Genomic DNA, 56,691 nt, shown 5'->3' on the forward strand with positions numbered 1-56,691 from the left:
ATACGGATACAGCCGGCAATGAAGGCTCGGAAGGCACCGACGACGAGACCTTCGATGTCGACGGCCCGTCCGTCGTGGTCGATATCGACATCGACGATGATGGCCTCGGCGGTGACGTCACCTTCACCTTCTCCGAAGACGTCGACGGGTTCGATGCCTCCGATATCAGCGTCAACAACGGCACCCTGTCGGACCTGCAACAGGTTGACGGCAATACCTGGACCGCAAGGGTGACGCCTGAAAAGGCCGGCGGCGACCTGACCGTTACGGTTGCCGATGAGAGCTATACCGACAAGGTCGGCCATCTCGGCTCTGAGGGCGCGGATACCGAGGGCTTTGCCCGCAATGCGCCGCTCGCATATGAGGATGATATCAGCCTGCAGCTTGCCGGCGATGACTTCATGAGCGACGAGAACTTCAACATCGCCTTCGTTCTCGATTTCAGTGGCAGCGTGAGCAACGCCGAAGCCCATCAGATGCTTGAGGCCGTCAAAGCGGCCGGTCAGGCCTTCTTCGAAGGCACGACGGGCGATGTCAAAATCCAGCTTGTGGCATTTTCTTCGGGCGCCACTTCGACAGTATCCTTCAGCAGCTATGCCGAATTCGCGGCGCAGGTCGATGCCTGGAGTTCCCATCGTCCCTATAACGACCAGACCAATTACACGGCGGCCGTCAACGAGACGATGGAGTCCTATCAACCTATCGATGGCTACAACAATCGCGTCTTCTTCATGAGTGATGGAGAGCCGACCCGGGACTATGAAGGCACGTCGACCAGCGATATCGACCATTCGTTGAAGAGCGCCACCCAGGCCGCATGGAATGATTTCGTTGCAAACAACGATATCGACGTGCAGACGGTCGGCATCGGCCAGGGGGTCACGGAGCGCCGGCTGCAGGATGTCGATGAAGCCGACGGCGACAACCATGTCGTCCAGGTGGCCAACTTCGACGACCTCGTGGACGAGCTGCTCGATGTCCTCAAGGAAGTGGATGTCTCCGGCAATGTGCTGAACGGCGCCGATGGCGTCGCCGGTACCGCGGATGACGATCTTCTCGGTATCGATGGCGGTCGCATCCTCTCGATCGATGTCGATGGCGAGACCTACACCTATGACCAGGGCCGTATTACCGACCACAACGGCAACCAGGTCGAGGATGGGGCAATTCTCAACGTGGAAACCGACCAGGGCGGCAGGCTCGTCTTCGATTTCGAAACCGGCGACTGGACCTACACGGCTGATCCCGACACGGGGATGGGCGAGGAAGATTTCCGCTATGTGCTGACCGATGACAGCGGTGACACCAGCGAAGCCTCGTTGAAGATCGATGTTCAGGAGGCTGACGCCGCTCCGTCTGCCGCACGCATGGCGATCGAGACCGACAGTGCGGAAGATAGCGGCGATGCTGGGGCTCAAAGCGCGTTCCACGCCGAGACGCTGGGCCTTGCGTCGATCGATGAAGCCCCGGCCGGTGACGATGACGCCAGCGGCGATCATCCGGCCGCCGATGACGATATCAACGTGACCGAGCTTGTCTATGAGGACAATGTCGAAAGCCTCGAGGCCTATCTGCCCGAGGAAAAGCACGCGGATCGCGCGGCGGCAAATGATCCGCAGGACTTCAGCGATCCGGGCACGGCCGGCATCGATCTCAACGAGCTTGAAGATCACGCCATGATGGTGGGCTGAGCCCCCATCAGTGCCCATGAAGCACGATTGACAGTCGGGGCTCTGCCCCGGCTGCTAGCCCCCTTTTTCTCACAAGTCTGGCCCGGCCATGAATATCCACATCAACAGTAATCGCGAGAGCGGTGAAGAGATCGAGCTTTCGGCCGGGACTGTTTCGGCCCGCTGGATCGAGGCCCTGCTGACGGTTGCCGGCCATTACCGGATCGACTGCTCGCCCGAGCAGCTTCGGCTCGCCGATGCCTGGGATAACAGCAGCGACCGCAAGAGAAGTTTCGGCAAGCTTGCCCGCCAGGCCGGACTTTCGATCCGGTTCATCAATACTGATCTTCGCAAGATCAACGATATGCGGCTGCCGGTCGTGCTGGTTTTGAAGGATGGCGAGGTTGCCGTCGCCACGCGGCGCAATGGCGACCGGTTGACGCTCGGCTTTTCCGGCGATGGCGGGCTGACGTCGGACATCAAGATTGCCGGGATCAGGGACAGGGTCGAACTGGTGGCGGTGATCCGCCCGGCCGGCGGCATGCCGGATGGCCGGATCGACAATTATATCGAACCGTTCCGCAAACACTGGATGCGATCGATCGTCCTTGCCGATCTCAGGCCCTATGTGTTCATCATGCTGGCCTCGCTTGTGGCCAATATCCTTGCGCTCGCCAGCGTCATCTTTTCGATGCAGGTCTATGACCGCGTGGTGCCGGCGCAATCCTATCCGACGCTGTTCGTGCTCGGCGGCGGCGCGCTCATCGCGGTGATCTTCGCCTTCGTCATGCGCCAGATGCGCATGAAGATTACCGATGTGATCGGCAAGCGCGCCGATCTCCGCATATCCGACAAGGTCTTCGGTCATGCGCTCCGGGTGAAGAACAGCGCCCGCCCGCAGGCGACCGGCACCTTCATCGCGCAGCTTCGCGAGCTGGAGCATGTGCGTGAGATGATGACCTCGTCGGCCGTCTCGGCGATCGCGGATATTCCGTTCTTTCTGTTGTTCTGCCTGATCTTCTGGTGGGTTGCGGGCAATCTGGTCTGGGTTCCGGCGGTCGCGGTGCTGCTGTTGATCCTGCCCGGCGTTCTGGCGCAGGGCCGGCTGCGCACGCTGGCCAAGGCCAATATGCGCGAATCCGCGCTGCGCAATGCCATGCTGGTCGAGGCCGTCCAGGGGTTGGACGATATCAAGCTGCTGCAGGCTGAGGACCGGTTCCAGAACCACTGGAACCATTACAACGCCGTCAATGCCGACAGCGGCATGAAGCTGCGCGATCTTGTCGGCACGCTCGGCAACTGGACGCAGACCGTACAGGGCATGGTCTATATCGCCGTGGTCGCGGCCGGCGCGCCGGCGGTGATGTTCGGCGACATGACGACCGGCGCGCTGGTTGCCGCCGCCATGCTTTCGACCCGCATGCTGGCGCCGCTCGCCGGCGTGGCGCAGATCCTCAACCGCTGGCAGCAGGCGAAGATCGCCCGCGAAAGCCTCGACAAGATCATGACGCTGCCGGTCGATCATCCCGAAAACGCCAAGCGCATCCACAAGCCGGTGATCAAGGGCGAATTCCAGTTCGCGAATGCGGTTTTTGCCTATGAAAAGGAGCCGGTTCTCACCGTCGAGGGGCTGAAGATCGCGGCGGGCTCGAAGGTCGGCATTATCGGCCGCAACGGCGCCGGCAAATCGACGCTGCTGCAGGGGCTTTCCGGGCTGATGGAAGCGCGCTCGGGCACGGTGCTGGTCGACGGCGTCAACATCACCCATGTCGATCCGGCCGATCTGCGTCGTCATATCGGCCTTGCCGGCCAGAATGCCCGGCTGTTCTACGGCACGATCCGCGAAAATCTCTGCCTCGGCGCGCCCAATGCCCGCGACGAGGAACTGATTGCCGCCCTTGAGCGTACCGGCGCCTGGGAGTTCATCCGCGCCATGCCCGAGGGGCTCGACCGGCAGATCCAGGAGGGCGGTATCGGCCTTTCCGGCGGTCAGCGTCAGGCCATCATCCTGTCGCGCCTGCTGTTGCGCGAACCTTCGGTGATCCTGCTCGACGAGCCGACGGCCGCACTTGATGAGACCGCGGAGCAGAAAGTGCTTTCCGCGCTTGCCGACCTTGCCGGAGAAACCACGCTGGTCGTCGCCACCCACAAGCCGTCGATCCTGGCGCTGGTGGATCGGCTGCTGGTCGTGTCCAACGGCAAGATCATCATGGACGGGCCGCGCGACACGATCCTGACCCGCCTGCGCAAGGGCGAGGCCCTGGCCGCCAAAAAGCGCGAGGTGAAGGTCCAATGAGCGTCGCTTCCTATGACAGCCTGATCGAGGGTGATGATATTTCCGCCAGCGGCGCCAACCGGGTCGTGCTGGCACTGTTCCTGATCCTCGCCGCCTTCTTCGTCTGGGCCTACTTCTTCTCCGTGGAGGAAGTGTCGTCGGGGCCCGGCACGGTGGTGCCGCTCTCGCATGAGCAGGTGATCCAGTCCTTCGATGGCGGCATATTGGCCGAGCTCGATGTCAGCGCCGGCGAGATCGTCGACAAGGGTCAGGTGCTGGCGCGGCTCGATCCGACCCGGGCGCAATCCGAATATGACGAGACGGCGGCCCGCTACCGCGCTTCTCTGGCCCAGGCTGCCCGCCTGCAGGCGGAAGTCACGGGCGCGGATGCCGTGACCTTTCCGGCGGCGCTCGACGACTATCCAGAGCTCAGAGCCTCGGAGCAGGCCCTGTTTACGGCCCGGACGGAAAGCTATCACGAATCCATCGCCGATATGAAAGCCGATATGGCGCTGCTCGAGGAGCAATTGCGCCTGACCACGCCGTTGCTGGCGACCGGCGCGGCGAGCAAGGTCGAACTGATCAAGCTCAAGCGCGACCGCGGCGACATCAAGCTCAGAATGGACGACATGAGGTCCAAATACGTCATCGAGACCGGCGAGAAGCTGGCCGAGGCGCAGGCGGAGGTGCAGTCGCTGCTGTCCACGCTCAACGGGCTTGAGGACACGATTTCCCACACCACGATCCGCTCGCCGGTTCATGGCGTGATCAAGGATGTGGCGGTGACGACGATCGGCGGCGTGATTTCGCCGAACGGCGCTGTGATGACGATCGTGCCGCTCAACGACCAGCTCCTGATCGAGGCGCGGGTTTCCCCGCGCGATATCGCCTTTATTCATCCGGGCCAGGACGCTCTGGTGAAGATCACCGCCTATGATTACTCGGTCTATGGCGGGCTTGAGGGCATGGTCGAGAACATTTCGCCGGACACGATCCGCGACGAGATCAACCCGGAAAACCTCTATTACCGGGTCTATATCCGCACCGCCTCCGATGCGCTGGTGAATGCGGCCGGCAAGCGGTTTCCCATCACCCCCGGCATGATCGCGACCGTCGATATCAAGACGGGTGAGAAGACCGTCTGGGACTATCTCATCAAGCCGCTCAATCGGGGCCGGGAGGCTCTCAGGGAGCGCTGATCGCATGAAAGGCCCGTCAGGGCGAAATGATGTCAATGAAACTGAAGGAGAGAGAAATGCTGAAGACCCTATCCATCGCCGTCCTTGCCGGCGTTCTGTCCGCAGGCGCCGCCAGCGCGGGCATGCTGAATGTCCATAACCCCAACATGCGGTTTGACAGCGTGTCGCCGGCGCTGACCGAGCTCGACGCCTATTTTGTCCGCCCCGGCAAGCCCGTCAGCGTCGACCGCGTTCGCGAGATCCAGCTCGGCGCTTCGCGAGACGACGTGGCCTCTCTGCTGGGCCAGCCGGTGCGCATGGCCAAGAACGGCAAGGCGTGGGACTACAATCTCAAATTCGTCACCGCCGAGGACGGCGAAATCGTCTGCCAGTACAAGGTGCTGTTCGGCAATGGCAACGCGGTTGAAGAAACCGTTTGGCGTCGCCCGCAGTGCCGTGACCTCGTCATCGGTCGTAACTGAGTTGTGTCAGATGAATCAATCGGTTATGTTGAGTCATAACTGATTCGTTCTTCTCCCGCAGCAATCTGTGCGTGCGTTGTCCGCTCGGGAACAAAGCAGTCCTGGGAGGCCGGTTTTGGGCGTTTTCTCAAGACCGCATAGCATGGAAACGCGGTGACACAACATATTATGCACTGTGCGGCTCCTGCCGCACGGCGTCTGTTGCTCGCACTTTGCGTCGGTGTGGCCGGTGGCGTTGCCGGTTGCTCGACAAGTGGGGCTGGACGACCCTCCGTATCGTTCGAAGACAGGACCGGCTCGATCCAGCAGGAACGGCCGGCCATCGACAAGCCCGCCGATCTGACGGCGGCCGGCCAGAGCATTGACGGTCTGGTGCAGGTGGCGCTCTACCAGAGCCCGGCTATGATCGAGAGCGCGGCCACCATTCGCGAGGCCACGGGCAATATCGATGTCGCCAAGGGAGGCTACCTGCCGACGGTCAGTGGCGGCGTGACCGGCGGCGTCGGCGATGCCGATGATCCTTCCTTCGTGCTTTCGGCCAACCAGTTGCTATTCGATTTCGGCAGGACGGACCGTGAGGTGGCGCGCGCCGACCTTTCCGCACAGGAAGCCGTTCTGGAGTTTCAGGCGAATGCCGATCAGGTGCTGATCGATGTGCTGACCGCCTATGCCGAGTTCAGCCGCTACCGCAACAATGTCAAAATAGACCAGGAACGGGTCAAGCGGCTCGGCGAACTGAGCAATCTGATCGGCCAGCGCGCGGCGGCGGGCGCCACCACCCAGCCGGATGTGCTGGCGGCGCAGAACAGCCTGGAGAAGGCGCGTCACGATCTGCTCGAAATGCAATCCGAGCGCGACCGGGCCGCCAACCAGCTCCGCGAATATTCGGGCCCCTTTGCCATCGATCTCAATGTGGACCTGGAGAAGGTCCCGGGGGCCTGCACGCCGACCCCGACAGTACCCGACACGCTGCCGGACGTGGCGCTGGCGCATCTGGAAATCGCCCAGGCCCAGCTTGAATATGAAGACGCCCAAAAGGCGCGCCTGCCCGGCGTCTCGGCCGAGGCCTATGGCCGCCAGCCGCTTTATGACGAGGGGTTCAGGGTGGGCATCAATTTCAATGTGCTGCCGACGCTGTGGCAGGGCGGCGCGATCGAAGCGGCGAAAAGGGCGGCCGAGGATGCGCTCGCCGCAGCGCAGGCGCGCCTCGACAAGGTGCGTCAGACCGCCTCGCTTGATGCGCTTGATGCCGGAACCGCCATGACCAACGCCCGTCAGTTGATCGCATCCGCGAACACCCAGACGAAATTGCTCGATCAGACACGGGCGCTTTACCGCAGCCAGTATTTCGACCTCGGCACCCGCAACCTCAACGACCTGCTGGATGCGGAGGAGGATTACTACAACGCCCTGATCGAGCGCAGCGACAGCGAACGCGACCTCGATATCGCACTGTTGCAATGCCATCTCACCGGCGGCACGCTCCGCTCCGCTCTCGGCCTGTCCAATGTGACGCTATACGGCTATCCCATCGACAGTTTCGGCGTCGATGTCGGTGAGGAGGAGGCAGAGGTTGAGGAATCCAGTGTCGCCCTGAAAGGTTCTGACAACAGCACCCAGTGATTGGAAGCCAAAAACGTAGTTTGAAAACTTTGGCCAGACGGTACGTCAGGCCTTGTTTTCTGGCGTGGATCGTGAGGCGAAGCCCCTGCCGTCTATTACCCGCCTTCAGAGAGCGGATGGCGAAGCTGGCCTTGCGGTCTTTTGGAAATTCCTGAACTTTCACGCCCAGCGTGGGCGACTCTCAATGCCGGCTTCCGGCATCGTAGGGCGAATCGAGCGAGAAGGCGGGGATGTCGATCTTGAGGAGGCGGTTGTCGGCGGTTCTGGCGATGTAGTGGCCGACCATGATGCCGGAGGGCGTGTCGAGCGGCGCGGCGGATTGATAGCTGTAGCGCTCTTCCGGCGCTATCACCGGATGCTTGCCGGCGATGCCGTCGCCCGACACGGTTTCGACAATGCCGCTGGCATTGGTAATCGTCCAGTGGCGCGAGACGATCTCGATCCGGTCTCTGCGGTGATTGGCGATCTCGATCTCATAGGCCCAGACGAAATGCTCGTCCTCCGGCATGGAATGGCTTTCCAGGAAGCTTGGCCTGACGCTGACCTCGATCTCGTGGGTGATCGCCCTGTAGTGCACTGGTTCTCCCTGCAAGCCCCGACCGGCTTGGATCATTAGGCGGTCAATCTGAACCGCCCGATGATCCAGCTCTTTGTCTTAACGCATCGGGTCATCGAAAAACCGGGCCCCACTTTTCGCCCGATGCTTTGGCCGCCCGTGAGGCCAATGTGGCTCAGACCGGCAGTTTTGCAAGGGCCTGGGCGAAATCCTCGATCAGGTCGTCGGTGTCCTCGATGCCGGCCGAGAAGCGAATGGTGCCGCCGGTAATGCCGAGTTCGAGACGCGCTTCCTCGGCGAGGTTCTTGTGCGTCGTGGTCGCCGGATGGGTGATCAGGCTCTTGGCGTCGCCGAGATTGTTGGAGATCGAGACGATGTCGAGCTTGTCCTGCAGCGCGAAGGCCGCGTCCTTGCCGCCCTTGAGTTCGAAGGCGACCAGCGAGGAGCCGGCGGCCATCTGCTTCTTCACGATATCGGCCTGGGGATGGTCGTCGCGGCCGGGATAGATGACGCGCGCGACCTGTTTCTGGCCGGCCAGGAAGTCGGCGATCCGGCCCGCGCTTTCCGTCTGCTGGCGCACGCGGAGCGGGAAGGTTTCGAGCCCCTTCAAGAGCAGCCATGCATTGAACGGGGAGAGCGCGGGGCCGGTATGGCGGAAATAATCCTGCAGCTCTTCCTCGATCCATTCCTTCGACGACAGCACGATACCCCCAAGGACCCGGCCCTGACCGTCGATATGCTTGGTCGCGGAATAGACCACGATGTCGGCGCCGAGTTCCAGCGGCTTCTGGTAGAGCGCGGTGGCGAACACGTTATCGACCACGGTGCGCGCGCCGGCCTGTTTTGCAAGGGCGGCAACGCCGGCGATATCGACCACTTCCAGCGTCGGGTTGGTGGGGCTTTCGAGGAAGAACAGCTTGGTATTCGGCCGGATCGCGGCTTCCCAGTTGGCAAGGTCGCGGCCATCGACCAGCGTGCATTCGATGCCGTATTTCGGGGCCAGCGTTTCGACCACCCAGCGGCAGGAGCCGAACAGCGCACGGGCCGCGACGATATGGTCGCCGGCCTTCAACTGGCACAGGATCGCGGCGGAAACCGCGGCCATGCCGGAGGCGGTGGCGCGGGCATCCTCGGCGCCTTCCAGCGCGCACATGCGCTGCTCGAACATCGCATTGGTCGGGCTGCCGTAGCGGGCGTAGATGAAGCCTTCCTCCTCGCCCTTGAAGCGCGCCTCGGCGGCGGCGGAGTTTTCATAGAGAAAGCCCTGGGTGAGGAAGATGCCCTCTGACATTTCGCCATACTGCGAACGGAGGCTGCCGCCGTGAACGAGCTTGGTCTGAGGACGCCAGGACTTTTTCATCATATCTCTCCAAACAAAAAAACCGGTCGCCAAGGGACCGGTTCACCCGGCCTTTTAGCTAGTTGTTTAACGTGGCTGCAAGCCGACCGGCCAAATCACCACGGGTATAAAGGCGGCATAAGCCCTATAAGCGCTTGCGTCAATTCTGAAAGCTTGGTTTTGTCGCGCAACAGGAGCAAAACATGTCACAAAAGCCCGGAATTCTGGCAGATCGCGCGATCGCCAGCCTGTTTGAGAACGGAAATCTGATCGCCGGCGCACCGCGCGACCACGACCAGATCCAGCCCGCGAGCCTCGATCTGCGGCTCGGCGCGAAGGCCTATCGCGTGCGCGCAAGCTTCCTGCCGGGGCCCGGTCACAAGGTCGGGGACAAGCTGTCCCGCCTCAGCATGCATGAGATCGACATTACCGAGGGCGCGGTGCTGGAGACCGGCTGCGTCTATATCGTCGAACTGATGGAGGCGTTGAAGCTTAAGGACGGGCTGTCGGCCTCGACCAACCCGAAAAGCTCCACCGGCCGCCTCGATATCTTCACGCGGGTGATTTCCGATTACGCCCAGGAATTCGACATCATCCCGGCCGGCTACGAAGGCCCGCTCTATCTCGAAATCTCGCCACGCACCTTTCCGGTGATCGTCCGGCAGGGATCGCGGCTGTCGCAGATCCGCTTCCGCACGGGGCAATCCGTGCTCTCGGAGTCCGCCCTTCTGGCGCTGCACGAGCGCGAAACGCTGGTGGCGAGCGAGATGCCGAATGTCTCCGGCGGCGGGATCGCGCTGTCGATCGATTTGGCGGGCGAGGGGCTGGTCGGCTATCGCGGCAAGCACCATACCGGCGTGATCGATGTCGATCGCAAGGCCGGTTACGACGTGCTCGATTTCTGGGAACCGATCCATGGCCGCGGCAAGGGCGAACTGATCCTCGATCCGGATGAATTCTACATTCTGGTCTCGCGCGAGGCCGTTCACGTGCCGCCGCTCTGTGCCGCCGAAATGACGCCGTTCGATCCGCTGGTGGGCGAGTTCCGGGTGCATTATGCCGGCTTTTTCGATCCCGGTTTCGGCCATGCAGGCGCCGGCGGCAAGGGCGCGCGGGCGGTGCTGGAAGTGCGCAGCCACGAGGTGCCGTTCATCCTCGAACACGGCCAGATCGTCGGCCGGCTGATCTATGAGAACATGCTGGAAATGCCCGAGACCCTTTATGGCGCGGGCCTCGGCTCAAACTATCAGGCGCAGGGCCTGAAGCTTTCCAAGCATTTTAGGGCTGGCTGACCAGCCCACTCTGCGTTGCGGCGGGCCTTGCGGGCGGGCTCAGTAGAGCCGCGGCATCACGCCGGTCAGGATCAGGCGCTGCAGGAAGAACACGATCAGGAGCACGATCACCGGCGAGATGTCGATCCCGCCGAGATTGGGCAGGAAATTGCGGATCGGCCGGTAGACCGGCTCGGTGACCGCGTAGAGCCCGCGCCCGATCGAGTTGATGAACGGGCTGTGGGCATTGATGATGTTGAAGGCATAGAGCCAGGAGAAAATGGCGCTGGCGATGATCACCCACTTATAGATTTCAAGTGCGTAGTAAATCGTCTCGAACAGCGCGATCATGAAGGACTCCCGTTTTTTCCTTGCAAACATTTAGACATTCAATTCTAAACGAGCAAGGGGCGGCGGGTTTTGTCCGGTATTTATTGCCACGGATGGCGCTGTCCCTGCGGGCCGCCCGCGCATTTCAAGTCCCGAAAGCCAATCGCAAATGAACGCTTCACCCTCCGGCGCCCGCTTCGACGCCTTTCGTCACAGAGGCTATACGCTCTATTTCTTCTCGCGGTTTCTCGGCACGTTCGCGGTCCAGATCGTTTCCGTCGCCGTCGGCTGGCAGATGTATGACGAGACCGGAAACGCCTTCTATCTCGGTCTGATCGGCCTGTTCCAGTTTCTGCCGGCGCTGCTTCTGACGCTGGTGACCGGCACTGTCGCCGACCGCTACAACCGCCGGATGATCGCGGCGATCTGCTTTGCGGTGGCCACCGCCTGCGCCGCCTGCCTTCTGGCGATCACCGTGCTCGGCCTGTTCTCGCCCTGGCCGGTATTCGCGCTTCTGGCGCTGTTCGGCACGGAACGCGCCTTTTCCGGCCCGGCGCTGCAATCGCTCGCGCCGAACCTGGTGCCGGAGAAGGATCTCGCCAATGCGATCGCCTGGAACTCCTCGTCCTGGCAGATCGCCTCGATCGTCGGCCCGGTCGCGGGCGGCCTGCTTTACGGCGGCGGCGCGACGCTTGCCTATTCCACCGCGCTCGCCCTCTTCGCCGCCGCCACGGTGCTGATGCTGACGGTGCCGAAACCGAGCCAGCGCCGTCCGGCCAGCGCGGTTACGCTCAACACCATTCTCGCGGGCTTTCGCTTCATCACCTCGGAAAAGGTGGTGCTCGGGGCGATTTCGCTCGATCTGTTCGTGGTGCTTTTGGGCGGGGCGGTGGCGCTGATGCCGGTCTTCGCCCGCGACATTCTGGATCTCGGCCCGTGGGGCCTCGGGCTGCTGCGCGCCGCGCCCGGCTTCGGCGGCGTGCTGGTCGCGCTGCTGCTTGCCAGCGTGCCGATCCGCCACCATGCCGGCTATTACATGTTTGCCGGCGTGGCGATCTTCGGCCTTTCCACCGTCGTCTTCGGCCTGTCCGAAAGCGCCTGGATTTCGATTGCCGCACTTGCCGTCATGGGCGGGGCCGACATGATCTCGGTCTATGTCCGCGAAACGCTGATCGCATTGTGGACGCCGGACGAGCTGCGCGGCCGGGTCAACGCCGTCAACATGGTGTTCGTCGGGGCGTCAAACGAGCTCGGCGAGTTTCGCGCCGGCACCATGGCGCATGTGATCGGCGCTGTGCCGGCCGTCGTCTTCGGCGGCGTCGGTTCGCTGGCGGTCGCGGTGATCTGGGCCGCGAAGTTCACCAAACTGCGCAAGGTCGACAGCCTGGAGACGCCGGAGCATCTGGTCGGCAATCAGCCCTGAAGCGTTTTCGCCGGTATGCGCTCGAACACGATGTCGAGGAATTCGCTGAGCCAGGCCTTCAGCGCCCGGTCGTGCAGCATCCGGCCTTCGAGGTGAAGGTGGCCCGCCTGCGCCTGGGGCAGCGAGAACCGGCTGGCGCCGTGCACCACCCATCTCTGCATCATTGCCCGGGTCAGTTCGGCGTGAAACTGCACGGCATAGGCTTTCTCGCCATAGCGGAAGGCCTGGTTGGGGTAAAGGTCGCCGCTGGCCAGCAATTCGGCGCCATGCGGCAGTTCAAATCCCTCGCGGTGAAACTGATAGACCATGGACGGCCATTTCATCATCAGCCGGCCGTGCTCGGTCGCGTGCAGCGGATACCAGCCGATCTCGACCGAGCCGTCGCTGTTGCTCTGGACCTTGCCGCCGAGCTGGCGGGCCAGCATCTGGGCGCCCAGACAGATGCCGAGATAGGGACGGTTTTCCTTCAGCGGAATTGACAGCCAGTCGATCTCGCGGCGGACATAGTCCTCGTTGTCATTGGCGCTCATCGGGCCGCCGAACACCACCGCGCCCGAATGGGCGGCGAGCGTCTCCGGCAATTTGTCGCCAAGCGCCGGCCGGCGGATATCGAGGCGGAAGCCCTTTTCGACAAGCATCTGGCCAACGCGGCCGGGGGTCGAGCGTTCCTGGTGAAGGATGACCAGGATCGGTCGTGTCGGTTCAATCGTCACCGGGCAGTTCTCCATCGTCGACAATGGCCGCGCGTTTGAGCGCGGCCTGGCGCTCCAGCACCCGTTCGCGGCCCGAAACCCCGATCAGTTCGGCGATCCGCCAGACGACATTGTCCTCCATCTCGCTGCGGCTGCCATCGGCATAGGCGATATCCCACAACAGCCCGATCAGGCGCACGCGCTGGTCCTCGTCGAGATGGCGCTTGACGTCGGAGGTGAAGCGGTAGAAATCGACCGCCTCGTTGCCGGCTTCCTCGCCGGCGGAGATCAGCTCTTCCAGCCCGGCGCCGTGCAGGTCGTACTGGTTTTCAATCAGTTCCCGAAGCCTGCTGCGCTCGCTGTCGCTGATGACGCCGTCGGCCTCCATCACCTGATAACAGAGCGCCACCACGGCCACGCGGGCATCGTCGGGTCGGGCCTCGCCCCTTGGAGCGTCATTGCCGATATCCTGGAGAAACCTGCTGATCTTTTCAAACATTCTGAGAGATTCGCCTTGTTCAATACGCCATCATGACCCGCACGGGCCGCTACGCCAATAGATCACTTAACATCCGTCAATCAAATTACGGTTACGACAGATGAGACGACCGGATCAGAAAAACAGGCGTTTTTTCGCGGCCGGCGGCGTTTCGTCGTCGTCGCTGTCGTCGATCCCCGGATCGTCCGGCGTGCGGCCGCCAAAGGGTTTCAACGGCGCGCTGCCGTCATCGTCCTCTTCCACGCTGCCCTCGGCGGGCTTGGGCGGAATGTCTTCCGAACGGGCCTCCACCACGAGCGGCTTTTCCTCCGGCGGGATCTTCGCTTCTTCCGATTTGATCGCGGAAGCGCCGGAGGGCGGGTCCATGATCACTGGCCGCACCGATTCTGTTTTCGGCGCTTCCGCCTTGTTTTCGGCTGGGGCTTCGGGCTCGGGCGTTTCCGCCTGCGCTTCAGCTTCAGGCTTGGCTTCCTCCTGGAAGATCGGAGCGTCCTCCGCAGGCGTTTCCGGTTCCGCTCGGCTTCCGCCGACGGGCGGCAGGCTCTTCAGCGCCTCGTCGAGCCGCGAGGCGCTCCCTTCCTCGATCGGGCCGGCGATTTCGCCGTAGGGCACCTTCCATGAGAAGGCGTCGAGCTGGCCGGTCGTGGGCGAGAACGGTCGCCAGTATTCGGACACCAGACCATCGGCGACCCAGGTCGGGTCGCGTTCGGACCTGAGCGCCTGCGCCATCCAGTGGCGCACGCGACCCTGATCGCCGGTTTCGGCCTCCTCGATATCGGCGAGCAGCAGGAAGGCGCTTTCGCGCGGCTGCATGCGCGCCGCCGCCTCCGCCTTGATGCGGGCCTTTTCAAATTCGCGTGCGTCGAGCGCTGCGCGCGCGACGACCATCAGCGAAACCCAGTTGTTGGGCTTCAGCGCCTCCAGCTTTTCCGCCCGCTTAAGCCGGTCGACGGCGCTGTCGCCGCCGCGGGCGCGCACGTAAAGCGCGCCGGTTTGGGGATGCGGCTCCTTCTTCCACACCATCTCCAGAACGCCGGCGGATTTCCTGAGATTGCCCTGCGCCAGATAGGCCTTGGCGGCGATGATCGCGGCGGGGTGGAAATCGTCGCGCAGCTTCAGCGCCTGCAGCGCGTCGGCCGCGGCCGCTTTCGGATCGGTATCGAGCCTGCTTTCGGCGCGCGCGGTCAGCACCACGGATTTCAGCCGCGCCGATTCGTCCTTATCGGTCACCTTGGCGGAGCGCTGCTGGTCCAGAAGGCGGATCGCGTCATCCCAGCGGCCCTGTCGGGCACGGGTCTCCAGCGTCGCCTTGGCGGCCCAGGCCAGATAGGGCGCCTTGTCGGCGGCCTGCTCGGCGAAATGCTGGGCGGCCTCGTCGGCGCCGACGCGCTTGGCCTCAAGATAGAGACCGCGCAGGCCGAGCTCGGCGGTTTCGGGATCCTCCGACATCGCCTCGAACAGACGCCGCGCCTTGTCGTAATTGCCTTCGGTCAGCGCGACCTGCGCATCGAGCACATGAATAAGCGGCTCCTGATCGGCGCTGAGCAGCGCATGGGCGCGCGTGCTCATCTTGCGCGCCTGCACCAGATTGCCGGAACCGACGGCGATCAGCCCGGTCGAGATCGCCTGATAACCGCGGTCGCGCTTGCGGGCGCGGAAATAGCGGGTCACGCTTTTCGGCGAGGTCCAGATCGCGCTGATCAGCCACCACACGATCATCACCACGAAAATGAGGGCGATCAGCAGCGCGAGCGCGGTCGTCAGCGGGGTTTCGAACATCTGGCCCTGCCAGACGAGCGTGAGTTCGCCGGGCCGGTCGGCAAACCAGGAAAAGCCCAGCGCGAAGGCAAGAACGATGATCGCGAAAATCAAAAGCCTGATCATATCCTACCTCCTCAATTGCCGGACGGCGCGCCGGGCGCGCCGGCGGTTGCGCCGAGTGCGTTCGACAGCGTGGTGGAAACCAGATCATCCGCCTCGATCCGCGCCTTCAGCCCGTCGGCGAATTTTTGCGAGGCCTGTTTTCCGGCCTCGGGCAGCGTTTCCCATTCGCTCTCCGCCGCCTTCAGGTCGCCCTTGGTCAGCGCGTTTTCGATGCGCGCGACGATCGCCGGCACGGTGTCGCCCTCGACATCGCCGACGGGGCGCACGCTGACGAGGCCCTTGGCGCTGTCGACCAGGCGATTGAAGATATTGCCCTCCGGCGGCGGCGGTTCGGCGGCCGCGATGATGGCGTCGGCGGTCTCGGAGAATTCGGCGGCGAGTTCCTCGCGGGTCGGGATGCCGCTTGTCGCGAGCGCCTTGAGCTTCGAGAGATCGGCGTCTGCCGGCGCGACCTCGGCATAGGTCGCAAGCTCGGTCGCGAAATTGTCGCCCCGGTCGATCGCCGATTTCAGGGCGGCGGCGGCGATAGCGCGGGCAACGGCCAGATCCTTGCCGGGCGTATTCACCTTGGCCTCCAGCGCCGAAAGCTTCTGCTGCATGTCCTGCTGGCCGGAGGTGAGGTTTGATTTCATCTGGTCGAGATCGGATTGCAGGCTTTTCACCGCGCCGGTGTCGTTCTGCTGCGCGCTCTGGATGGCATCGACTTGCTGCTTCAGGCTGGCAATGTCCTCGCCCGAGGAACTGGAACTCTGGACCTGCTGCTTAAGAGCGTCGAGTTGCGACTGGATCGCGGCCGAACCGTCATTGGCCTTGAGCGTTTCGATCTCCTGACGGAGCGCGGCGATCTCGTCATTGATCTTGCCGCCGGCGGTCGTTCCCAGCAGGCCAGCCGAGGACAGCGCGTAGGCGCCCGCAAGCGCGATCACGGCGCCGGCCACACCAGCCAGAAGCACGGCGCCGAAGCCGGGGCCTTTGGGTGGCGGCAGGGTCGATGTCGGGGGCTCCGGCGGCGGTGGCGGCGGGCTGTCTGCCTTTTCGTCGACGGTCTCTCCATCGGCGCGCTCTTCATCGCCAAGCCTCGCCGCATCCGAAATTTCCTCGTCCTGATGCTCCTCATGGCGCTTGATCGCGGCGGCGACATCGGCCATCGCGGTTTCAACGGCGGCATCGTCCGTCTTGGACGGGACGGGCGCTTGTGCCTTCGTGGCTTCCGGCGCCGTGTCTTCTGTTGTCGCGTCGTTTTTCTTGTCGTTTTTCGAAGACGGCGTATCCGAAACCATGGCTACCTCTTTTGCGGTTCTCGGTTCTAGGGTAGTGGCCGAGTGGTATTAAGAAAAGGCTTTTGTTGAAGACTTGTTCCCCGCCGCCCCGGCCTTTCTGGCGAAACGCCTCACGCCAGCAGCGCAAGCAGGCTTTTCTCGGTCGTCCTGTCGGCAATGCGCACGTGATCGGCCAGCTCCGCCGGCACGGCATGCGCGACATTGGCCGAAAGGCAGATGAGGGCCGGCGGGTCGTTGCGTCCCGCGAGCGCCTTGCCCGCGCCGAGCGCGAAGAAGCGCGCCGCCGTCATGTGGGAATAGAACAGGATCGCGTCGGTCGCGCCGACCAAAGCGTCGACTTCCTTCGCGTCATAGGTCACAGGCTCCATGGCATAGACGGTGACGGTCTCGAACGGCACGTGCAGGGCCTCAAGCCTGCGCTCCAGCCAGGGCGCGCGCGGCGAGCCGGCCAGATAGAGAAGCGGGGCGCGGATGAACAGCGAGGGTTCGGCGGCGATCGCCTCGGCCAACCGCTCGCCATTGCCCTGGCCGGTGAAGACGCGCGTGAAGCCGGCATCCCTCGCCCTGCCGGCGGTCTCCGCCCCGACGGCGAACACCGGACGGTCGATCATGTCCGGCGCGTCGCGCTTTGCCTCGATCCCGTGCAGGGCCTCGGTGCTGGTGACCGCAAGCGCCGCCCAGCTTTCGCGGGCGATTGCCTCCCTGGCTTCGTCCACATGGTGCACGGTCTCGAACAGCGGCATGAAAACCGGTTGATGGCCCATTGCGGCAAGCAATGCGCCGGTCTTTTCGGCCTTGTTTTGCGGACGGGTCACCAGAACGCGCATCGCAGACCTCAGACCCAATCCTCGAAAAAGCGCGGGCCGGCCCGCCCGCGCAGCGTTTCGCCGGCCGCGCGGCCGAGCGCTTGGGCTTCGGCGCGCAAGCCTTCGACGGCGATGTCATGGGCCTGCCGCCCGTCCGGCGTCAGGATCAGGCCGGAGAAACGGATCGTATCGCTTTCAAGCAGCGCATGGCCCGCGATCGGCGTGCGGCAGGAGCCGTCGAGGGCCGCCAGAAAGCCGCGCTCGCAGGCGACCGCGTCATAGGTGTCGCGGTCGTTGATCGGGGCGAGCAGGGCCGATATCCGTTCGTCGCTCTCGCGCTGCTCAATGCAGATTGCGCCCTGGGCCGGGGCAGGAATAAATTCCTTCGGATCGAGAACCTCGGTCGCCACATGCTGCATGCCAAGCCGCGTCAGGCCGGCATAGGCGAGGAAGGTGCCGTCGACGGCGCCGTCTGCAAGTTTCTGCAGCCGCGTCTGCACCGAACCGCGGAAAATCACCACCTCGATATCGGGCCGCAGCCGGCGAATCATCGCCTGGCGTCTGAGCGAGGAAGAGCCGACGATCGCGCCCGCCGGCAGGTCGGCGAGGTTTTTCACGGTGCGGCCGATAAAGGCGTCGCGCGGGTCGGCGCGCGGCAGGAAGGTGGAAAGCGTCAGCCCTTCCGGCAGCGCTGTCGGCATGTCCTTGGAGGAATGGACGGCGAAATCGAGCGCGCCGGAAAGCAACTGCTCCTCGATCTCCTCGGTGAAAAGCCCCTTGCCGCCGATCGCCGCCAGCGCGCGGTCGGTGATCCGGTCGCCCTTGGTGGAGAGCACCACGATCTCGAACATCTCCTCCGGCAGGCCATGGGCGGCCATCAGCCGGTCGCGGGTTTCATGCGCCTGGGCCAGCGCCAGCGGGCTGCCGCGCGTTCCGATCCTGTAAGGTTTCGTTTGCATCCTGCGTCCACCATTGTTACCGGGTGTCTCGTAAACCGGATTGCGCCCTGCCGCAAACAATCGCGATGAAAAAACAGACACGCTTTCTCGGCATCGAATCGAGCTGCGACGAAACCGCCGCCGCCATCGTGGCGATGGACGAGGCCGGGCGCGGCGAGATTATCGCCGATCTGGTGCTGAGCCAGTTGGAAGAACATGCAGCCTTTGGCGGCGTGGTGCCGGAGATCGCCGCGCGCGCGCATGTGGAGGCGATGGACGGGTTGATCGCCGGCGCACTTCAGGAAGCAGAGATCGGGTTCGGCGATCTCGACGGCATTGCCGCGACAATCGGCCCCGGGCTGATCGGCGGTCTCATTACCGGCGCGATGAGCGGCAAGGCGATCGCCTATGCCGCAGGCAAGCCGTTTTACGGAATCAATCACCTCGAAGGTCATGCGCTGACGGCGCGGCTGACCGATGGCGTCGCCTTTCCCTTCCTGATGCTGCTGGTCTCGGGCGGCCATACCCAGATCGTGTTGGTCAAGGGCGTCGGCGAGTACGAGCGCTGGGGCTCGACAATCGACGATGCGCTGGGCGAAGCCTTCGACAAGACGGCGAAGCTTCTGGGGCTCGGTTATCCGGGCGGGCCTGCGGTGGAGAAGGCGGCCGCGACCGGCGATCCGCGGCGGGTGAAACTGCCGCGACCGATGAAGGGCGAGGGCCGGCTGGATTTCTCCTTCTCCGGCCTCAAGACGGCGGTGCGTCAGGCGGGACAGGCGCTGGCGCCGGTAAGCGAGCAGGATATCGCCGATATCTGCGCCGCCTTCCAGCTTGCCGTCACCGATACGCTGGAAGACAGGATCGCCCGCGCGCTTCAGCGCTTCAGGGCGGAAGGTCTCGCCGGTGATAGTCAGCCCGCGCTGGTGGTGGCGGGCGGGGTTGCCGCCAATGGCGCGATCCGCGCGATGCTTACCGGACTTTGCGCAACAGAGGGTTTCGCCTTCGTCGCGCCGCCCTTGCGGCTGTGCACGGATAACGCGGTGATGATCGCCTGGGCGGGGCTGGAGCGCTGGCGCGCCGGTTTTGATCCGGACGACATGGAAATCTCGGTGCGCTCCCGCTTTCCGCTCGACGGTAATGCGGCGGGGCTGATCGGCAGCGGCAGAAGAGGGGTCAAGGCATGACCAGGAACACAGTCGTCATCGGCTCCGGGGCATTCGGCACGGCGCTTGCCGCCGTCTTTGCCCATGAGGGCGAGGATGCCGTCACCCTGCTCGGCCGCGATGCCGGGCTGATCGGGATACTGAAAACGACCCGACGGCATCAGGCGGCACTTCCCGGAATCACGCTTCCAGCCGCGCTTGCGTTCACGATCGATCCCTCGGTGCTCGAGACGGCCGATATCGTGGTGCTGGCGATGCCGGCGCAGGCCCAGCGCGCTGCGGCGCTCTATTACGGCCCCTATCTCAATCCCGATGCCGTGATCGTTTCGGCCGCCAAGGGCATCGACCGCGCCAGCTGTAGGCTGATCACCGATGTTTTGAACGAAACGCTGCCGGAGCATCCTGCGGGTGCGCTGTCGGGGCCCGGCTTCGCCGTCGACCTCGCCGCCGGCAAACCGATCGCCATGGTGCTCGCCTTCGAAAACCGCGACCGCGCCAAAGAGACCGCGACCATTCTTTCCGGCCGGACCTTCCGGCTCTATGCCTCGGGCGATCCCGTCGGCGTGCAGATCGGAGGCGCGCTGAAGAATGTGCTGGCGATCGCCTGCGGCATTGTCGAGGGAGCGGATCTCGGCGAATCCGCCCGCGCGGCGCTGATATCGCGCGGCCTTGCGGAAATGTCGCGGCTCGCGGTCGCCATGGGCGGCGAGCCGGAAACCGTGCGCGGGCTCTCCGGCCTCGGCGATCTGGTGCTGACCGGCACCTCGCGCCAGTCGCGCAATTTCCGCTATGGGGTGGCGCTCGCCGAGGGTAATTTCGAGAGCGTCAATGCGGCACTTGTCGAAGGCGTCTACAGCGCCTCCGTTGCCAGCGAGCTTGCCGCGAGCCATGGCGTGGAGATGCCGATTTCAAGCGCCGTCGCCCGCGTGCTCGAGGGCAAGCTCGGCATTCCGCAGGCGCTGGAAGAACTGATGAGCCGGCCGATCACGACCGAATGAAGGAGAACACGATGCTTTACGCCGTTCTGTGCCAGGACAAGCCCGAACACCTCCATGTCCGCATGGAAAACCGCCCGCGCCATCTCGAATGGCTCGACGGGCTCAATGATAAGGGCACGCTGAAGATCGCCGGCCCGTTTCTCGACGGCGACGACAAACCCTGCGGCTCGATGCTGATCATCGAAGCCGACAGCCAGGCGGACGCGGAAGCGATCGCGGCCGAGGACCCCTATGGCAAGGCCGGCCTGTTCGAAAAGGTCGAGGTCAAGCCCTACAAGTGGCTCTACAACAATCCGGAGGCATGAGGCATGGCCTATTGGCTGTTCAAATCCGAGCCGTTCAAGTTTTCCTGGCAGATGCTGAAGGACAAGGGCGCAGCCGGAGAAGAATGGGACGGCGTGCGCAATTATCAGGCGCGCAACAATATGCGGGCGATGGAAATCGGCGACAAGGGCTTCTTCTACCACTCCAATGAGGGGCTGGAAGTCGTCGGCATCTGCGAGGTCTGCGCGCTCGCCCATCCAGACAGCACGACCGATGACCCGCGCTGGGAATGCGTCGATATCCGCGCGGTCGAGGACATGCCGAAGCCGGTGACGCTGAAGGATGTGAAGGCCAACCCGAAGCTCGCCGACATGTCGCTCGTCACCTCGATGCGGCTCTCCGTTCAGCCGGTGAAGGAAGACGAGTGGCTGGAAGTCTGCCGCATGGGCGGGATGGACGTCTGAGAGGCGGGAAAAGCAAACGGGAGATATTTTGATGATCTGGAAGCTGATGATTCTGGTGATCTTTGCGGTCGGTTACATCTGGCCGGTCACGATCATCCTGAGACGTATGGGCTATTCACCCTGGTGGGCGCTGCTGACCGTGGTCTCTCCGCTGAACATGATTGGCCTGTGGGTGCTGGCCCGCGCCCGCTGGCCCCGGGTTGAGGAAAAGCTTTAGGTCCCACACAGCCTGTCATGTCTATCGTCTAAAGTGCGCGAAGGGCACTTGACGCTTCGGCTGCGGCCCATCACTCTCCCTTTGGCTGCGGGACGCGGGAGGAACAGGACGTCCGGCAGCGCTATACGGCGGTTTCGGACCAGCCGGCAGGTGGGAAACCTTCCGACAGGGCGATTTTCGCCGCGAGGTCAATTCGGTCGACATGCGCCTTCGCGCCGGCCGTAGAGGGAAGGAAAGCGAAATGACGATACTGCTTGCCGTGATTGTCTGCGGCCTTTTGTCGATCGTGTACGCCCTGTGGGCGATCCGCTCGGTCATGGTCGCCGATCAGGGAACCCCGCGCATGAAGGAAATCGCGGGCTATATCCGGGAAGGGGCGCAGGCCTATCTGACGCGCCAATATACCACGATCGCCATCGTCGGCGTCGTCGTCTTCATTCTGGCCTGGCTGCTGCTTTCACTGACGGCGGCAATCGGCTTCGTCATCGGCGCGGTGCTTTCGGGTGCTGCCGGCTTTATCGGCATGCATGTCTCCGTGCGCGCCAATGTGCGCACCGCCCAGGCCGCTTCCTACAGCCTGGCTTCGGGCCTCGATATCGCCTTCAAGTCGGGCGCGATCACCGGCATGCTTGTGGCCGGTCTCGCGCTGCTCGGCGTCTCCGTTTACTACTATATCCTGACCGCCATCCTGGGCCACGCACCGGATGACCGCCATGTCATCGACGCGCTGGTCGCGCTCGGTTTCGGCGCTTCGCTGATTTCGGTGTTCGCGCGTCTCGGCGGCGGCATCTTCACCAAGGGCGCCGATGTCGGCGGCGATCTCGTCGGCAAGGTCGAGGCCGGTATTCCGGAGGACGATCCCCGCAACCCGGCAACCATCGCCGACAATGTCGGTGACAATGTCGGCGACTGCGCCGGCATGGCGGCCGACCTGTTCGAGACCTATGCCGTCTCGGTGGTCGCGACCATGGTGCTCGGCGCGATCTTCTTCGGCGGCGCGGCGGTGCTTGGCGATGTCATGTTGCTGCCGCTGGCGATCTGCGGCGTCTGCATCCTCACCTCCATTGTCGGGACCTTCTTCGTCAAGCTCGGCACCAATGGCTCGATCATGGGCGCGCTCTATCGCGGCCTGATCGTGACCGGGCTGCTGTCGATCGTCGGCATCGGCCTTGCAATCTGGGCGACCGTCGGCTTCGGCTCGATCGGCGAGGTCGCGGGCCGCAACATCACCGGCCTGGCGCTGTTCATCTGCGGTATTGTCGGCCTGATCGTCACCGCGCTGATCGTGGTGATCACCGAATATTATACCGGCACGGGCAAGCGCCCGGTGGTATCGATCGCCCAGGCCTCGGTTTCCGGCCACGGCACCAATGTGATCCAGGGGCTGGCGGTTTCGCTTGAGTCGACGGCGCTTCCGGCAATCGTGATCTGCGGTGGCATTATCTCCACCTATCAGTTGGCGGGCCTGTTCGGGACCGGCATCGCGGTCACTGCCATGCTCGGAATCGCGGGCATGATCGTGGCGCTCGATGCCTTCGGCCCGGTCACGGACAACGCCGGCGGTATCGCGGAAATGTCCGGGCTTCCGCCGGAGGTGCGCAAATCCACCGATGCGCTCGACGCGGTCGGCAACACCACCAAGGCGGTGACCAAGGGCTATGCGATCGGCTCGGCCGGTCTCGGCGCGCTGGTGCTGTTTGCCGCCTATTCGAACGATCTGGCTTTCTTCGCCGCCAATGGCGACCGGTATCCGTTCTACGCGGATATGGGCGATATCTCGTTCTCGCTGTCGAACCCCTATGTGGTCGCCGGCCTGATCTTCGGCGGGCTCATCCCCTACCTCTTCGGCGGCATCGCGATGACGGCCGTGGGCCGGGCGGCAAGCGCGGTGGTGGCCGAGGTGCGCCAGCAGTTCCGCGACAAGCCGGGCATCATGAACGGCACGGAAAAGCCGGATTACGGGCGGGCCGTCGACATGCTGACCCGCGCCGCGATCCGCGAGATGATCGTGCCTTCGCTGCTGCCGGTGCTGGCGCCGCTGGTGGTGTTCTTCGGCGTCTGGCTGATGTCAGGCTCCAAGGCGTCCGCTTTCGCGGCCCTCGGCGCCTCGCTGCTCGGCGTGATCGTCAACGGGTTGTTCGTCGCGATCTCGATGACGTCCGGCGGCGGCGCCTGGGACAATGCCAAGAAGAGCTTCGAGGACGGCTTCGTCGATGCCGATGGCGTTACCCACGAAAAGGGCTCGGAAGCGCACAAGGCGTCGGTCACCGGCGATACCGTCGGCGATCCCTACAAGGACACCGCAGGCCCCGCCGTCAACCCGGCGATCAAGATCACCAACATCATGGCGCTGCTTTTGCTGGCGGTGTTGGCGTAAGGTCCATTCCCCCGGCTTCGGCCGGGGGAACTTTTCGGGTTGGTCGAGCCCGCGGAAAAGGAGAGGAATTGCGTGAAAAGACTTTTGGTGGCCGCTCTCGGCCTTGGCCTTCTTGCGGGGTGTCAGTCGACGCAGGAAGCTAATGACTTTGCTGTGGCCCAGACGGCGCTGGCCGGCAGCAAGGCCATGCAGCGGGAAGTTTCAAAAGAGTGCGTCAACGAGATGAAGGTGCTTGGCGCCGAAGACATTCGTATGATTGCGGTCTTGCTCGACACGACAAAGTCCAAGGCTCTGCCTCTACTGTGCTCGCGCATCGTAACCGGCATGGCCAATGGTGATCTGACCTATCAGGATTACAAGGCCTCCCAGCGTGGAGGACTTTCGCCGAAAGTCGTTCGGGTGATGCAGGGGACGAACTAAGCGCCTGCAAAAATCGCTGGTCAAATGAAAATGGCAGGCCCGAGGGCCTGCCATTTGCTTTTGAGGATTACGGTCCGACCACGCCGGCATTGTTGCCGGCGCCGAAGAAGTCGCGGGCGGCGCTGCCGCCGGTACCCTGCAGGATCTGCTGAATGAAGGTGATGTCCTTGCCGCCGGTTGGCGTCGTTTCGGTCGCCATGTCGATGACGTTGCCATCCTGCAGCGTGTAGCGGCCGATGCGCTCGACCCGGCCATTGCCGTCGAAATAGACCGCGAGGATTTCCTGGTCGACAAGACGCGGCTTCTGGAAGGTGAAGCGCTTTTCCTTCTTCTGAGAAATGTAGAAGAACACTTCATTGTCGAAGGTCGCGGTGGTCGAGGGCTCGCCGAGCGTGAGCACAACCTGTTCGCGGCTGGAGCCGACCTTGACGAGCTGCAGCATCTCCTCGTCGACGACATAGCCCTGGTAATAGACGTTCTTGCTGCCGATGACATCGCTGGTCGAGCAGCCTGCGACAAGAAGGGTAACGGCGACAAGGGCACCGGCGGCTGCCGGGCGGGCCGGCCTCAGATCAAATTTCACACCGTGCGTCTTCAACATACACTCCCTGGCAGGTCTCGGTGCCGGTCGGGCGAACCCGTCGGCTGTTTGTTTCCATCATTCGTCAACGTCAGGCAATGCCTGTTGTCGGCGTCGATTCCCGGTTGCGGCCAGCCCCCGCGCAAACTACCATTGTCCATGGTTGGTGCAGGGGACTGCAGCCATCTTCGGTCGGCTCGTCATCGAGCTTCGCGTTTTCCAGGGTAACTGGATAAACCAGCTTGGGTCCGGATGCAATTGCGTCGGGCGGGTGCGATGCCATGGAATTTTTGTAAAGAGAGTGGGACGACCTTGGGACTATTCAGCAGAAGACGCGGCAACCGTCAGGTGGTGCAGCGCCAGTATGGCGTAATCACGACCACGGCGCGCCAGCCGTGTTTTTATACCGATTATAACGTGCCGGACACGGTGATGGGTCGTTTCGAGATGCTGTCATCGGTGATGATCCTGTTCCTGTGGCGCACCGCGAAGTCATCCGACAGCGGCAAACAGCTCTCGCAGGAGGTGGTCGACGCCTTCTTTCTCGACATCGATTACTCCATCCGCGAACTGGGCGTCGGCGACAATTCCGTGCCGAAGCGGATGAAGAAGCTCGCCGGCATGTTCTATGGCCGGCTGGAGCGGTATGTGCGCTGCCTCCAGGACCGCGATCTCGGCCAGCTCGCGATCGCGCTTTCGCAGAATTTCCACGGGGTCGAGTCCGAACCGGTCGACATGGCGGAACTCGCGCGCTGGATGCTGGCCAATGCCGATCATCTCGGGCGCATGGACGAGGTCATGGTCGAAACCGGCATGGTGAGCTTCCTGGTGCCGGAAAGCACGGAGGTTGCCCGTGGTTGAAGAAAACGCCGAAGACAGAAAACTGCCCTTTTCGCGGCCGTTCGCCGTTGCCCGCGCCTCCTCGACCGCTTTCGACATGCGCATTGATGCCGACGCGGCGGAACGCGCGGCGACCGCGGCGTTTCTCGATGTCCGCTCTGTCGAAAGCCTTTCGGCGGATTTGAGGATCTCGCCCTGGCGGCGCGATGGCGTCCGGGTCAAAGGCACGGTCAGGGCCGAGATCACCCAGAACTGCGTGGTCACGCTTGAGCCGCTGGAGGCGACGATCGAGGAAGAGGTGGATGCCACTTTCCTTCCGGAAAATTCACGCCAGTTCCACCGCAAGTTCAACGAGGAAGGCGAGTTGATCGTCGATCCCAACGGGCCGGACGAGCCGGAGCCGTTTGCCGGAAGCGAGGTCGATATCGCCGCCTTGGTGATCGAGACGATCGGCCTTGCGATCGACCCCTATCCGCGCAAGCCTGACGCCGCCTTGCCTGATGATCTCGCGGAAGACGACGGTTCCGATGATGAGGCCGCGCCGTCTCCCTTTGCCGCGCTGAAGGACTGGAAAAACAAATCCGAATAGATTTTTGCTGATTGGCGGGTTGGCCGCAAGCGGTGGAAACTGATGTTTTTCAACCGGGCTAGTTGTCTCGGGAAGCAAAAAGGGTATTTTGGCCCGGCTCCGCCGATGCACGTGTAAACAGGGACCTGGAACGTTTGATTAGAATTTCCATTGATGTCATGGGGGGAGATGTCGGGCCGGAAGTCGCGATTGGCGGCGCTGCCCAGTCGCTGATGCGGCATCCCGATATCAGCTTTCTCCTCTACGGCAGGAAGGACGCGATCGAACCGCTTCTCGCAGGCTATCCGAAGCTTGCCGAGCGGGCCGAGGTCATCGATTGCGAAGTCACCGTCGAGATGGATGAGAAGCCGAGCCAGGCGCTCAGGCGCGGCCGCAATGTCTCCAGCATGTGGCGCGCGATCGACGCGGTCAAGGAAGGCCGGTCCGATGCCGCCGTCTCCGCCGGCAATACCGGCGCGCTGATGGCGATGGCGATGTTCTGTCTCAAGACCATGCCGGCGATCGACCGCCCGGCGATCGCCGGCATCTGGCCGACGCTCAGGGGCGAGAGCATCGTGCTCGATATCGGCGCCACGATCGGCGCCGACGCCAAGCAATTGCTCGATTTCGCGCTGATGGGCGGGGCGATGGCGCGCGCGCTGTTCGAGATCAAGAAGCCAACCGTCGGCCTCGTCAATGTCGGCGTCGAGGAGGTCAAGGGCGTCGAACAGGTCAAGGAAGCCGGCAAGCTCTTGCGCGAGGCCGATATCGACAATCTCGAATATGCCGGCTTCGTCGAGGGCGACGATCTCGGTCGCGGAACCGTGGACGTGTTCGTGGTCGAGGGCTTTACTGGCAATATCGCGCTGAAGACCGCCGAGGGCACGGCCCGCCAGATCGCCGAATATCTGCGCTCCGCGATGTCGCGAACCTGGATGACGCGGCTCGGCTATGTGCTTGCCCGCGGGGCGTTCCAGATGCTGCGCGACAAGCTCGATCCGCGCAAGGTCAATGGCGGCGTGTTTCTCGGGCTCAACGGCATTGTCATCAAGAGCCATGGCGGCACGGATGCCGAAGGCTACGCCTCGGCGATCGATGTCGCCTATGACATGGTGCACAACGGTCTGCAGGCCAAGATCCAGCATGATCTGAGCGAGTATCACGCCCGTAACGAATCACCGATGGGGCCGGAAGCGGCCTGAGGCCGGCGACGCCGGATAAACGCAGCCCTGCTGCTGCCAATAAGGAAAAGAAACATGACCCGTTCAGTCGTTTGCGGTTTCGGTAAAGCCCTGCCCAGACGCGTCGTGACCAACGAGGAGCTTCAGAAGCTTGTCGATACCTCCGATAGCTGGATCCAGCAGCGCACCGGGATAAAGCAGCGCTATATTGCCGGCGAGGGCGAGACCACGGCTTCGCTTGGCGAGGCCGCCGCGCGCGCAGCCCTTGCCAATGCCGGTCTGAGCCCCGATGACATCGACCTCATCGTGGTCGCGACCTCCACGCCCGACAACACCTTCCCGGCAACAGCCGTCAATATTCAGCATCGCCTGGGGATGAACCACGGCTTCGCCTTTGACATGCAGGCGGTCTGCTCCGGTTTCGTCTACGCGGTGACGACGGCGGACAATTTCATCCGCGCCGGCCGGGCGAAGCGGGTGCTGGTGATCGGCGCCGAGACCTTCTCGCGCCTTCTCGACTGGACCGACCGCACCACCTGCGTGCTGTTCGGCGACGGCGCCGGCGCGATCATCCTCGAAGCTGTTGACGACGCGGCGGCCGGCGATCGCGGCATCATCGCCGCCAGCCTGCGGTCCGATGGCGCGCATTGCGAAAAGCTCTATGTCGATGGCGGCGTATCGACGACGGGCGATATCGGCCATTTGCGGATGCAGGGCCGCGAGGTCTTCAAGCACGCTGTCGGCATGATCACTGACGTGATCGTGGCCGCGTTCGACGAGGCCGGCATCACCGCCGACGACCTCGACTGGCTGGTGCCGCATCAGGCCAATCGCCGCATCATCGAGGGCTCGGCCAAGAAGCTCGGCATCCCGATGGAAAAGGTCGTGGTCACGGTCGACCAGCACGCCAATACCTCCGCCGCCTCGATCCCGCTGGCGCTGGCCGCTGCCGCCGGCGATGGCCGGATCAAGCGCGGCGACACGGTGATGCTGGAGGCCATGGGCGGCGGGTTCACCTGGGGCGCGGTGCTTTTGCGCTGGTAGCGGCGCTCATCGCGGATTCCGTCCCATCAGGCGCTTGACCGCCATGCCGGTCGGCAATAGTGTCTATGCGACGGGGAAATAGACAAAAATCGGGATGCGGTAATGCCTGGCAAAACTGTGACGCGCGCGGATCTGGCCGAATCGGTTTTCCGCAAGGTGGGACTTTCGCGAACGGAATCCGCCGAACTGGTGGAAACCGTGATCGATGAAATCTGCGACGCCATCGTGCGCGGCGAAACGGTCAAGCTCTCCTCTTTCGCGACCTTCCAGGTGCGCGACAAGAACGAGCGCATCGGCCGCAACCCGAAGACCGGCGAGGAAGTGCCGATCTCGCCCCGCCGCGTGATGACCTTCAAGGCGTCCAACGTGCTGAAGCAGAAGATCCTGAAGTCGCATCTGATGCGCCGCAACAAGGCCGAAAAGGCCGCCGCCAAGTCGGCTGGCTGATCCGTCCCCTGTCAATTTTCGATTCCGCCTTGTCATCGCGGCGCGTTCGCGATGAAATAGCTGCGATTCGATAGTGTTTTCGCGCGTCTGGACGGGAAACCCACCTCCACTTTTTCTGGATGCGCTTTAGCGGGGAGCGTTTGACTGGCATGGACAAAAGTCCCGAGGCGTTTCGCACCATTTCCGAGGTTGCCGAAGAACTGGAGCTGCCGCAGCACGTGCTCCGGTTCTGGGAAACGCGCTTTACCCAGGTCAAGCCAATGAAGCGCGGCGGCGGTCGGCGCTATTACCGGCCCGAGGATATCGAGCTGCTGAAGGGCATCCGCCACCTGCTCTATGATCACGGCTACACCATCAAGGGCGTGCAGAAGCTTTTGAAAAGCAATGGCAATCGCTTTGTCACCGCGGTCGGCAGCGGCGATGCCGAGCTGATCGAGGCGCTCGCGCCGCAGCCCGAGGCGCGCAAGGAGGATCAGCATTCGATCTTTGACGATGACCAGGTTGTCGGCCGGCCCAAGAAGGCAAGCGGCAAGGGGTTTTTCCGCCGCGCCAAGGAAGGCGAGGCCGATGTCGATCCCGCATTCGGCCTTGCGCGTTCCGATGATGCGATGCTGAAGGAAGTGCTGTCCGACCTTCTGGAATGCAAGCGGCTTCTCGATCAGGTTCGATAGGCGTCGCCAAAACATGCCGGTTTGATCGACGTCATCCAAATATCGCGTTTTTCGTGTAGCGATCCTTCGGTACACGCATATTGCCAAACCGCCCGCGTTCTGTTTCCACTTATGGTGGCGAGACCGTGCTGTTTCGCAAGCGCCTTTGCTGGAGTTGGACGATGGCTGATGAAGCGGCAGGAACGGACCTCGAAAACGCGCCGGTCGACGCGGTTGCTGAAAAGCTGAAAACCAATATTGCGTCGGGGCTTTCCGAAGATGAGGCCGCCAGGCGGCTTGCGACCTACGGCCCGAACGCCCTGCCGGAGGAGAAGACCAGCCTGGCGCGGCAGATCCTGCGCCACTTCGTCGGCCCGATTGCCTTCATGATCGAGGCGGCCGCTCTGGTCTCGCTTCTGCTCGGCGACATGGGTGATTTCGTCATCATTTTCGGCCTGCTGCTCTTCAATGCGGGCCTCGAATTCTATCAGGACAGCAAGGCCACCAATGCGCTTGCGGCGCTGAAGAACTCGCTCGCCCCGCAGGCAAGCGCGTTGCGTGACGGCGTGGTCAAGACGGTGGACGCCGCGACGCTGGTGCCGGGCGATATCGTCAACATTCGCCTCGGCGGCATCGTGCCGGCCGATATCAGGCTGGTCTCCGGCGACTATGCCTCGATCGATCAGGCCGCGCTCACAGGCGAATCGCTGCCGGTCACCAAGAAGGTTGGCGATCTCGCCTATTCCGGCAGCGTGGTGAAGCAGGGCGAGCTGGCTGGCGTCGTGATCGGCACGGGCGGGAATACTTTTTTCGGCCGCACGGCCAGGCTGGTGGCGGGCGCCGGCGCCGTCAGCCAGGCGCAGAGGGCGATGTTCCACATCGGCAATTTCCTGATCGTGCTCGCCGTGGTTCTGGCGCTGATCATGGTCGCGGTTCAGGTCTATGTCGACATCGTGAAGGCCGACAATTGGGGCCTTGCCGATGCGCTGGCGATCCTGCAATTCGTGCTGGTGCTGCTGGTCGCCTCGATCCCGGTCGCGATGCCCGCCGTGTTTTCGATCACCATGGCGCTCGGCGCGCTGGCGCTGTCGAAAGAAAAGGCAATCGTCTCGCGGCTTTCCTCGATCGACGAAATGGCCGGCGCCGACATCCTGTGTTCCGACAAGACCGGTACGCTGACCAAGAATATCCTGACGCTCGGCGATCCCATCCCCATTGATGGCGTTGATCCCGCGCAGATCGTGCTGGCCGGCGCTCTCGCCTCGCGCGCCGAGGACAGCGATGCGATTGACGGCGCGGTGGTTTCGGCGCTGCCGGATAGGGCCGTGCTGGGAGAGTACCGGCTGGTGCGGTTCACGCCATTCGACCCGGTCTCCAAGCGCACGGAGGCTGCCGTTGCCGGGCCGGATGGCAAGGCGTTCCTGGTCTCCAAGGGCGCGCCGCACGCGATCGTGGCGCTTTGCGGCGGGGAAAACGCGGCGGTGGTCGATGCCCATGTGGCGGAACTCGGCGAAAAGGGCTACCGCGCGCTCGCCGTGGCGCGCTCGGACGATGACGGGGCGCATTGGCGACTGCTCGGCATCCTGCCGATGTATGATCCGCCGCGCGATGATTCGAAACAGACCATCGACAATGTCCGCGCCAAGGGCGTGACGGTGAAGATGATCACCGGCGACGACACCGCGATTGCGCGCGAGACCGCCCGTCAGCTTGGCCTCGGCGCCAATATCCTTGCCGCGGCGGATGTGTTTCCCAAGGACATGGACCCCGACAATGTGCCGGGTCCGATCGCCAACCGCATTTTGACGGCGGATGGTTTCGCCCGCGTCTTTCCCGAGCACAAATATGCCATCGTCAAGACGTTCCAGAAAAACGGCCATCTGGTGGCGATGACCGGCGACGGCGTCAACGACGCGCCGGCGCTGAAACAGGCCGATTGCGGGATCGCGGTCTCGGGTGCGACCGATGCCGCGCGCTCCGCCGCGGCGCTGATCCTCACGGCCCCCGGCCTTTCGGTGATCGAAAACGCCATCGACGAAGCCCGGCGGATTTTCGGCCGGATCACCAGCTACACCGTCTATCGCGTGGCGCTGACCATGACCATCATGTTCCTGGTGGTGCTGTCGACGATCTTCCTCGGTTTCCAGCCGCTGACGCCGATCATGATCGTGCTGATGTCGCTGCTCGACGATATCCCGATCATGACGGTGGCCTATGACAATACCACCGTGTCGGATCAGCCGATCCGCTGGCGGATGCCGCATCTGCTGACGGTCGCGGCCGTGCTCGGCTTCGCCTCGATTGTTCAATCCTTCGGGCTGTTGCTGATGGGCATGGAGGTGATGTCGGAGCCGGCGCGCTGGCCCGGGCTCGGCATAACGGACACTGCGCATTTGCAATCGATGATGTTCCTGCAGCTTGTCGCAGGCGGCCATCTGTTGCTTCTGGTCGCGCGCAAGGAAAACTGGTTTACCAAGAGACCTTATCCGGCGGAGCCCTTGCTGATCGCCATGGTCGCCACGCAGCTGGTGGCGGTGCTGATGTGCGGTTTCGGCATTCTGGTCCCGCAGATCCCGTGGTTGCTGATCGGCCTCGTCTGGGTCTATCTGATCGTCTGGCTGTTCGTGCTCGGCCTTGTGCGGATCGGCATTGACCATGTGCTGGAAAACCGCAGCGCGCGGCGGGCGATGTCGATTGATGTGATGAACGAGCGCCTGTTTCGCTAGCAAGAATTTGCTGCCGTTTCCGCCGCTCGCGCGTTAGGTTTGATGAAAGCGCAGAGCATGGGAGTATGTCATGGATTTCCGTAAGAAGCTTGCGATCGAGCCCGGCAGCACGGTCTCGCTTGCCGATATCAATCCGGAACAGGACGGCGGGATCGAAAGCAAGGAGGAGGGCAAGGAGAAGCTTTCCGGGATACTGGACGAAATCACGCCGCTCCAGGAAATGCTCTATGCGGAAAAGAAGCATGCGCTGCTGATCGTGCTGCAGGGCATCGATGCCGCCGGCAAGGACGGCGTCTGCTGGCACGTGATCCGCGCCATGAATCCGCAGGGCACCTATGTGGCGAGCTTCAAGCAGCCGACCGAGGTCGAAAAGGCGCATGATTTTCTCTGGCGCGTACACCAGCGCGTGCCGGCGATGGGGCAGGTGGCGGTTTTCAACCGCTCGCATTACGAGGATGTGCTGGTGGCCCGTGTGCATAATCTGGTTTCCAAGCAGGAATGGTCGAAGCGCTATCACCAGATCAACAATTTCGAGGAATTCCTGACCGAAAACGGCGTCACCATCGTCAAGTTCTTCCTCTATATCTCGAAGGATGAACAGCTCGAGCGGTTCGAGAAGCGGCTGGAGGACAAGGACCGGCAGTGGAAGATTTCGGCTTCGGATTACGCCGAGCGCGATCGCTGGGACGAGTACATTGAGGCTTATGAGGCGATGCTCTCCCATTGCTCGACCGCCCATGCGCCCTGGTATGTGATCCCGGCAAACCGCAAATGGTTCCGCAATCTCGCCGCCGCCGATATCATTCACCGCGCAATGCTCGACATGCAGATCGAAAGCCCACGCCCGACGGTGGATATCGATGAGATTTATCGGCGCTATCATCACGCCGTGCGCGAGCAGTGAATGGCCGGACAGGCTCGAATGCCGCTTAGGATTGGTATTTCCCGTCTTGTCCGACAATTTATAAAATAAAATTGACGAATCTCAATTTGTACATGGATAAAACTATAAATAATACTATCTATATATTACTGTAATTTACTATAGAATTAACTAATATGTAAAGATTATGAAATATTTATATTTTTGAAGTATTTTGTTGAATAGAAATTGGAGGTGTGGCTTAATTTACTTATTGTGGCGGCTTTAGGGGAGCCGATATGCGTCTTTTCCGGTGCATTAATTGCAGACATCGCCTTCGCTATGGCAGAGCAGTCTGCTCGGTTTGTTACACGCCAACTTCGTTCGCAAACAGGAAATGGTTTTTGCTGACTTTCATCGTTGCTATGGTCGGCTTGACCTCCTCTGTCTTCCCCTTTTTTTCATCGACATTCGGCGCGGGGGTGGACGTTATCCAGCCCGATCCGTCCTTCTGGCAAACAAAGACTGTCTGAAAACCCGTCGCGGTTTTTCTGCGCAAACCCGGTTTTGCCTCTTGCGCCTGCCTGAGCGAAAGTCTAAAGGGAACGGGCCGTCTAGACGGTTGGTCGGGGTGTAGCGCAGCCCGGTAGCGCACTTGACTGGGGGTCAAGGGGTCGTGGGTTCGAATCCCGCCACCCCGACCATTTCAAACAAGTATTTCAGTATTTTACCAACTGACTTGGCCCCGTCAAAATCTCCAGGTTTACAGGTTTTCGCATCTTCTACAGTTCTGATGGCTGCGACAACGCGCCGTTAGCAATCGCCGCGCAAAATTGCTACACCGATGGCGACAAAGCGACTTGGGACGACCGGGAGAAGATTGATGAGTGGCAAGGGCAGTTGTTGCGCCGTATCGCGGAATGCCGGAAACCCGGCGGGCGAGCCTGTCGCTGTTATTGCTGCTGGCATCGGTGAACGCTCCAACGCGATTGCCCTTCCCGGCGGGCGCAGCCATGTCGGCATTGATAATCCCGCCATCCCGCAGGATGGCGAGGGCCCGGCGCGCTTCGTCAAGCTCACTCCCTTCGCGCTCGAGGCGCAGACCGTGACGAACCGCCGCTTCGCCGAATTCGTGGAAGCAACCGGCTATGTCACCGAGGCCGAGCGCTTTGGCTGGTCGGCCGTGTTTGCCGGCCTGGTTTCGAAAGATACCGACGTGATGGGCAGCGCGCCTGATACGCCGTGGTGGTGGCGGATCGACGGCGCCTGCTGGCGTCACCCCGAAGGGCCGGACAGCAGCGTCGAGGACCGGCTTGATCACCCCGTCACCCAGGTCTCCTTTGCCGATGCCGTGGCGTTTGCAACCTGGGTCGGCGGCAGGCTGCCGAGCGAGGCGGAATGGGAACGGGCGGCCCATGGCGGCGTTGTCGGCCGCAAATTCGTCTGGGGCGATGAGGAGCCGACCGACACCAAGATCTTCTGCAATATCTGGCAGGGGCGTTTTCCCGATCACAACACCATGGCCGACGGCTATATGGGCACCGCGCCGGCGCGATCCTTCGAGCCGAATGAGGGCGGGTTCTACAACATGGCTGGTAATGTCTGGGAGTGGACCGCCGATCCCTATCGCATCCGCTCGCTCTCCCGCCACGCCAAGCAGCGCAATGCCGCCGCCGTTGCCGCCGATGAGCGCCTGCTCAAGGGCGGCTCGTTCCTCTGCCATTACAGCTATTGCTATCGCTATCGCATTGCCGCGCGCATGGCGCTGACGCCGGACAGCGCCGCCAGCAATGTCGGCTTTCGCGTCGCTTACGATTCCTGATCAGCCAAGCTCGCTTTCGGGCCGGTGCGGCATGCGTTCCGGGTGAACGCCGGCCTGTTTCAAAGTCCGCTCCAGCAATTGCTCGTAGATCGGCTGTCCGCCAAGCCAGCGGGCCGCGATATTGGCGGTGACGCAGGTGGCGATCAGCGGCAGCGTCATGGTGTAGGCGCCCGTCAGTTCCAGCGTCAACGCAACGCCCACCACCGGCGCGCGCACGGAGGCAGAAAACAGTCCGCCCATGGCGGCGATGCCGAAAGCGAGGGGGATAGCGGCACCCTCCGGCAGCAGGCCTTCCAGGATCGTGCCGAAGGCGAGGCCAACCGCGATCGCAAGCGCCAGCATGGGCGCGAAAATGCCGCCCGGCGTGCCGGCGGAATAGCTCACCACCATGGTGGCGAACCGCAAGACCGCCAGCAGCAGAAGCGCGCTCAGCACCACATGATCGCGGGCGAGCGCGACGATGACGTTCTCGCCGCCGGTGACGGCGCGCGGAAACAGGATGAACAGCGCCCCGATCGCAAGCCCGATCAGCGCCGGCATCAGGTAGGGAATGCGCTTATGCATCGCGATGGTGAAGCCGGAAACGCTCATGAGGCTGGCGTTGAGCGCGACGCCGACGAAGCCGAGGAGCACGCCGAGAACGATGAAGGCGGGCAGCAGGGCAAGCGCCGGTGTCGCGACCGACATGGAGAAATCCGGAGCGGTGCCGCCTATCACCTCCGTCATCACGGTGGAGAAGAAGGCTGCGACGATGACGCCCATATAGCTTCGGAAGTTATAGGGAAACTGGTTGTGCGTTTCCTCGATGATGAAAAGCACGGCGGCGAGCGGGGCGTTGAAGGCGCAGGCTAGGCCGGCGGCCGCGCCCGCGCCGAGCAGGCCGCGCCTTTCGGTATCCGAGACCTTGAAGAAATCGGTGGTCGCCGCCGCGATCGACGCGCCGATATGGATCGTCGGCCCTTCTCGTCCAAGCACCAGGCCGGACGACAGCGCGCCGATGCCGGTGAGGAACTTGACCGGCAGAACCCGGCGCCAGCGCACATTGCGCAGATTGCTCATCGCGCCTTCGATTTCCTGCACGCCGCTGCCGGCGGCCTCCGGCGCATAGCGGCGCACCACGGCGACCATGGCGACGGTGACGATCATGGTGATCAGCGCCGCCGCCAGCACAAGCCAGGGCCCGTGCAGAAGACGCCCAAGCGCCTGCGGCCATGTCGATAGCCGGTCGATCGCAAGGTGGAAAAACGAGCCGATCGTGCCCGTGACTATGCCGGTCACGGCGGCCATGACGATAAAGCGGTTCTCCGCGCGCCGGTCGCGCTGCTCAAGCGCTGCGTCTTCCGGTTCGCTCATCTTGCGCGTGCCGAAGGAAGGCGCGCCGAAGTTGGTCTGTGCATGGATGGCCCCTCTTTCTGATTGCACTATGCAGACTGAAAATGTCTTGTCCAGAGCACCGCCAGCAGCACGCGACCTCATTCAACGGCATAGTTTGCTGTTGATTGCATGCAGCTTTCGGGCAAGACTCCGGCCCGATCGAAAACGGCCTGCAAAGAGGGGACATGAATGGACCGCGAACACGATCCCAGCCAGCTTGAAATGGTGGTGCTGATGACGCCGGACATGGCGAATTTTTCCGGCAAGGTGCATGGCGGCGCGCTGCTGAACCTGCTTGACCGCGTGGCCTATTCCTGCGCGGCGCGCTATTCACAGGATTATGCGGTCACGCTTTCGGTGGATCAGGTGACGTTCCGCGAGCCGATCAATGTCGGCGAACTCGTCACCCTGCGGGCATCGGTGAACTATACCGGCCGCACCTCGATGGAGATCGGCATCAGGGTCGAGGCCGAGGATGTGCGCAGCGGCCATCGCCGCCACACCAATTCCTGCTACTTCACTATGGTCGCTGTGGATGCGCACGGCAAGCCGACGCCGATCCCCAAGCTCGAGCTCAGCACGCCCGACAAGGAGCGCCGCTTCAAGGAGGCGCAGATGCGTCATCAGCTTCGTCGCGAATATGAGGGCCGGTTCAAGGAATTGAAGGCGGAATAGAGCCCTTCCGGCTCACGCGATAATGCGATGATGCCCCGCAGCGGCATGGAGCCGGCGCGGGGCATCTCCTCCCCCTCAGTAATAGGGCGAAACGCACTGCTTACGCGGCCCGTGATAGGGCTGGTAGGTATTGTCCGAGACGCGGTACGATTTGTAGTGATCCTCGCACCACTGATAGTGCTTCGGATTGATCGTCGGCGTGGTCGCGGTGTTGACTGTGTTGTCGTTGCTGGTCGCCGCAATAACGCCGCCGCCGATCAGGGCGCCTGCCGCAAATGGAACCCAGGCGGTGCCGTTCCAGCCCCAGCCCGGACCATAGGGGCCGTAGGGTGGGCCGTACCAATAGGGGCCAAGTGCTGCCGGTCCGTAATAGGGACCCCAATTCGGCGGCGGCGGACCATGCCAGTGCGGCGGCGGCGGGCCGTGCCAATGCGGAGGAGGGCCGCCATGCCAAGGCTGACCATGGGGCGCGCGAACCGGGCCGGGCCCACGCGGGCCGCCGCCATGCGGGCCATTGTGCCAGTAGGGCGGAGGGCCCTGCCAATGCGGATTGCCGCCGCCGTGAAAGGCCGGGCCATGCGGGGCAAACCCGCCGTGAAAGCCGCCACCGTGGAACCCGCCATGGAAGCCGCCTGCCGGGTGGGCAAGCGCCGCCATCGGCGAGAAGGCGAGCGCTGCGGCCGCCGCGACGGCCACAAGTTTACTGCGTGCAAGTCCGAACATCGCATTCCTCCTGCATCTCGAACAAAAACCGCCACGCGATAATTCTAAACCGCAGGTAGCAGCGCTTTGCTGAACGCAAGCTGAATAATTCGGCATTTTTCGGGCGAGCTTCTCAGCCGTCCTCCATGCCCAGCAGCACATTTGCGACATTGTGGCCGATCTCGGTGACGCCGTAGCCGCCTTCCATGACGGTGACGATCGGCAGGCCCGATGCCGCCAGCATCGCGCCCATGCGCCGGAAATCGGGCGTGGTCAGTCGGAAGAAGGAGATCGGATCCTTTTCGAAGGTATCGACGCCGAGCGAGACAACCAGTGCTTCCGCGCCAAAATCCGCGATCCGCTTCATCGCGCTTTCCAGCGCCGCGCGATAGGCGCTCCACGGTGTGTTGCGGGGCAGCGGAAAATTGGCATTGAAGCCTTCGCCCCTGCCTTTGCCGGTTTCCTCCGCATGGCCCCAGAAATAGGGGAAGGCATCGTCCGGATCGCCATGGAGCGAGGCGAAGAAGATATCGTCGCGCTCATAGGTGATGTCCTGCGTGCCGTTGCCGTGGTGGAAATCGACGTCGAGGATCGCGACCTTCGTCGCGCCGTGATCGATGAGCCGCTGGGCGGCGATCGCGGCATTGTTCAGGAAGCAGTAGCCGCCGAAGAGATCGATGCCGGCATGGTGGCCCGGCGGGCGGCAGAGCGCGAAGGCATGGCGATGGCCGGCGGTGATATGATCGGCCGCCGAAATCGCGCAGTCATTGGCGGCAACGGCCGCCCGGTAGGTGCCGTCGGTGATCGAGGTCTCGACCGAATTGGCGTAATAGCCGAGCAACCCGTCGATATTCCTCGGCGGGCGGGCGTGGTAGGAGCGGCGGACGGGCAGCGAAATCGGGATCGCCTCGCTGGTGAAGCCGGCCGCCAGCCAGCGTTCCCATACGGTTTCCAGAAATTCGAGATAGCCGGCATCGTGAAGCTTGCCCGCGACCGAAAGGCCGTGCGCCTCGGGCGCGACAATGTCCGAAAACCCGTTCTCCTGCAGCGCCGCCAATATCCATTCCGCCCGGAACGGCCCCTCGAACGGCTTCACCAGTTCGCCGCCATGCAACTCCGTCTTGGCATCGCGGAACTTGTGATCCTCGGAATAGATTATGCGCATTGTCAAAGCCTTTCCTGTTGGCGTTTTCATAGCGCATCTGGACGAAAACAGGAATCGCTTTCAGTGGATCATGCCACCATCAAGGTGCCTGAGCTTTTCGGGATTCCGCATCACGTAGATCGCGGCGATCTTGCCGTCGTGGGGCAGGAGGGCGGTAACCTGAAGCTCGCCGTCCGCCTCCCGCGTGATGAAGCCCGGCAGGCCGTTGACATAGCATAGCCGTACGAGCTGGGTGTCCTGGTTCCAGGCGATCTCGGCAAGCCTTTTATGAATGGTGATGATGTCCTCGACGCCGGTGACAATCCGGAATGCGGCGGAGCGCTTGCCCCCGCCATCTGAGTGGAAGGCGGCATCGGCGGCCAGCATGTCGCGCAAGGCTGCGATGTCGCCACTGCGCGAGGCGGCGTGAAAGGCGCGGGCGACGTCGAGCCCCAACTGGGGTTCAATCGGGAAGCGCGGCGCTTCCTCGCGGACGTGACCGCGGGCGCGGGCGGCAAGCTTTCGGGCCGCTTCCGGGCTGCGCTCCAGCGCATCGCCGACGGCGGCAAAATCCATTCCGAATACATCGTGCAGCAGAAAGGCCGCCCGCTCCAGCGGCGAAAGCCTTTCGAGCGCCAGCATCAGCGGCAGGGTGAAATCCGTCTCCGGCTCCTCCTCGATCGCCGGCTCCGGCAGCCAGGGACCGATATAGGTCTCGCGTCGCGTGCGCGCCGATTTCAGATGGTCAAGGCAAAGCCGGGCAATCATGCGCCGCAGAAATGCCTCGTCCGCGCGCACGGTGTCGTGATCAACCCTCATCCAGCGGATGAAGGCCTCCTGAACCATGTCCTCTGCATCGGCGTGGGAGCCGAGCATGCGGTAGGCGATGCGACGCATGAGGGGACGGAGCGGCTCAAACCGCTCCGCCGCACTGGCGTCACCACGCGTCATGCCGCAGCCTTTGGCTCGAACCACATCTGAAAGCCGACTGCGATACGGTTCCAGCCGTTGATCACGTTGATTGCCATGGTCAGGCTCACCTGTTCCTCCGCGCTGAAATGGCGGGCGAGTTCATCATAGACGTCCGCGGGGATCGGTGCCTGCGCAATTCGCGTCAGGGCATCGGTCCAGGCGAGCGCCGCGCGCTCGCGTTCGCTGTAGCACGGCGCCTCCTGCCATGCGGACAGAAGATAGATGCGCTGCTCGCTCTCACCGGCCTGGCGGGCGTCGATCGTGTGCATGTTGATGCAGTTGGCGCAGCCATTGATCTGCGAGGCGCGGATTTTGACGAGCTCCAGCAGGCTGTGTTCAAGCCGGCCGCTGACGTCGTTGGACAAGGCGTGCCACTGGCGCGCCAGTTCCGGGCCGGCGGCGTAAAAGTCTATGCGTGCAGTCATGGGAAACCTCTTTTGATATGTTGCATCACCATGACGAGCGGGATTCGCTAAATGTGACATCCCGCCAAAAGAAAAGCGGGCTCACATGCGGCTGTCGACCAATCGCTTGTAGAAAAACGTCGTGCCGCAATAGCCGCCGTCGGGATAGAGTGCATATTCCGGCACCACGCCAACGCGCTGCCAGCCGAGGCGGGGATAGATCGCTTCGGCAGCACTTCCGGTCGCGGTGTCGAGCACCATCAGCCAGCGGTCGCGTTTCAGGCATTCGGCCTCCAGTCGCGCCATCAATTGGCGGGCGATGCCCCGGCCGCGCATGTCGCGGCGCACGATCAGCTTCATCACGTCGCCGCGATGCGGCTGGTTGGTCTTGCGGGCGAAGCCGGCCTGTACCGTGCCGACGATATCGTCGCCGTCCGCCGCCACGGCGAGCACGGTAAAGCCGTCCGCCACCCCGTCGGCGACGCCCTGCCAAAAGGCGCGGGCTTCGGCCGGCTCATAGGGCGCCATGAATCCCATCGAGGCATTGTCCTCGATACTGTCGCGCAGGAGTTCGCACAGCGCCGGGATCGCGGCGACGGCTTGCTCGGCGGATAGAATTCTGATGCTTGTCATGGCGCTCCTTATCGCGTTCGTTCGATGATGACGGCGTAGAGCACGTCGGTATCGCCGGCATTGGCGAAGCTGTGCGGATCGGCGACCGGCATATAGAGGCAGTCTCCCTTGAACAGGAGATGGGTCTCCTCGCCGATCTCGACTTGCAACGTCCCGCTCATGATCCAGATGTGCTGGCTCAGCCCGTCTGCGCCGTGTTTGGGCGGATAGGAAATGCCGCCGCCGACCGGAAAGCGGATCAGCACGATGTCGACGCCGGAACCGGTGCCGGATGGCGAGATCGAGCGGCGCGAATAGCCGGTTTCAGGGTCGCGCCATACCGGCTGGTCGACCCGGCGCGAGAGCGGATCGACAGGCCGGTCGGCATCGGCGAAGAACGCCGACAGCGTGGTGCCGAGCGCGGCGCAGAGCTTCGCGAGTATCAGCGCCGAGGGCGAGGCCTCCGCCCGCTCGATCCGCGAGATCATCGCCCGGCTGACGCCGGAGGCTTCCGCCAGCCCATCCAGCGTGAAGCCGCCAGCGGTGCGCAGGCGCTTGAGATTGACGGCAATGGCGTGGTCGAAGGTAAGATCGAGGTTTTCCATGATGTGATCATGGAGTTCCACTATACGAGAGTCAAGCGCTTACTTGAGCCATCGTCGGGCATCGCCGGCGGGGGTATCTCAGGGATAGGAATATCGTCCCGGCCCGCCGTTGAAGCGTGTCATGGCGCCATCATCAGGAAACTGCGAAACAAGGTTGATGGTGTCGCCCCCTATGTAGGCGCCAGGAAACAGATACGGCGCGTCGAAACGCGTGCTTCCGTTATGCGGTAAAGGATAGTCGACAACCAATTTTCCGTCGCTCGACCGCCAGCCCTTGATAACCTGGCCGGTTTGCGGGGCGTATCCGGAAACGCCTTCCGACGTGACGTTGCGGATGAGAAGATTATTGCCGTCTTGCGATTGACCGATGACCCAGACAAAGGCATCAGACTGCGGCCCATATTTTTCAAAGGACGCAGTGGCTTGTATTCTATCGCCATCGTTCAGGTTTGCGTCGAAATCCACGGACCAGGCGCCGTTTCCATCAGCCTGCACAGGAGGATAGCTTCGGATTGTCGAATTTTCTGTCACAATGACCGTCACCCAGCTATCGGGCATTGCCTTGCCGCTTACCCAATAATTTCGGCAGCCGTCAACGGTCTTGCTCAGTGTCAGGACGCCGCCAGGATAGGATGTGACCCATACGATTCTGAACCCGGAAAAATCACCATACATTCCCGGTGAGCAGACTGGATATGCTTTCTCAAGCTGTTTGGCAGCGCTCCAGCCCGAATTCCTGGTCCAGGCCGTCGTCAATGCGTGGAGGTTAGGATAACCGTACCATGTCATCCGCAGTTCTTCACCATTGCTTGCAAGAGCGGGCGCCCATTCAGAAATGTAGTTGGCATTAATGATTGCCGGTGTGGACAATGTGCCGTTTGCGTATCGGAGGTAGACAATCGGTGAGTCATTACCTCTAGCACAGGCAAAAAACAGTTCGCCATTATGCGCCGCCATTGCTGGGCCACCATAGATGGAATAGCGCGTATTATGCAGTGCCGACCATTTTGTTCCGTCAAACCAGCAATACGAGAGCGTGGGAGTACTGTCATTCGTGCTCCAGGCAAGGAAAAGTTGATCGTTATAGACTGCAAGCGCCGGAGAAGCATTTGTATAAGCGTTCGAAATCCGTGTCGCGTCACTCCAGTTGCGATTATAAACCGACCAATAAATCGCGCCGGAACCGGGGTCTTTATAGGCAGCGTGGACCTGATTTCGATAGGTCGCTACGCCGGGAACCTCGTCTGAGGAGTACCTGAACGGATACACCGAGCGGGAGGGCCACGTTTGATCGGTTCCACACTTGTAGAAGATGGTATTGGAGTTTCTGTCCTTCCAGAACACCCAATCTTCGCCGTCGAGACGCGTACAGCGTGCTCCCGAATTCGCCTGATAATACAGATGAGAGGCAACGGTGATTGGCTCACCCCAGTCTAAAATGTCGCCAGCAACATATCCACGCATGCCGGGCTTCATGTGATTCTCCATTGGTAAGAATGCAATTTATAATTGCATTCTTACCAATTTTTGCAACCAATATGTATCTTACAACGCAGATGGCATCGCAATTTGGTTAACCCATGGCCATTCATGGGTATTTCCATCCGTGCAAATAAATTGTCAGGCTGTCGAGCTTACCGGAGCCGCTTCCAGCGACCGTCGACGAGAACATTAAATTGGTCGCCCTTCCGGCCTCGTCGAGTCAGCTTTGGCAAGCTTGACGAACAGTCGGAGTCAGGACCTCTTAGGTCTCTGGCGGGATGGCTATTATTGAACCCTCATGTGCAATTTCGCTTTGAAGACATCATGTGCGCTGCTATATGCGCGCACATGAGCACAAATGACGATCGCGTTCCACTCGACCATATCCGCAACTTTTCCATCGTGGCCCATATTGACCACGGCAAGTCGACGCTTGCCGACCGGTTGATACAGATCTGCGGGGGGCTGGCCGAGCGGGAGATGTCGGCGCAGGTGCTCGACAATATGGATATCGAGCGCGAGCGCGGCATCACCATCAAGGCCCAGACCGTGCGCCTGCACTACAAGGCGAAAAACGGCGAGACCTATGTGCTGAATCTTATCGACACGCCCGGCCATGTCGACTTCGCCTACGAGGTCTCGCGCTCGCTTTCGGCCTGCGAGGGCTCGCTCCTGGTGGTCGACGCCTCTCAGGGTGTCGAAGCGCAGACGCTCGCCAATGTCTATCAGGCGATCGACAATGATCATGAACTGGTCACCGTGCTGAACAAGGCCGACCTGCCCGCCGCCGACCCCGAGCGGGTCAAGGAGCAGATCGAGGACGTGATCGGCATCGATGCCTCCGACGCGCTGCTGATCTCCGCCAAGACCGGCATGGGCGTGCCGGACGTTCTGGAAGCCATCGTCCACAAGCTGCCGCCGCCGAAGACGGAAAAGGGCGCGGACGCGCCGTTGAAAGCGCTTCTGGTCGATAGCTGGTACGACACCTATCTCGGCGTCATGGTTCTGGTGCGCGTCATCGACGGCGTGCTGAAGAAGGGCCAGACCATCCGCATGATGGGCACGGATGCGAAATATCCGGTCGATCGCGTCGGCGTGCTGACGCCGAAAATGCTGGTTGTCGACGAACTCGGCCCCGGCGAGATCGGCGTCATCACCGCCTCGATCAAGGAAGTGGCCGATACCCGCGTCGGCGACACGATCACCGAGGACAAGCGCCCGACCGAGAAGATGCTGCCGGGCTTCAAGCCGGCGCAGCCGGTGGTGTTCTGCGGGCTGTTCCCGGTCGACGCCAACGACTTCGAGGATCTGCGCGCCGCCGTCGGCAAGCTGCGCCTCAATGATGCGTCGTTCTCCTACGAGATGGAAAGCTCGGCCGCCCTCGGCTTCGGTTTCCGTTGCGGCTTCCTGGGCCTGCTGCATCTCGAAATCATCCAGGAGCGGCTGGAGCGCGAATTCGATCTCGACCTGATCGCGACCGCGCCCTCCGTGGTCTATGAACTGACCATGACCGATGGCCGCGAGATCGAGCTGCACAATCCGGCCGACATGCCGGACGTGGTCAAGATCGCCGAAATCCGCGAGCCCTGGATCAAGGCGTCGATCCTGACGCCGGACGAATATCTCGGCGGCATTCTGAAGCTCTGCCAGGACCGGCGCGGCATCCAGACCGACCTCACCTATGTGGGTAACCGTGCGATGCTGGGCTATGAGCTTCCGCTCAATGAAGTTGTGTTCGATTTCTACGACCGTCTGAAGTCGATCTCCAAGGGCTATGCCTCGTTCGACTATCATCTCGCCGATTACCGCGCCGGCAACCTCGTGAAGATGTCGATTCTTGTCAACGGCGAGCCGGTCGACGCGCTGTCCATGCTGGTGCACCGTACGGCCGCCGAAAAGCGTGGCCGCGACATGTGCGAGAAGCTGAAGGAACTGATCCCGAAGCACATGTTCAAGATTCCGATCCAGGCCGCCATCGGCGGCAATGTGATCGCGCGCGAAACCATCTCGGCGCTGCGCAAGGACGTGACCGCCAAGTGCTATGGCGGCGACGCCTCGCGCAAGCGCAAGCTGCTCGACAAGCAGAAGGCTGGCAAGAAGCGCATGCGTCAGTTTGGCAAGGTGGAAATCCCTCAGGAAGCCTTCATCGCCGCGCTGAAGATGAGCGACGAGTAGGAGCGCCGGGGCAATCAGTCTGAGCCGAAACTCAGTCGATTTCCGGCTGTCGGTACTTTGGCGAGCCCATCGGCATCCAATCTCCCCCCTCAAGGGGCGAGATTGAGGCTGACAGGCTGCAGGATAAACTCAAGGCTTTTCACACCGTACCCGCCATTCCGGCGCCGCCCTTGACGACTCCCTTCAATTACGCTGCAAAAGCCTGATGCCGCCGCGTGCGGGCCGGCGTTGATGAAGGGATTCGCCATGCTGCGGGATTTTTCAGTGCAGAGCCTGTTCATGGGGCTCCTGGTTGCTTTTGTCGGCTTCGCGAGTTCGTTTTCGGTCATTCTGCAGGGGCTCGAGGGCGCTGGCGCGTCGCATGCCCAGTCGGCATCGGGCCTGATGGCGCTGTCGATCGGCATGGGGCTTTGCGGCATCATCATATCCGCTGTCACGCGCATGCCGGTGAGCATCGCCTGGTCGACGCCGGGCGCGGCACTCCTGGCCACCAGCGGCGCCTTGCCCGGCGGCTTCAACGCGGCCGTCGGCGCGTTCATGATTGCGGCGGCGCTGATCATCCTGGCTGGCCTGCTGAAGCCGGTCGGTCGCGCGATCTCCGCCATCCCGGCGCCGCTTGCCAATGCGATGCTGGCCGGCGTGCTGCTGGCGCTGTGTTTCGCGCCGGTGGAAGCGGTGAAGGTCTCGCCCTTGCTGGCTCTGCCGATCGTGGCGACCTGGGTGATCGTCGGCGCCTTCAACCGTCTGCTGGCGGTGCCGGCCGCCTTTCTCGCTTTCGTTGCCGTGCTGATCTTCGGCGTTGACGCCGATGCAGAGGCGTGGTCCGGCGTGTTTCGCAATGCTTTTGCCGCGCCGGTCTGGGTGACGCCGCATTTCTCGCTTCAGGGCGCGGTCTCGATGGCGTTGCCGCTGTTCATCGTCACCATGGCATCGCAGAATATTCCGGGCGTGGCGATCCTCAACATCAACAATTACCGCCCTTCCGCCGGCCGGATGTTTTCGGCAACCGGATTGGCGACGCTGTTTATTACGCCCTTCGGCGGGCACGGGGTCAATCTGGCGGCAATCACGGCTGCCATGTGCGCGGGAACGGATGCCCATCCCGATCCGAAGCGCCGCTATTGGTCGGCAATCATTGCGGGGATCGGCTATATCGTGCTCGGCCTGTTCAGCGGGCTTGTGGTCGCTCTCGTCTCGCTGGCGCCGCCAGTGCTGATCGAGGCGGTCGCCGGGCTTGCCCTGATTGGCGCCTTCGGCGGCGCGATCCTGGGTGCCTTCAAGGAGCCGGAGGCGCGCGAGGCAGCGGCGATCACCTTTCTGGTGGTCGCCTCCGGCGTTGGTTTCCTCGGTATTTCCGGGGCGTTCTGGGGACTTCTTGCCGGGCTGCTGGTCCACGGCATCAAGGGTTGGGCAGCGCAGCGTGCCCGCGCGCGGGAGGGGCGTGTTTAAGATTGCATTTCATGATGGATGGCGCTAAGGAACGGTCATGATCAGGTTTGCGAAAACTTTTCTGGCGAAGTCCACGCGCGGTACCACTGCCGCGGCGTCCGTCCTGCGCGACCTAAACTCGCTTCTTCTTCTCGGCCTTAACGGCGGTTGCCGGGTCCTTTGAGGAGCGCCCGGCGGCCGGAAAGCCGTCTGGCACAAGCGCTCCTGAAAAATCCCTGAAATTGAAGATCAAGGCAGCCATCGCGTGGAACACGGATGCGCGCCGGAGTGAGGAAAAATGGACGTGAAAACCACAGCCAACAAGGGCATGCCGTTCGCGGCGCAGAAATACCAACCCTATCAGCAGATCGATATGTCCGATCGGCAATGGCCGTCGAAGCGCATCGAGAAAGCGCCGATCTGGTGCTCGGTCGATCTGCGCGACGGCAACCAGGCGCTGGTCGACCCGATGGGGCACGACCGCAAGGCCCGCATGTTCCAGCTGTTGCTCGACATGGGCTTCAAGGAAATCGAGATCGGCTTTCCCTCCGCCTCCCAGACGGATTTCGACTTCGCCCGATGGTGCGTCGAAAACGGCAATGTCGGCGATGACGTGTCGCTGCAGGTGCTGGTCCAGTGCCGCCCGGAACTGATCACTCGCACATTTGAGGCGCTGGAGGGCGCGCACCGCCCGATCGTGCATTTCTACAATTCGACCAGTGAGTTGCAGCGCCGCGTCGTATTCGGCAAGGATGTGGCGGGTATTCGCCAGATCGCCGTCGATGCCGCCAAGATGATCACCGACATGGCGGCCAAGGCCGGCGGCGGTTACCGTTTCGAGTACTCGCCGGAAAGCTTCACCGGGACCGAGCTGGACGTCGCGCTGGAGATCTGCAACGCGGTGATCGAGGTTGTGAAGCCGACCGCCGACAACAAGCTGATCATCAACCTGCCCTCGACGGTGGAAATGTCGACGCCCAACATCTATGCCGACCAGATCGAGTGGATGTGCCGCAATCTCGACAACCGCGAGAACCTGATCGTCTCCGTCCATCCGCACAATGATCGCGGCACGGGCATTGCCGCCGCCGAAATGGGCGTTCTGGCCGGCGCGGACCGGATCGAGGGCACGCTGTTCGGCAATGGTGAGCGCACCGGCAATGTCGATATCGTCACGCTGGCGCTGAACATGTTCACGCAGGGCGTCGATCCGGAACTGGACTGCTCGGATATCGAGCGGATCAAGGAAGTCTACGAATATTCCAACCAGATGGTCATTCCGGAGCGTCACCCCTATGTCGGTGAACTGGTCTACACCGCCTTTTCCGGCTCGCATCAGGATGCGATCAACAAGGGCATGAAGGCGATCAAGGTCGCCAACAAGCCGCAGTGGGAAGTGCCCTATCTGCCGATCGATCCGCAGGATGTCGGCCGCACCTATGAGGCGATCATCCGCATCAACTCGCAGTCCGGCAAGGGCGGTATCGCCTATATCATGCAGTCCGACTACGGCATCAACATGCCGCGCGCCCTGCAGGTGGCGTTCCGCGAGCACGTGCAGAAGATCACCGATGAAGAGGGGCGCGAGCTTCCTTCCAAGCGGATCTACGACGTGTTCATGGAAAAATATGTCGAGCAGCCGAACGGCCGCATCAGGTTCGTCGATCATCAGACCTACCCGCAGGGCCAGGCCAAGGGCCAGCGCGTGGTGACGGCGGAGATCGAGGATAATGGCGTCTCGAAACGCATCGAGGCCAAGGGCAACGGCCCCGTCGACGGGTTCATCAACGCGCTGTCCGACTATCTCGGCATTGCGCTGTCGGTCGAGGACTATTCCGAGCACTCGCTGAACCACGGTTCCGATGCCAAGGCGATCGCCTATGTCGAGGTCGCCTATGATGGCGGCAAGATGTATGGTGTCGGCATCAACACCAATATCGTCGCCGCATCGCTGGAAGCGATCGTGTCGGCGGCGAACCAGATCCTGGCGGCGCGGTAACGCCCGCCTTACGACTCTGAAGAAGGCCGGTCGCGCTCAACGCGGCCGGCTTTCGTTTTCTCAAAGCTTGAGATAGGCGGCCTGGGCCAGTTCCGGCATGTTGGCATCGGAAGACGGGCCGACGACGGCGACCAGCGTGCGTTCGCTCTGCCACCACGAGACGATGAGATCGTCGCGGATGGTCTCCTGCACATCCGTCACCTGATTGTCGGGCGAGGCGGGGCGGGCCAGCACGAACACGGACAGCAGATCGCCGGCCGCATTGCGGTAGAACAACTCGATGCCCGGGGCGCGGTCGATCGCGACGACCCTGGCGCCCTCGAAGATCGAAGCGCCTTCCTCGAAAGTGGGGACCGTCATGTCGATGCCGATGGTGCGCTGGACGAGTTCGGCGAAGGCGGCGTCTTCGCCCGGGCCGACATCCACCAGCGGCTGATACTTCCGGCCGAAAACCCTGAAATTCGCGCAAACGTCATCGATCCAGTCGTTTGACTGGTCGAGTGAGAGATCGACCACCTGCGAGGCGCCGGAATCCCGCGACAGGCTGGCGCCCACGGCGACGCCGATGCCGAGAAATACCGCGCATGCCGCTCCCGCCATCCAGCGGCGGCGGTCGGCTGCCCTTTTCGGTCTGCTCTTGATGACTGCGGAATCCATAACGACCTTGAAACTCTCGATCGCATACGCGATATAATAATGGCCGGTCAACCCCTTCACCGGCCCGCATGCAGGCGCGATATTGCCTTGTGTAAATGGCGGAAACAAGGGGCGTGCAGCGTTTCCCCAGTTGGAAAGCTAATTTACTTGGATCGCAACCGTCTGTTGCAGCCGCTCCAGCCGTGCAGCTCGGAAAATATGGCTGAAATATGGCTGGCGCTTGCGCGCGCGTTGCTTTATCTTGCATGCCAACGAGAAAATAGAATGAAGGGGAGGATTTATTCTATGATCAACGTTTGGCCAAAAACAGAGTAATAAAAAGAGCCATGATCGAAAATCAAAGCGGCGCAGCAGCAACGAGGCAGGCGATTATCTCCGCGGCCCTCCGGCTTTTTGGAGAATATGGTTATAACGCTGTTTCCACACGTAAAATCGCGGAATTATCAGGCGCGAATATCGGCAGTATCGCCTACCATTTCGGCGGCAAGCCAGGGTTGATGCGCGCCTGCGCACTTTACGTTATCGATACTGCCAAGAACAGCATCGGCAGCGCGATGCTGGAGCCGATATCGGCCAAGATGACCCCGACCGAGGCACGGGAGGAGCTGGTCGAATTGATGGTTCTTCTGGTTCGGCCCCTGACGCCCAATTACGACGAAGACGAGATTTCGGCCTTCATCATGCGCTATATCTCGCTTCCAAGCGAGGCCTTCGACCTTCTCTTCAACGAGTTTATCGAGCCGCTGCACAAGCATTTGCGGCAGTTGCTGGCGCGGGCCACCGGACGGGACGAGAATGGCGAGGATCTGGCGATCCTGACCTTCACCCTTCTCGGGCAGGCGCATTATTTCAAGATCTGTCGCCACATCGTGCAGCGCAGCCTTGATTGGGACGGGATAGGCCAGAACGAATGCCTGAAACTGCGTAATGCCGTCCGGTTCAACGTTAACGCCATCGTTGATGCCAGCGCTACCCCGGCTTTGCGCCGGACCCTCGTGCATGAGGACGCGATGTAGCGCCGAGGGCCAATCAGCGGTCGTTGGTATAAGAGAAGCTGAACTCGCTTTCCGGTTCTATGATGCCGCTCGCTGCGCTCAAAGCGTGGCGGCGGCATTGCATTTCATATGAGCCGGACCTGCCGCTGACGGAGATAAGGTTGAAGCCGGACGGCGGCTTCTTGCCGTTGGCGCCCTGGCCCGCGGCCGCGATGCCGATCACCGGCGTCTTGCCATGCCGCGTCTCGATGAAATTCACGGTGTTGAGGTGGGTATGGCCGTGCAGCACCAGTTCGCAGCCGCCGGTGGCAATCGTTGCCTTGAACCGGCGAATGCCGATCAGCCGTTTGTGGCGGGCGGCCGCGTTGCGCACGGGCGGATGATGGATCATCAGGATCCGGAACAGCCCTTCCTCGCCCGCCTGGCGTAGAAGCTCGGCGGTCTTGCGCGCCTGTTTCGCCTCGAACGAGCCGATCGCCAGAAATGGCGGCGACGGAATGGCCGATGAGCAGCCGATGATGGCGACCGGGCCGCGCCTGCGGAGATAGGGGAAGGTCATCCTGCCCAGATGCGCGCCCTCGTGATCATCACCCTGCATGTAGTCGCCCCAGGCCCTGGCGATTTTGGCATAGGCGCCGCCGACATAGGCATCGTGATTGCCCGGAACCAGCGATACTTCGTGGGCCGGGCCGACGCTTTTCAGCCAGTCGGCGGCGATATCGATTTCCTTGGTGGTGGCGAGGTTGACCAGATCGCCGGTGATCGCGAGGTGATCGGGATTCTCGTCGGCGATCGCCAGCAACAGGTTTTCCAGCGTGTCCTTGCCGAGATGCTTGCGGCGGTTGCGATGCCAGTTGAAAAAGCCGGTGATCCGCTTGGAAAACAGCTCCTTCGGCGACAGCCGCGGCAGCGGCCCGAGATGGACATCGGAAATATGGGCGATTGTGTACATGCAGTCTTCTTATACCAAGGATCAGCGATTATCACCCATATGACCGGAGCGATTTTGAAAGCCGGCTAGGCGAAAGCCGCAGTCGTAGCCATAGCTACGGCGAGGACTTTCAACGACGCGGGCTTTCAAAAGCGCCCGGCCCTTTAAGGGTGCGGCTGGAATGGCCCCCGAGGGCGTCAAAATCCTCGCGCGATGCTCCTGCATCGCTCTGCGGTATTTTCCTACTCGGATGGCCATTCCAGCACGCATCATATGGGTCATAATCACTGATCCTTGGTATTAGCTTTCCGACGCCCGCCGGACAAGCGCCGCCTTTTCAGCCGCGCCCGTGCGGCGCGTCGAGATCGAGTACGGGCCCTTCAGGCACGATGCCCGTCGGATTGATCGTTTTGTGCGAGCCGTAATAGTGGCGCTTGATGTGGTCTATATTGACTGTCTCCTTAACGCCCGGGACCTGATAAAGTTCGCGCAGATAGCCCGAGAGATTGGGATAATCGGCAATCCGTCTGAGATTGCACTTGAAGTGGCCGACATAGACCGGGTCGAAGCGCACCAGCGTGGTGAACAGCCGCCAGTCGGCCTCCGTCAGCCGATCGCCCATCAGGTAGCGGTTCTTGCCAAGGCGGTCTTCCAGCATGTCGAGCGTTTCGAACAGCTTCAGCACATTTTCCGAATAGGCCTCCTGCGTGGTCGCGAAACCGGCCTTGTAGACGCCGTTGTTGACGGTGTCGTAGACCACCGCATTGATCTCCTCGATGCCATCGCTCAGATCCTCCGGGTAAAAGTCGACATCATTGCAGGTGAGATGATCGAAGGCGCTGTTGAACATGCGGATGATTTCCGCCGATTCGTTCGAGACGATGGTCTCGCGCTTCTTGTCCCAGACGACCGGCACGGTCACGCGACCGGTGTAATCCGGATCGGCCTTGGTATAGACCTGCCAGAGATAGTCGGCGCCGTTCACCTTGTCGGCCGTGCCGCCGTCGCGGTTCTTGAACTCCCAGCCGTTTTCCAGCATCAGCGGGTCGACGATGGAGACGTCGATATAGTCCTCGAGCCCCTTCAGCTTGCGGAAGATCAGCGTGCGGTGCGCCCAGGGGCAGGCGAGCGCAACATAGAGGTGGTAGCGGCCCTTTTCGGCCTCAAAGCCGCCATCGCCTTCCGGCCCGGCGCTGCCGTCGGCGGTGATCCAGTTCCTGAACTTCGAGCTTTCGCGCTTGAACTTGCCGCCCGTCTTGTCGGTGTCGTACCAGACGTCCTTCCAGACGCCGTCTACCAGCATACCCATGGCCTGCTCCTTTCATTCGTCTTGCCCATTTACATACGGCGCGCCCGCCACTTTGCCACCCCCGAAACCATTGACAGTGTGTTGCATGCCATCCGGCCCTGTCGTTTTCGCAGTCACCGGTCTGGACGACCGCTGCGTTTCCTGCTAGTGGCCGACGAAACGCAAATTTGGAAAATGTCATGCGGAACCTGCGACGACGCTGATTGGAAGTTCAGACCGGATTTTCTCCGGCCCCGACATCATGCGTTCTCCAGACAGGTTCAGACATCAATGACGAGTGAATTGCGTTACCTCCCCGAAGAGGCCTCCCACGACGCTGCCATCGAAGACATCAACGCCGAGGCCTTCGGCCCCGCCCGTTTCGTGCGCGCTGCCGCCCGTATCCGCGAACAGGGGCCGCATGATCCCGCGCTGTCTTTTGTCTGCGTCGATGGCGACGAGGTTATCGCCTCGGTTCGGATGACGCCGGTTTTTGCCGGCATGGCCGAAGGGCACATGCTCGGTCCGCTCGCCGTCAAACCCTCCTACAAGAACCGCGGCATCGGCCGCCACCTCGTCAAGATAGCAGTTCAGGCCGCCCGTGATGCCGGGTCGGAAGTCGTGATACTGGTCGGCGATCCGCCCTATTACGGCCCGCTCGGCTTCCTGCCGATCGTCCCGCCGACGCTGCAATTGCCGGGACCGGTGGATTACCGCCGCGTTCTGGCCGCGCCGCTTGTCGAAGGCGTGGAGGGGAAGCTCATCGGCATGATGCGGTTTCGCGGTTAGGGCTTTTCAGTGTTCTCGGATGTGTGCCGGTTGGCGAAAGCCTCTCAGCCTCAATCTCCCCCCTTGAGGGGGAGATGTCGCGAAAGCGACAGAGAGGGGTAAAGGGCGTAAGCCCTAAAAGCCGCAACTCCGAATTTGCCGACAGGGTTCACCCCTCTCTGCCCCTGTCGGGGTATCTCTCCCTCAAGGGGCGAGATTGTTGGGCTGAGGCGCCGCATTTTCGAAGGCGGCCTTTTCGCTTGCTGCACAGCTCAGCTCCGCCCCTCGCGCCACCATGTGGCGGAGATCAGCGCGAGGAGTGCGGCAAGGCCGACCAGGCCGTTGAAGAGCGGCAGGGAGCGGATGCTTTCGAGCCTTGTGTCGGCGGTTTCCACGATCGGCATGTAGCTGTCATTTCCAGGTCGCACCGGGCCGCTGACGAGGCGGATCGGCGGTATGCCGTCGGCGATGCGCTGGGTCAGCCCGCCGGTTTCGCCGGAAAGCGGGGCGAGGGTGTCGGTGGTCGAGATCATGCCCTTGAACTCCGGCGCATCCGGATCGCCGATATTGACGAGGCGCTGAAGATCGCCGTTTTCCACGGTGAACAGGCCCATTTCATCAACGCGGGTTTCGCCGCGATAGAGACCGGGCCCCGCTTCGGTGAGCGGAACCGTGATGCTCTGGCCCGAAGGCGTGGTCACGGTCGCATCCGGCGCGCCGTCTTCCATGGTCTGGCGGGTGATGGTCAGCGTCTCGCCATCGACGGCGGCCGAAAGCGTTTCTTCCTCCAGCGCCGGTTCCTTCATCAGCCAGTGGGCAATGCGGCGGTAGAGCGGAACATAGGGGCCGCCGCCTTCAAAGCCGCGCGCCCAGAGCCATCCCTGGTCGGAGAGGAATTCGGCGACGCGACCTTCGCCCTCGCGGGATAGCACCAGTAGCGGCGCGCCGTCGGCGGCGGTCATTACGGTCTCCCCGCGCGCCGGGCCGACCGGGATCGAGCGGAACCAGCGTCCCCAGGCCGGCGGCTCGGAGCCGCTGCCGGGCAGGTCGCGGGTGACCGGATGGCGTTCGCCGGTCTCGGAGATTTCGGGATAGTAGCCGCCCTCGGAAAGATCGCCGGTCGGGATCGCCGGCAGCACGGCGGAAAGCGGCGTGTCGGCGATCGATTCCGGGCCCGCGATCTCCGGTCCCGCGGCCACAAGCAGCGCGCCTCCGTTCAGCACATATTGCGCGATATTGTCGTAGTAGAGCAGCGGCAGCACGCCGCGGTTCTGGTAGCGGTCGAAGATGATCAGGTCGAAATCGTCGATCTTGTCGACGAAAAGCTCGCGCGTCGGGAAGGCGATCAGCGAAAGCTCGTTGATCGGCGTGCCGTCCTGCTTTTCCGGCGGGCGCAGAATTGTGAAATGCACCAGATCGACGGAGGCATCGGATTTCAGGAGGTTGCGCCAGGTGCGTTCGCCCGAATGCGGCGACCCCGAGACCAGCAGCACGCGCAGGTTCTCGCGGATGCCCTCGACGATCTGGACGGCGCGGTTGTTGATGGTGGTCAACTCGCCATCGACCGGCGCGACAGAGAGTTCGAGAATGTTCTCGCCGCCGTTCTCGATATCGAAGACATAGCGCGTCTGCAGATTGGTGCCGACCATCATTTCAGCCGCGACTTCGCCATTGATGCGCGCCGTCACCTTGGCCGGGCCGCTGGTGTGTTCGTCCACCGGTCCGTCATCGACCACGGTGAACTCCACCGGCAGGCTGTCGCCGACAAGGCCGAAGCGCGGCGCCTCGTTGATTTCGATGCGGCGGTCATATTCGCTGTCGGTGCCGGTCACCAGCGCGTTGAGCGGCATAGCGCCGGGAAGACCCTCGGCATCCTCCGGCAGGTCGTGGATCTGGCCGTCGGTGATCAGGAAGGCCGCCCCCAGCCGGCTCGGCGGCACATCACGCACGGCTTCGGAAAGCGCGGCGAAGGCGCGTGTTTCGGCGCGGCCGTTCTCGTCGGCGGTGGCAACATCCACCACCCGGGGCTCCAGCATCGGATCGTCGGCGAGCCTTGCCTGAAGGGCGGCCAGCGCCTCGTCGGTCTGGCTCTGCCGTTCCCCGGTCAACTGGCTCTGGCTGCGGTCGACCACGATCGGCACGATGGTGGTGAGCGCCGAGCGCTCCTCGCGGCTGATGGTCGGATTGGCAAGCGCCGTCACCAGAGCCAAGCCGGCGGCGGCGCGCAGCGTGGTTGCCCGCATGCGGGTGAGATAGCCGGCGGCCATCAGCGCCAGCACGAGGGCGAGCGCGGCATAGATTGCCCAGAGCGGCAGAAGCGGTGAAAAGGTCAGCGCCATTATTGCCCCAGCCTTTCCAGGAGGGCAGGGACGTGCACCTGGTCGGCCTTGTAATTGCCGGTCAGCATGTACATCACGATGTTGACGCCGGTGCGGTAGGCATATTGGCGCTGCATCGGGCTTTCCGGCACGGTCGGCAGCATCGGCGTCGAATCGGGATTGATCGCCCAGGCGCCGGCGAAATCATTGCCGGTGATCAGGATCGGCGAAACGCCGTCGCCGCCGCTGGTAACGATATTGCCCGCCGCGTCCTCGCCCGCGCGGGCCTCGACCCAGAGCGGCGAGCCGTCATAACGGCCGGGGAAATCGGAGAGCAGGTAGAACGACCGCGTCAACACATGGTCTTCCGGCACGGGTTCCAGCGGCGGCACATCGATATTGTCGAGGATCTGGCGCAGCCGCTCGGTGTTGGCGCTGACCGCGCTCTGGCCGAGCGGCGAATACTGGTCGCGGGTGTCGAACAGCACGGTGCCGCCATTGCGCATATAGGCCTCGATCCCGGCAATCGCCTCTTCGGAGGGCATCGGCGCCGTGGCCGAGATCGGCCAGTAGATCAGCGGGTAGAAGGCCAGTTCCTCGCTTGCCGGATCGACGCCTATCGGATCGCCGGGCTCCAGCGCCGTGCGGTAGGAGATGTAGTCGGAGAGGCCCTTCAGCCCGCGTTCGGAGATGCGATCGACCTCGTCCTCGCCGGTGACGACATAGGCGAGGTGGGTCTCGTAGAGCAGATCGGCGATCGCCGCATCGTCCATCTGGGCATGAGCCGGCGGTGCCGAGCCGAGATAAAGCGGGATCGCCAGGGCGCAGGCGGCAAGGAACGCGGCGGACATAGCGGCCCGGCGCGGGCGCAAGCCCCGGAACGCGCCGTTCATGGCCAGCATGATGATGCCGTCGATGATCAGCAGCGCCATCGCGGCGGCCAGCAGCCAGGGCTTGAGGCTGAAGGCGCGGGCATCGCCGATCGTCACGGATCTGACCGCATCGCCGAAGCCCGAAATATCGACCGGCGCAAGCTGATCGCCTGCCGCAAACAGGTTCAGCGCCGTGAAGCCATCCGGCGAGCCATAGAGACCGGGCGGGTGTTCCGCCGTTGCCGCCGTTGGCCCGCCGGGGACGGCAAGCGGCTTGGCGTCGGCCACGTCGCTGGTGAGCGTGCCGTTGGCGGCGAGCAGGCGATAGGGCGACAGCAGTGAAACCGCATCTCCCTCTTCGGCCTGCCCAGCGCGCGACAAGTTGACGATCCGGCGCAGCATCTCGACGAAATAGCCGGAG

The 56,691-nt window shown here is 62.6% G+C and carries 52 protein-coding genes, 1 tRNA gene and 1 riboswitch (1 of these 54 only partly in view); of the genes, 30 read left to right on the top strand and 23 right to left on the bottom strand.

Annotated features, from left to right (window positions below; all coding sequences use genetic code 11):
- The 5 genes from K7H91_RS19875 to K7H91_RS19895 form a co-directional block, all read left to right on the top strand.
- The coding region (locus K7H91_RS19875; RefSeq protein WP_230721951.1) for an Ig-like domain-containing protein at positions 1–1,691 on the top strand (1,691 nt) is incomplete at its 5' end.
- 88 nt (positions 1,692–1,779) lie between these two features.
- On the top strand, positions 1,780–3,966 hold the full coding sequence (locus K7H91_RS19880) for a type I secretion system permease/ATPase (protein ID WP_230721952.1): 2,187 nt from the start codon (positions 1,780–1,782) through the stop codon (positions 3,964–3,966).
- Positions 3,963–5,144: an HlyD family type I secretion periplasmic adaptor subunit gene (locus K7H91_RS19885; RefSeq protein ID WP_230721953.1), complete on the top strand. Its 1,182-nt coding sequence runs from the start codon at positions 3,963–3,965 to the stop codon at positions 5,142–5,144. The genes K7H91_RS19880 and K7H91_RS19885 overlap by 4 nt, the downstream gene beginning before the upstream one ends.
- Positions 5,145–5,200: 56 nt before the next feature.
- On the top strand, positions 5,201–5,605 hold the full coding sequence (gene bamE / locus K7H91_RS19890) for an outer membrane protein assembly factor BamE domain-containing protein (protein WP_230721954.1): 405 nt from the start codon (positions 5,201–5,203) through the stop codon (positions 5,603–5,605).
- Positions 5,606–5,758: 153 nt separating this feature from the next.
- On the top strand, positions 5,759–7,228 hold the full coding sequence (locus tag K7H91_RS19895; protein ID WP_230721955.1) for a TolC family protein: 1,470 nt from the start codon (positions 5,759–5,761) through the stop codon (positions 7,226–7,228).
- A gap of 181 nt (positions 7,229–7,409) precedes the next feature.
- Here K7H91_RS19895 and apaG read toward each other — a convergent pair whose 3' ends face one another.
- Positions 7,410–7,805: a Co2+/Mg2+ efflux protein ApaG gene (apaG, locus tag K7H91_RS19900; RefSeq protein ID WP_230721956.1), complete on the bottom strand. Its 396-nt coding sequence runs from the start codon at positions 7,803–7,805 to the stop codon at positions 7,410–7,412.
- 154 nt (positions 7,806–7,959) lie between these two features.
- A complete protein-coding gene (locus K7H91_RS19905) occupies positions 7,960–9,144 on the bottom strand; it encodes an O-succinylhomoserine sulfhydrylase (RefSeq protein WP_230721957.1) in 1,185 nt (394 codons plus the stop codon).
- A 34-nt stretch (positions 9,145–9,178) separates the two neighbouring features.
- A riboswitch (SAM riboswitch) is annotated at positions 9,179–9,256 on the bottom strand.
- Positions 9,257–9,326: 70 nt separating this feature from the next.
- Here K7H91_RS19905 and K7H91_RS19910 point away from each other — a divergent pair.
- The gene (locus K7H91_RS19910; protein ID WP_230721958.1) at positions 9,327–10,415 is read left to right on the top strand and encodes a 2'-deoxycytidine 5'-triphosphate deaminase; all 1,089 of its coding nucleotides are present in this window, start codon (positions 9,327–9,329) and stop codon (positions 10,413–10,415) included.
- 39 nt (positions 10,416–10,454) lie between these two features.
- On the opposite strand, the gene K7H91_RS19915 is transcribed toward K7H91_RS19910, so the two are convergent.
- Positions 10,455–10,745, bottom strand: coding sequence for a YggT family protein (locus tag K7H91_RS19915; RefSeq protein ID WP_018062808.1), 291 nt, complete (start codon positions 10,743–10,745; stop codon positions 10,455–10,457).
- A 148-nt stretch (positions 10,746–10,893) separates the two neighbouring features.
- Here K7H91_RS19915 and K7H91_RS19920 point away from each other — a divergent pair, with 148 nt between their 5' ends.
- Positions 10,894–12,147, top strand: coding sequence for an MFS transporter (locus K7H91_RS19920; protein ID WP_230721959.1), 1,254 nt, complete (start codon positions 10,894–10,896; stop codon positions 12,145–12,147).
- Here the strand turns inward: K7H91_RS19920 and K7H91_RS19925 are convergent.
- The 6 genes from K7H91_RS19925 to hemC form a co-directional block, all read right to left on the bottom strand.
- A complete protein-coding gene (locus K7H91_RS19925; RefSeq protein WP_230721960.1) occupies positions 12,138–12,860 on the bottom strand; it encodes a glutamine amidotransferase in 723 nt (240 codons plus the stop codon). The genes K7H91_RS19920 and K7H91_RS19925 overlap by 10 nt on opposite strands.
- The gene (locus tag K7H91_RS19930; protein WP_018062805.1) at positions 12,850–13,338 is read right to left on the bottom strand and encodes a TerB family tellurite resistance protein; all 489 of its coding nucleotides are present in this window, start codon (positions 13,336–13,338) and stop codon (positions 12,850–12,852) included. Before K7H91_RS19930 ends, K7H91_RS19925 begins: the two co-directional genes overlap by 11 nt.
- Before the next feature lie 114 nt (positions 13,339–13,452).
- The gene (locus tag K7H91_RS19935; protein WP_230721961.1) at positions 13,453–15,222 is read right to left on the bottom strand and encodes a heme biosynthesis protein HemY; all 1,770 of its coding nucleotides are present in this window, start codon (positions 15,220–15,222) and stop codon (positions 13,453–13,455) included.
- A gap of 11 nt (positions 15,223–15,233) precedes the next feature.
- Positions 15,234–16,502, bottom strand: a complete 1,269-nt coding sequence (locus K7H91_RS19940) for a hypothetical protein (protein ID WP_230721962.1) — start codon at positions 16,500–16,502, stop codon at positions 15,234–15,236.
- 110 nt (positions 16,503–16,612) lie between these two features.
- Complete coding sequence (locus K7H91_RS19945; protein ID WP_230721963.1) at positions 16,613–17,329, bottom strand: uroporphyrinogen-III synthase; 717 nt, start codon at positions 17,327–17,329, stop codon at positions 16,613–16,615.
- A gap of 8 nt (positions 17,330–17,337) precedes the next feature.
- Entirely contained in the window at positions 17,338–18,267 is a 930-nt protein-coding gene (gene hemC / locus K7H91_RS19950; protein ID WP_230721964.1) for a hydroxymethylbilane synthase, read from the bottom strand.
- A 65-nt stretch (positions 18,268–18,332) separates the two neighbouring features.
- Here hemC and tsaD point away from each other — a divergent pair, with 65 nt between their 5' ends.
- The 7 genes from tsaD (at position 18,333) to K7H91_RS19985 (ending at position 24,149) form a co-directional block, all read left to right on the top strand.
- A complete protein-coding gene (gene tsaD / locus K7H91_RS19955) occupies positions 18,333–19,430 on the top strand; it encodes a tRNA (adenosine(37)-N6)-threonylcarbamoyltransferase complex transferase subunit TsaD (RefSeq protein WP_230721965.1) in 1,098 nt (365 codons plus the stop codon).
- Positions 19,427–20,407, top strand: a complete 981-nt coding sequence (locus K7H91_RS19960; protein WP_230721966.1) for an NAD(P)H-dependent glycerol-3-phosphate dehydrogenase — start codon at positions 19,427–19,429, stop codon at positions 20,405–20,407. The genes tsaD and K7H91_RS19960 overlap by 4 nt, the downstream gene beginning before the upstream one ends.
- 11 nt (positions 20,408–20,418) lie before the next feature.
- The gene (locus tag K7H91_RS19965; protein ID WP_230721967.1) at positions 20,419–20,712 is read left to right on the top strand and encodes a YciI-like protein; all 294 of its coding nucleotides are present in this window, start codon (positions 20,419–20,421) and stop codon (positions 20,710–20,712) included.
- Between the two features lie 3 nt (positions 20,713–20,715).
- Positions 20,716–21,135 (top strand): EVE domain-containing protein, encoded by a 420-nt coding sequence (locus tag K7H91_RS19970; protein ID WP_230721968.1) that lies wholly within the window; start codon positions 20,716–20,718, stop codon positions 21,133–21,135.
- 31 nt (positions 21,136–21,166) lie between these two features.
- Positions 21,167–21,352 (top strand): hypothetical protein, encoded by a 186-nt coding sequence (locus tag K7H91_RS19975; protein WP_230721969.1) that lies wholly within the window; start codon positions 21,167–21,169, stop codon positions 21,350–21,352.
- A gap of 241 nt (positions 21,353–21,593) precedes the next feature.
- On the top strand, positions 21,594–23,729 hold the full coding sequence (locus K7H91_RS19980; RefSeq protein ID WP_230721970.1) for a sodium-translocating pyrophosphatase: 2,136 nt from the start codon (positions 21,594–21,596) through the stop codon (positions 23,727–23,729).
- 72 nt (positions 23,730–23,801) lie between these two features.
- The gene (locus K7H91_RS19985; RefSeq protein ID WP_230721971.1) at positions 23,802–24,149 is read left to right on the top strand and encodes a hypothetical protein; all 348 of its coding nucleotides are present in this window, start codon (positions 23,802–23,804) and stop codon (positions 24,147–24,149) included.
- Between the two features lie 67 nt (positions 24,150–24,216).
- On the opposite strand, the gene K7H91_RS19990 is transcribed toward K7H91_RS19985, so the two are convergent.
- Positions 24,217–24,750 (bottom strand): outer membrane protein assembly factor BamE, encoded by a 534-nt coding sequence (locus K7H91_RS19990; protein ID WP_051085053.1) that lies wholly within the window; start codon positions 24,748–24,750, stop codon positions 24,217–24,219.
- A gap of 255 nt (positions 24,751–25,005) precedes the next feature.
- Between K7H91_RS19990 and K7H91_RS19995 the strand changes: the two genes are divergently transcribed.
- From K7H91_RS19995 to K7H91_RS20040, 10 genes are all read left to right on the top strand, one after another.
- Entirely contained in the window at positions 25,006–25,590 is a 585-nt protein-coding gene (locus tag K7H91_RS19995) for a ubiquinol-cytochrome C chaperone family protein (protein WP_419197503.1), read from the top strand.
- Entirely contained in the window at positions 25,583–26,158 is a 576-nt protein-coding gene (locus K7H91_RS20000) for a YceD family protein (RefSeq protein WP_230721973.1), read from the top strand. Before K7H91_RS19995 ends, K7H91_RS20000 begins: the two co-directional genes overlap by 8 nt.
- 134 nt (positions 26,159–26,292) lie before the next feature.
- The gene (gene plsX / locus K7H91_RS20005; protein WP_230721974.1) at positions 26,293–27,339 is read left to right on the top strand and encodes a phosphate acyltransferase PlsX; all 1,047 of its coding nucleotides are present in this window, start codon (positions 26,293–26,295) and stop codon (positions 27,337–27,339) included.
- Positions 27,340–27,393: 54 nt separating this feature from the next.
- On the top strand, positions 27,394–28,362 hold the full coding sequence (locus tag K7H91_RS20010; protein ID WP_230721975.1) for a beta-ketoacyl-ACP synthase III: 969 nt from the start codon (positions 27,394–27,396) through the stop codon (positions 28,360–28,362).
- Between the two features lie 102 nt (positions 28,363–28,464).
- Positions 28,465–28,809: an integration host factor subunit alpha gene (locus K7H91_RS20015; protein WP_230721976.1), complete on the top strand. Its 345-nt coding sequence runs from the start codon at positions 28,465–28,467 to the stop codon at positions 28,807–28,809.
- A gap of 149 nt (positions 28,810–28,958) precedes the next feature.
- Positions 28,959–29,480: a MerR family transcriptional regulator gene (locus K7H91_RS20020; RefSeq protein ID WP_230721977.1), complete on the top strand. Its 522-nt coding sequence runs from the start codon at positions 28,959–28,961 to the stop codon at positions 29,478–29,480.
- A 161-nt stretch (positions 29,481–29,641) separates the two neighbouring features.
- On the top strand, positions 29,642–32,185 hold the full coding sequence (locus tag K7H91_RS20025) for a plasma-membrane proton-efflux P-type ATPase (RefSeq protein WP_230721978.1): 2,544 nt from the start codon (positions 29,642–29,644) through the stop codon (positions 32,183–32,185).
- A 70-nt stretch (positions 32,186–32,255) separates the two neighbouring features.
- Positions 32,256–33,089, top strand: coding sequence for a polyphosphate kinase 2 family protein (locus K7H91_RS20030; RefSeq protein ID WP_230721979.1), 834 nt, complete (start codon positions 32,256–32,258; stop codon positions 33,087–33,089).
- Positions 33,090–33,674: 585 nt separating this feature from the next.
- Positions 33,675–33,751: transfer RNA gene (locus tag K7H91_RS20035), tRNA-Pro, on the top strand.
- A 179-nt stretch (positions 33,752–33,930) separates the two neighbouring features.
- Positions 33,931–34,869: a formylglycine-generating enzyme family protein gene (locus K7H91_RS20040; RefSeq protein WP_230721980.1), complete on the top strand. Its 939-nt coding sequence runs from the start codon at positions 33,931–33,933 to the stop codon at positions 34,867–34,869.
- Here the strand turns inward: K7H91_RS20040 and clcA are convergent, their stop codons facing one another.
- The gene (gene clcA / locus K7H91_RS20045; protein ID WP_230721981.1) at positions 34,870–36,222 is read right to left on the bottom strand and encodes a H(+)/Cl(-) exchange transporter ClcA; all 1,353 of its coding nucleotides are present in this window, start codon (positions 36,220–36,222) and stop codon (positions 34,870–34,872) included.
- A 210-nt stretch (positions 36,223–36,432) separates the two neighbouring features.
- Between clcA and K7H91_RS20050 the strand changes: the two genes are divergently transcribed.
- Complete coding sequence (locus K7H91_RS20050; protein WP_230721982.1) at positions 36,433–36,918, top strand: acyl-CoA thioesterase; 486 nt, start codon at positions 36,433–36,435, stop codon at positions 36,916–36,918.
- Positions 36,919–36,993: 75 nt separating this feature from the next.
- Here K7H91_RS20050 and K7H91_RS25760 read toward each other — a convergent pair whose 3' ends face one another.
- The 7 genes from K7H91_RS25760 to K7H91_RS20085 all read right to left on the bottom strand — a co-directional run bounded on the left by K7H91_RS25760 (position 36,994) and on the right by K7H91_RS20085 (position 42,833).
- Complete coding sequence (locus K7H91_RS25760) at positions 36,994–37,641, bottom strand: BA14K family protein (RefSeq protein ID WP_330166026.1); 648 nt, start codon at positions 37,639–37,641, stop codon at positions 36,994–36,996.
- A gap of 112 nt (positions 37,642–37,753) precedes the next feature.
- On the bottom strand, positions 37,754–38,785 hold the full coding sequence (locus K7H91_RS20060) for a histone deacetylase family protein (protein WP_230721983.1): 1,032 nt from the start codon (positions 38,783–38,785) through the stop codon (positions 37,754–37,756).
- Positions 38,786–38,845: 60 nt separating this feature from the next.
- Positions 38,846–39,715, bottom strand: coding sequence for an RNA polymerase sigma factor SigJ (gene sigJ, locus K7H91_RS20065; protein WP_230721984.1), 870 nt, complete (start codon positions 39,713–39,715; stop codon positions 38,846–38,848).
- Entirely contained in the window at positions 39,712–40,161 is a 450-nt protein-coding gene (locus K7H91_RS20070) for a carboxymuconolactone decarboxylase family protein (protein ID WP_230721985.1), read from the bottom strand. Before K7H91_RS20070 ends, sigJ begins: the two co-directional genes overlap by 4 nt.
- Before the next feature lie 81 nt (positions 40,162–40,242).
- A complete protein-coding gene (locus K7H91_RS20075) occupies positions 40,243–40,773 on the bottom strand; it encodes a GNAT family N-acetyltransferase (protein WP_230721986.1) in 531 nt (176 codons plus the stop codon).
- An 8-nt stretch (positions 40,774–40,781) separates the two neighbouring features.
- On the bottom strand, positions 40,782–41,357 hold the full coding sequence (locus tag K7H91_RS20080; RefSeq protein ID WP_018062776.1) for a helix-turn-helix domain-containing protein: 576 nt from the start codon (positions 41,355–41,357) through the stop codon (positions 40,782–40,784).
- Positions 41,358–41,435: 78 nt separating this feature from the next.
- Positions 41,436–42,833, bottom strand: coding sequence for a hypothetical protein (locus K7H91_RS20085; RefSeq protein ID WP_230721987.1), 1,398 nt, complete (start codon positions 42,831–42,833; stop codon positions 41,436–41,438).
- A 330-nt stretch (positions 42,834–43,163) separates the two neighbouring features.
- Between K7H91_RS20085 and lepA the strand changes: the two genes are divergently transcribed.
- From lepA to leuA, 3 genes are all read left to right on the top strand, one after another.
- Positions 43,164–45,014 carry a translation elongation factor 4 gene (gene lepA / locus K7H91_RS20090; RefSeq protein WP_419197504.1) on the top strand — a complete coding sequence of 617 codons (1,851 nt, stop codon included), beginning with the start codon at positions 43,164–43,166 and terminating at the stop codon, positions 45,012–45,014.
- Between the two features lie 246 nt (positions 45,015–45,260).
- Positions 45,261–46,463, top strand: a complete 1,203-nt coding sequence (locus K7H91_RS20095; protein ID WP_230722015.1) for a benzoate/H(+) symporter BenE family transporter — start codon at positions 45,261–45,263, stop codon at positions 46,461–46,463.
- A gap of 277 nt (positions 46,464–46,740) precedes the next feature.
- On the top strand, positions 46,741–48,441 hold the full coding sequence (gene leuA, locus K7H91_RS20100; RefSeq protein ID WP_230721989.1) for a 2-isopropylmalate synthase: 1,701 nt from the start codon (positions 46,741–46,743) through the stop codon (positions 48,439–48,441).
- Positions 48,442–48,501: 60 nt separating this feature from the next.
- Here leuA and K7H91_RS20105 read toward each other — a convergent pair whose 3' ends face one another.
- On the bottom strand, positions 48,502–49,149 hold the full coding sequence (locus K7H91_RS20105; RefSeq protein ID WP_230721990.1) for a hypothetical protein: 648 nt from the start codon (positions 49,147–49,149) through the stop codon (positions 48,502–48,504).
- Between the two features lie 275 nt (positions 49,150–49,424).
- Here K7H91_RS20105 and K7H91_RS20110 point away from each other — a divergent pair, with 275 nt between their 5' ends.
- The gene (locus K7H91_RS20110) at positions 49,425–50,114 is read left to right on the top strand and encodes a CerR family C-terminal domain-containing protein (RefSeq protein ID WP_230721991.1); all 690 of its coding nucleotides are present in this window, start codon (positions 49,425–49,427) and stop codon (positions 50,112–50,114) included.
- 13 nt (positions 50,115–50,127) lie between these two features.
- Here K7H91_RS20110 and K7H91_RS20115 read toward each other — a convergent pair whose 3' ends face one another.
- The gene (locus tag K7H91_RS20115; protein ID WP_230721992.1) at positions 50,128–51,045 is read right to left on the bottom strand and encodes a metallophosphoesterase family protein; all 918 of its coding nucleotides are present in this window, start codon (positions 51,043–51,045) and stop codon (positions 50,128–50,130) included.
- Positions 51,046–51,361: 316 nt separating this feature from the next.
- The gene (locus K7H91_RS20120; protein ID WP_230721993.1) at positions 51,362–52,333 is read right to left on the bottom strand and encodes a glutathione S-transferase family protein; all 972 of its coding nucleotides are present in this window, start codon (positions 52,331–52,333) and stop codon (positions 51,362–51,364) included.
- Positions 52,334–52,603: 270 nt separating this feature from the next.
- Here K7H91_RS20120 and K7H91_RS20125 point away from each other — a divergent pair, with 270 nt between their 5' ends.
- Positions 52,604–53,101, top strand: a complete 498-nt coding sequence (locus tag K7H91_RS20125; RefSeq protein ID WP_230721994.1) for a GNAT family N-acetyltransferase — start codon at positions 52,604–52,606, stop codon at positions 53,099–53,101.
- Between the two features lie 251 nt (positions 53,102–53,352).
- Here the strand turns inward: K7H91_RS20125 and K7H91_RS20130 are convergent, their stop codons facing one another.
- Both K7H91_RS20130 and K7H91_RS20135 read right to left on the bottom strand, forming a co-directional pair.
- On the bottom strand, positions 53,353–55,419 hold the full coding sequence (locus tag K7H91_RS20130) for a hypothetical protein (protein ID WP_230721995.1): 2,067 nt from the start codon (positions 55,417–55,419) through the stop codon (positions 53,353–53,355).
- Positions 55,419–56,691, bottom strand: partial view of a DUF4159 domain-containing protein gene (locus K7H91_RS20135; protein ID WP_230721996.1) — the 3' portion only. It continues 1,508 nt past the right edge of the window; only the last 1,273 of its 2,781 coding nucleotides appear in the window; its start codon lies beyond the right edge, outside the window; the stop codon is at positions 55,419–55,421. The genes K7H91_RS20130 and K7H91_RS20135 overlap by 1 nt, the downstream gene beginning before the upstream one ends.

Origin of the sequence: Martelella mediterranea, from assembly GCF_021021415.1 — a bacterium.
Lineage (GTDB): Bacteria > Pseudomonadota > Alphaproteobacteria > Rhizobiales > Rhizobiaceae > Martelella > Martelella mediterranea_C.

Excerpts from the sequence above, each read along its gene's own strand:
- K7H91_RS19880 (WP_230721952.1), top strand. The coding sequence starts at position 1,780 with ATGAATATCCACATCAACAGTAATCGCGAGAGCGGTGAAGAGATCGAG.
- K7H91_RS19910 (WP_230721958.1), top strand. The coding sequence starts at position 9,327 with ATGTCACAAAAGCCCGGAATTCTGGCAGATCGCGCGATCGCCAGCCTG.
- K7H91_RS19990 (WP_051085053.1), bottom strand. The coding sequence starts at position 24,750 with ATGTTGAAGACGCACGGTGTGAAATTTGATCTGAGGCCGGCCCGCCCG.
- K7H91_RS19995 (WP_419197503.1), top strand. The coding sequence starts at position 25,006 with ATGCCATGGAATTTTTGTAAAGAGAGTGGGACGACCTTGGGACTATTC.
- K7H91_RS20070 (WP_230721985.1), bottom strand. The coding sequence starts at position 40,161 with ATGACTGCACGCATAGACTTTTACGCCGCCGGCCCGGAACTGGCGCGC.
- K7H91_RS20085 (WP_230721987.1), bottom strand. The coding sequence starts at position 42,833 with ATGAAGCCCGGCATGCGTGGATATGTTGCTGGCGACATTTTAGACTGG.
- K7H91_RS19935 (WP_230721961.1), bottom strand. The coding sequence starts at position 15,222 with ATGATCAGGCTTTTGATTTTCGCGATCATCGTTCTTGCCTTCGCGCTG.
- K7H91_RS19965 (WP_230721967.1), top strand. The coding sequence starts at position 20,419 with ATGCTTTACGCCGTTCTGTGCCAGGACAAGCCCGAACACCTCCATGTC.
- K7H91_RS19970 (WP_230721968.1), top strand. The coding sequence starts at position 20,716 with ATGGCCTATTGGCTGTTCAAATCCGAGCCGTTCAAGTTTTCCTGGCAG.
- K7H91_RS19885 (WP_230721953.1), top strand. The coding sequence starts at position 3,963 with ATGAGCGTCGCTTCCTATGACAGCCTGATCGAGGGTGATGATATTTCC.
- K7H91_RS19960 (WP_230721966.1), top strand. The coding sequence starts at position 19,427 with ATGACCAGGAACACAGTCGTCATCGGCTCCGGGGCATTCGGCACGGCG.
- K7H91_RS20120 (WP_230721993.1), bottom strand. The coding sequence starts at position 52,333 with ATGGGTATGCTGGTAGACGGCGTCTGGAAGGACGTCTGGTACGACACC.
- K7H91_RS20060 (WP_230721983.1), bottom strand. The coding sequence starts at position 38,785 with ATGCGCATAATCTATTCCGAGGATCACAAGTTCCGCGATGCCAAGACG.
- K7H91_RS20115 (WP_230721992.1), bottom strand. The coding sequence starts at position 51,045 with ATGTACACAATCGCCCATATTTCCGATGTCCATCTCGGGCCGCTGCCG.
- K7H91_RS20030 (WP_230721979.1), top strand. The coding sequence starts at position 32,256 with ATGGATTTCCGTAAGAAGCTTGCGATCGAGCCCGGCAGCACGGTCTCG.
- K7H91_RS20010 (WP_230721975.1), top strand. The coding sequence starts at position 27,394 with ATGACCCGTTCAGTCGTTTGCGGTTTCGGTAAAGCCCTGCCCAGACGC.
- K7H91_RS20125 (WP_230721994.1), top strand. The coding sequence starts at position 52,604 with ATGACGAGTGAATTGCGTTACCTCCCCGAAGAGGCCTCCCACGACGCT.
- K7H91_RS25760 (WP_330166026.1), bottom strand. The coding sequence starts at position 37,641 with ATGTTCGGACTTGCACGCAGTAAACTTGTGGCCGTCGCGGCGGCCGCA.
- K7H91_RS20080 (WP_018062776.1), bottom strand. The coding sequence starts at position 41,357 with ATGGAAAACCTCGATCTTACCTTCGACCACGCCATTGCCGTCAATCTC.
- sigJ (WP_230721984.1), bottom strand. The coding sequence starts at position 39,715 with ATGACGCGTGGTGACGCCAGTGCGGCGGAGCGGTTTGAGCCGCTCCGT.
- K7H91_RS19905 (WP_230721957.1), bottom strand. The coding sequence starts at position 9,144 with ATGAAAAAGTCCTGGCGTCCTCAGACCAAGCTCGTTCACGGCGGCAGC.
- K7H91_RS20095 (WP_230722015.1), top strand. The coding sequence starts at position 45,261 with ATGCTGCGGGATTTTTCAGTGCAGAGCCTGTTCATGGGGCTCCTGGTT.
- clcA (WP_230721981.1), bottom strand. The coding sequence starts at position 36,222 with ATGAGCGAACCGGAAGACGCAGCGCTTGAGCAGCGCGACCGGCGCGCG.
- K7H91_RS19945 (WP_230721963.1), bottom strand. The coding sequence starts at position 17,329 with ATGCGCGTTCTGGTGACCCGTCCGCAAAACAAGGCCGAAAAGACCGGC.
- K7H91_RS20040 (WP_230721980.1), top strand. The coding sequence starts at position 33,931 with ATGAGTGGCAAGGGCAGTTGTTGCGCCGTATCGCGGAATGCCGGAAAC.
- bamE (WP_230721954.1), top strand. The coding sequence starts at position 5,201 with ATGCTGAAGACCCTATCCATCGCCGTCCTTGCCGGCGTTCTGTCCGCA.
- K7H91_RS20075 (WP_230721986.1), bottom strand. The coding sequence starts at position 40,773 with ATGACAAGCATCAGAATTCTATCCGCCGAGCAAGCCGTCGCCGCGATC.
- K7H91_RS19940 (WP_230721962.1), bottom strand. The coding sequence starts at position 16,502 with ATGGTTTCGGATACGCCGTCTTCGAAAAACGACAAGAAAAACGACGCG.
- leuA (WP_230721989.1), top strand. The coding sequence starts at position 46,741 with ATGGACGTGAAAACCACAGCCAACAAGGGCATGCCGTTCGCGGCGCAG.
- K7H91_RS20050 (WP_230721982.1), top strand. The coding sequence starts at position 36,433 with ATGGACCGCGAACACGATCCCAGCCAGCTTGAAATGGTGGTGCTGATG.
- K7H91_RS19930 (WP_018062805.1), bottom strand. The coding sequence starts at position 13,338 with ATGTTTGAAAAGATCAGCAGGTTTCTCCAGGATATCGGCAATGACGCT.
- K7H91_RS20015 (WP_230721976.1), top strand. The coding sequence starts at position 28,465 with ATGCCTGGCAAAACTGTGACGCGCGCGGATCTGGCCGAATCGGTTTTC.
- K7H91_RS20130 (WP_230721995.1), bottom strand. The coding sequence starts at position 55,419 with ATGGCGCTGACCTTTTCACCGCTTCTGCCGCTCTGGGCAATCTATGCC.
- K7H91_RS19915 (WP_018062808.1), bottom strand. The coding sequence starts at position 10,745 with ATGATCGCGCTGTTCGAGACGATTTACTACGCACTTGAAATCTATAAG.
- tsaD (WP_230721965.1), top strand. The coding sequence starts at position 18,333 with ATGAAAAAACAGACACGCTTTCTCGGCATCGAATCGAGCTGCGACGAA.
- K7H91_RS20110 (WP_230721991.1), top strand. The coding sequence starts at position 49,425 with ATGATCGAAAATCAAAGCGGCGCAGCAGCAACGAGGCAGGCGATTATC.
- K7H91_RS19920 (WP_230721959.1), top strand. The coding sequence starts at position 10,894 with ATGAACGCTTCACCCTCCGGCGCCCGCTTCGACGCCTTTCGTCACAGA.
- lepA (WP_419197504.1), top strand. The coding sequence starts at position 43,164 with ATGTGCGCTGCTATATGCGCGCACATGAGCACAAATGACGATCGCGTT.
- hemC (WP_230721964.1), bottom strand. The coding sequence starts at position 18,267 with ATGCAAACGAAACCTTACAGGATCGGAACGCGCGGCAGCCCGCTGGCG.
- K7H91_RS20020 (WP_230721977.1), top strand. The coding sequence starts at position 28,959 with ATGGACAAAAGTCCCGAGGCGTTTCGCACCATTTCCGAGGTTGCCGAA.
- K7H91_RS19975 (WP_230721969.1), top strand. The coding sequence starts at position 21,167 with ATGATCTGGAAGCTGATGATTCTGGTGATCTTTGCGGTCGGTTACATC.
- K7H91_RS19980 (WP_230721970.1), top strand. The coding sequence starts at position 21,594 with ATGACGATACTGCTTGCCGTGATTGTCTGCGGCCTTTTGTCGATCGTG.
- K7H91_RS20025 (WP_230721978.1), top strand. The coding sequence starts at position 29,642 with ATGGCTGATGAAGCGGCAGGAACGGACCTCGAAAACGCGCCGGTCGAC.